34 protein-coding genes, 2 tRNA genes and 2 pseudogenes (1 of these 38 only partly in view) are annotated in these 43,763 nt (G+C 70.0%); 19 read left to right on the top strand and 19 right to left on the bottom strand.

Features of this window, described 5'->3' with window-relative positions:
• A partial coding sequence (locus FLV34_RS22360; protein WP_369074159.1) for a conjugal transfer protein TrbL family protein occupies positions 1-1,416 on the bottom strand: 1,416 nt, incomplete at its 3' end.
• A gap of 278 nt (positions 1,417-1,694) precedes the next feature.
• A complete protein-coding gene (locus tag FLV34_RS42615) occupies positions 1,695-2,894 on the bottom strand; it encodes a hypothetical protein (protein WP_261985862.1) in 1,200 nt (399 codons plus the stop codon).
• A 284-nt stretch (positions 2,895-3,178) separates the two neighbouring features.
• Between FLV34_RS42615 and FLV34_RS22350 the strand changes: the two genes are divergently transcribed.
• From FLV34_RS22350 to FLV34_RS43425, 3 genes and pseudogenes are all read left to right on the top strand, one after another.
• Positions 3,179-3,694, top strand: a complete 516-nt coding sequence (locus FLV34_RS22350; protein ID WP_147943968.1) for an XF1762 family protein — start codon at positions 3,179-3,181, stop codon at positions 3,692-3,694.
• Entirely contained in the window at positions 3,691-4,722 is a 1,032-nt protein-coding gene (locus tag FLV34_RS22345; RefSeq protein WP_222709583.1) for a site-specific DNA-methyltransferase, read from the top strand. The genes FLV34_RS22350 and FLV34_RS22345 overlap by 4 nt, the downstream gene beginning before the upstream one ends.
• 246 nt (positions 4,723-4,968) lie before the next feature.
• Positions 4,969-5,916 (top strand): annotated as a pseudogene (locus FLV34_RS43425) (recombinase family protein); the annotation flags it as partial.
• A 684-nt stretch (positions 5,917-6,600) separates the two neighbouring features.
• On the opposite strand, the gene FLV34_RS22335 reads toward FLV34_RS43425, so the two are convergent.
• Positions 6,601-6,686: transfer RNA gene (locus tag FLV34_RS22335), tRNA-Leu, on the bottom strand.
• A 212-nt stretch (positions 6,687-6,898) separates the two neighbouring features.
• Between FLV34_RS22335 and FLV34_RS22330 the strand changes: the two genes are divergently transcribed.
• The 3 genes from FLV34_RS22330 to FLV34_RS22320 all read left to right on the top strand — a co-directional run bounded on the left by FLV34_RS22330 (position 6,899) and on the right by FLV34_RS22320 (position 11,227).
• On the top strand, positions 6,899-8,194 hold the full coding sequence (locus tag FLV34_RS22330; RefSeq protein WP_147943967.1) for a M20/M25/M40 family metallo-hydrolase: 1,296 nt from the start codon (positions 6,899-6,901) through the stop codon (positions 8,192-8,194).
• Between the two features lie 109 nt (positions 8,195-8,303).
• Positions 8,304-8,930: a hypothetical protein gene (locus FLV34_RS22325; RefSeq protein ID WP_142651892.1), complete on the top strand. Its 627-nt coding sequence runs from the start codon at positions 8,304-8,306 to the stop codon at positions 8,928-8,930.
• Between the two features lie 206 nt (positions 8,931-9,136).
• A complete protein-coding gene (locus FLV34_RS22320; RefSeq protein WP_147943966.1) occupies positions 9,137-11,227 on the top strand; it encodes a chaplin in 2,091 nt (696 codons plus the stop codon).
• A 333-nt stretch (positions 11,228-11,560) separates the two neighbouring features.
• Here FLV34_RS22320 and FLV34_RS22315 read toward each other — a convergent pair whose 3' ends face one another.
• On the bottom strand, positions 11,561-11,746 hold the full coding sequence (locus FLV34_RS22315; protein WP_030507892.1) for a DUF5703 family protein: 186 nt from the start codon (positions 11,744-11,746) through the stop codon (positions 11,561-11,563).
• 268 nt (positions 11,747-12,014) lie between these two features.
• On the opposite strand from FLV34_RS22315, the gene topA reads away from it, so the two are divergent.
• The 5 genes from topA to FLV34_RS22290 all read left to right on the top strand — a co-directional run bounded on the left by topA (position 12,015) and on the right by FLV34_RS22290 (position 21,042).
• Complete coding sequence (gene topA / locus FLV34_RS22310) at positions 12,015-14,690, top strand: type I DNA topoisomerase (RefSeq protein ID WP_260617532.1); 2,676 nt, start codon at positions 12,015-12,017, stop codon at positions 14,688-14,690.
• Between the two features lie 503 nt (positions 14,691-15,193).
• On the top strand, positions 15,194-16,528 hold the full coding sequence (locus tag FLV34_RS22305; protein ID WP_147943973.1) for a metallophosphoesterase: 1,335 nt from the start codon (positions 15,194-15,196) through the stop codon (positions 16,526-16,528).
• 289 nt (positions 16,529-16,817) lie between these two features.
• Complete coding sequence (gene tmk, locus FLV34_RS22300; RefSeq protein WP_142651889.1) at positions 16,818-18,881, top strand: dTMP kinase; 2,064 nt, start codon at positions 16,818-16,820, stop codon at positions 18,879-18,881.
• A gap of 6 nt (positions 18,882-18,887) precedes the next feature.
• Positions 18,888-20,060 carry a DNA polymerase III subunit delta' gene (locus tag FLV34_RS22295; protein WP_142651888.1) on the top strand — a complete coding sequence of 391 codons (1,173 nt, stop codon included), beginning with the start codon at positions 18,888-18,890 and terminating at the stop codon, positions 20,058-20,060.
• Positions 20,061-20,190: 130 nt separating this feature from the next.
• Complete coding sequence (locus FLV34_RS22290) at positions 20,191-21,042, top strand: regulatory iron-sulfur-containing complex subunit RicT (RefSeq protein WP_142651903.1); 852 nt, start codon at positions 20,191-20,193, stop codon at positions 21,040-21,042.
• A gap of 17 nt (positions 21,043-21,059) precedes the next feature.
• Here FLV34_RS22290 and FLV34_RS22285 read toward each other — a convergent pair whose 3' ends face one another.
• On the bottom strand, positions 21,060-21,938 hold the full coding sequence (locus tag FLV34_RS22285; RefSeq protein WP_147943965.1) for an alpha/beta hydrolase: 879 nt from the start codon (positions 21,936-21,938) through the stop codon (positions 21,060-21,062).
• A complete protein-coding gene (locus FLV34_RS22280; RefSeq protein WP_147943964.1) occupies positions 21,935-22,786 on the bottom strand; it encodes an MBL fold metallo-hydrolase in 852 nt (283 codons plus the stop codon). The genes FLV34_RS22285 and FLV34_RS22280 overlap by 4 nt, the downstream gene beginning before the upstream one ends.
• A gap of 84 nt (positions 22,787-22,870) precedes the next feature.
• Between FLV34_RS22280 and FLV34_RS22275 the strand changes: the two genes are divergently transcribed.
• A complete protein-coding gene (locus FLV34_RS22275) occupies positions 22,871-23,203 on the top strand; it encodes a helix-turn-helix domain-containing protein (RefSeq protein WP_142651885.1) in 333 nt (110 codons plus the stop codon).
• Positions 23,204-23,272: 69 nt separating this feature from the next.
• Complete coding sequence (locus FLV34_RS22270; protein WP_147943963.1) at positions 23,273-25,444, top strand: helicase-associated domain-containing protein; 2,172 nt, start codon at positions 23,273-23,275, stop codon at positions 25,442-25,444.
• 54 nt (positions 25,445-25,498) lie between these two features.
• Here FLV34_RS22270 and FLV34_RS22265 read toward each other — a convergent pair whose 3' ends face one another.
• The 3 genes from FLV34_RS22265 to FLV34_RS22255 form a co-directional block, all read right to left on the bottom strand.
• Positions 25,499-27,352: a lectin gene (locus FLV34_RS22265; protein WP_147943962.1), complete on the bottom strand. Its 1,854-nt coding sequence runs from the start codon at positions 27,350-27,352 to the stop codon at positions 25,499-25,501.
• Between the two features lie 244 nt (positions 27,353-27,596).
• Positions 27,597-29,132, bottom strand: coding sequence for an OmpA family protein (locus FLV34_RS22260; RefSeq protein WP_147943961.1), 1,536 nt, complete (start codon positions 29,130-29,132; stop codon positions 27,597-27,599).
• 189 nt (positions 29,133-29,321) lie between these two features.
• Positions 29,322-30,851, bottom strand: coding sequence for an alpha/beta hydrolase (locus tag FLV34_RS22255; protein ID WP_185949103.1), 1,530 nt, complete (start codon positions 30,849-30,851; stop codon positions 29,322-29,324).
• A gap of 447 nt (positions 30,852-31,298) precedes the next feature.
• Here FLV34_RS22255 and FLV34_RS22250 point away from each other — a divergent pair.
• Positions 31,299-31,375, top strand: a tRNA-Thr gene (locus FLV34_RS22250).
• Positions 31,376-31,448: 73 nt separating this feature from the next.
• Here the strand turns inward: FLV34_RS22250 and FLV34_RS22245 are convergent.
• The 3 genes from FLV34_RS22245 to FLV34_RS22235 all read right to left on the bottom strand — a co-directional run bounded on the left by FLV34_RS22245 (position 31,449) and on the right by FLV34_RS22235 (position 33,674).
• Positions 31,449-32,108: a hypothetical protein gene (locus tag FLV34_RS22245; RefSeq protein WP_147943960.1), complete on the bottom strand. Its 660-nt coding sequence runs from the start codon at positions 32,106-32,108 to the stop codon at positions 31,449-31,451.
• 70 nt (positions 32,109-32,178) lie between these two features.
• Positions 32,179-32,457 carry a hypothetical protein gene (locus FLV34_RS22240; RefSeq protein WP_142651879.1) on the bottom strand — a complete coding sequence of 93 codons (279 nt, stop codon included), beginning with the start codon at positions 32,455-32,457 and terminating at the stop codon, positions 32,179-32,181.
• Between the two features lie 95 nt (positions 32,458-32,552).
• Positions 32,553-33,674, bottom strand: coding sequence for a sensor histidine kinase (locus FLV34_RS22235; RefSeq protein ID WP_147943959.1), 1,122 nt, complete (start codon positions 33,672-33,674; stop codon positions 32,553-32,555).
• 324 nt (positions 33,675-33,998) lie between these two features.
• Here FLV34_RS22235 and FLV34_RS22230 point away from each other — a divergent pair, with 324 nt between their 5' ends.
• Positions 33,999-34,277 (top strand): hypothetical protein, encoded by a 279-nt coding sequence (locus tag FLV34_RS22230; RefSeq protein ID WP_142651877.1) that lies wholly within the window; start codon positions 33,999-34,001, stop codon positions 34,275-34,277.
• A gap of 592 nt (positions 34,278-34,869) precedes the next feature.
• Here FLV34_RS22230 and FLV34_RS22225 read toward each other — a convergent pair.
• The 3 genes from FLV34_RS22225 to FLV34_RS40625 form a co-directional block, all read right to left on the bottom strand.
• Positions 34,870-35,961, bottom strand: a complete 1,092-nt coding sequence (locus tag FLV34_RS22225; RefSeq protein WP_147943958.1) for a hypothetical protein — start codon at positions 35,959-35,961, stop codon at positions 34,870-34,872.
• A gap of 370 nt (positions 35,962-36,331) precedes the next feature.
• Positions 36,332-38,503, bottom strand: coding sequence for a phosphocholine-specific phospholipase C (locus tag FLV34_RS22220; RefSeq protein ID WP_142651449.1), 2,172 nt, complete (start codon positions 38,501-38,503; stop codon positions 36,332-36,334).
• 196 nt (positions 38,504-38,699) lie between these two features.
• Positions 38,700-38,861 carry a hypothetical protein gene (locus FLV34_RS40625; RefSeq protein WP_168066502.1) on the bottom strand — a complete coding sequence of 54 codons (162 nt, stop codon included), beginning with the start codon at positions 38,859-38,861 and terminating at the stop codon, positions 38,700-38,702.
• Here FLV34_RS40625 and FLV34_RS43420 point away from each other — a divergent pair.
• On the top strand, positions 38,784-39,020 hold the full coding sequence (locus FLV34_RS43420; RefSeq protein ID WP_369074160.1) for a hypothetical protein: 237 nt from the start codon (positions 38,784-38,786) through the stop codon (positions 39,018-39,020). The two genes, FLV34_RS40625 and FLV34_RS43420, sit on opposite strands and share 78 nt — an antisense overlap.
• Here FLV34_RS43420 and FLV34_RS43415 read toward each other — a convergent pair.
• A pseudogene (locus FLV34_RS43415) lies at positions 39,012-39,353 on the bottom strand (PAS domain-containing protein); the annotation flags it as partial. The gene FLV34_RS43420 and the pseudogene FLV34_RS43415 overlap by 9 nt on opposite strands.
• A gap of 142 nt (positions 39,354-39,495) precedes the next feature.
• On the opposite strand from FLV34_RS43415, the gene FLV34_RS22210 reads away from it, so the two are divergent.
• Positions 39,496-40,416, top strand: coding sequence for a LysR family transcriptional regulator (locus FLV34_RS22210; RefSeq protein ID WP_187280694.1), 921 nt, complete (start codon positions 39,496-39,498; stop codon positions 40,414-40,416).
• Between the two features lie 24 nt (positions 40,417-40,440).
• Here FLV34_RS22210 and FLV34_RS22205 read toward each other — a convergent pair whose 3' ends face one another.
• The gene (locus FLV34_RS22205; RefSeq protein ID WP_147943956.1) at positions 40,441-41,067 is read right to left on the bottom strand and encodes a TetR/AcrR family transcriptional regulator; all 627 of its coding nucleotides are present in this window, start codon (positions 41,065-41,067) and stop codon (positions 40,441-40,443) included.
• Between the two features lie 171 nt (positions 41,068-41,238).
• On the opposite strand from FLV34_RS22205, the gene FLV34_RS22200 reads away from it, so the two are divergent.
• Positions 41,239-42,243, top strand: a complete 1,005-nt coding sequence (locus FLV34_RS22200) for an aldo/keto reductase (protein WP_142651446.1) — start codon at positions 41,239-41,241, stop codon at positions 42,241-42,243.
• A 52-nt stretch (positions 42,244-42,295) separates the two neighbouring features.
• Here FLV34_RS22200 and FLV34_RS22195 read toward each other — a convergent pair whose 3' ends face one another.
• The gene (locus FLV34_RS22195) at positions 42,296-42,745 is read right to left on the bottom strand and encodes an iron chaperone (RefSeq protein WP_142651445.1); all 450 of its coding nucleotides are present in this window, start codon (positions 42,743-42,745) and stop codon (positions 42,296-42,298) included.
• Between the two features lie 54 nt (positions 42,746-42,799).
• Positions 42,800-43,255 (bottom strand): carboxymuconolactone decarboxylase family protein, encoded by a 456-nt coding sequence (locus FLV34_RS22190; RefSeq protein WP_142651444.1) that lies wholly within the window; start codon positions 43,253-43,255, stop codon positions 42,800-42,802.
• Between the two features lie 164 nt (positions 43,256-43,419).
• On the opposite strand from FLV34_RS22190, the gene FLV34_RS22185 reads away from it, so the two are divergent.
• Positions 43,420-43,763 carry the 5' end (the start) of a tetratricopeptide repeat protein gene (locus tag FLV34_RS22185; protein ID WP_369074158.1) on the top strand. Its footprint extends 1,903 nt past the window's final position, so 344 of the gene's 2,247 nt are visible here — the first part of the coding sequence; it begins with the start codon at positions 43,420-43,422; its stop codon lies off the right edge, out of view.

Below are 43,763 nucleotides of genomic sequence, written 5' to 3'. Positions count from 1 at the left end.
GACGCCCTGCGAGGGGTAGACGGGAGGCCGGAACATCACCGGCGGGACCGGTGGGCGGGCAGGCCGTGATGGGCTGTTCTGGGTGCGGAGCCGGTACATCTGGGCCAGCCCGGCCGGGCCGTTGGCGTAGTAGGTCTCGCGCGGATACCCGTATACCGGCGTCGTCGGGGGAACCGGACCGGACGGCCGCGGCGGCCTCCGGTACTTGCCCTGGACAGCAGGAGCGGACGGAGCGTGCTTGACAGGGGCGGCCTCCCAATCCGCCGGATTCATCGGGCGGCGGGCGGCCACGGGCGCGTGCTTGGCAGGACCGGGCCCACCTCGGGCCGCGGAGGCGGCGGTCCCGGTCAGGGCAGTCGCGCCGGCAGCGGCAGCCGTACCAGCAGGACCGGCGGCGAGCGCCGGAAGCGCTCGGCTGGCCATCGTTCTCCCGGCCATCGCATGGGCGGCAGCCACGTGCCCGGCGACCCGAGGCGTGCTGCTCCGGCGTCCACCCGGGCGGAGGTGCAGGGCGGCCAGGACGGGCGAGGTGAGCTTGTAGGCCAAGGCGTACTTGACCATCCGGCCGATCATCGAGTGGCCGCCGACCCCGGCGAAGATCCGGCGGGAGATCCAGCCAGGGATGCGGATCAAGATGATCAGCAGGCACAGGGCGAGCACCAGGTTGACGAGCTGGCCGGTCGGGACGATGCCGAGCAGCAGTCGGCCGTCCTGGTTGAAGAAGATCCGCACCGCCAGGACGAGCGTGAGCGACTGGGTGACCTGGATGAGCAGGAGCCCGGTGAAGGCCCGCCACCAGAACCGGGCCAGCCCCTCGGTGTACGGCAGGGCCAGGCAGGCCAGCGCGAGCGGCGAGGCGACCGTCAGCAACAGCACCAGCGCCACCCGCATGACGAACGTGATCAGCAACAGCAGCAGCAGGACGACCGCGACCAGGGCGAGCAGGACGTAGAAGATCTGCTGCGAGGCGCTCGGCGCGATGATCAGCGTCTGGAGGGTGGCGGCGGCGCGGCGACCGTCGAAGTCCTGCCCGAGCAGGGCCTTGGACAGGGCATTGGCGATCTCGATGACCTTCCCGCACAGCAGGAAGCTGGCGTTGGCGGCCAGGGCGGCGATGAACAGCCGGGGCAGGACCTCCTTGACCGCATACCGCGTCTGCACCGTCTGGTAGCCCATCGCGCTGATCGCACCGACGGTCGCCAGCAGGACGAACCCGGTGTTGGCGATCGCGGCGGTCGCCTTCCACAGGTCGAAGACCCGGCCGCTGCCGGACACGTCCGGGGTGGCCAGCAGCGTCACCGCCAGCAGGTCCAGCAACGGCTTGATCGCCAGGTACACCAGGCTGGCGAACCAGGAGTTGATCTGACCGGTGATCCAGTCCCCGATGCCGAAGCCGATCCCCGTTCCCTCCGGCACCGGCAGCTCACCGGGAGCGGGCGGGGACGCCCCAGGAACAGGAGATGGCAGAGGCATCGGCGTCGCGTGAGCCGAGGCCGCCGTGACGATCACGACAGCGCAGACACCGACAACCACACCGGCAACGGCAACGACGCGGATTGCCGCTCGTGGTGCGGCCCCAGCCGGGCACATTGCCGCACTGCCAGCCGGCATGGAGTTTCGGGCGCGTGCGGCTGCCGTACGCAGCCGGTGGCGGAACGTCGCCGTGAGCTTCTCGCGAATCGGGGTCATGGGGCTCACCCGCCTACGACGCGCTTGAGGATGCTCACGAACAGCGGGGCCAGGACGGCCAGCGCGTAGCCGAAGGCGGCAGCCTTCAACGCCGCCTTGGCCTTCTGGACCTCGCCGGGATCACCGCCCGCCACCAGGTAGCGGAGCCCGCCGAGGGTCAGCATCAGCGTGGCCAGCGTCGCCAGCAGGCCGATCAGCCAGTTCCGCAGGTTGGTGAAGACCGTGTTCAGGTCCGACGGAGCGGCGATGACCGACGAGGCCAGGGCGCTGGTCGCCGCGGCGGCAACGAACGGCACCGCGCCGGCCAGCATCGGCAGGACACGGAAACCGATCCGTGCCGCCCACTGCCGCAGCCGCCGGTACGGCAGCACATTCCAGCGGCGAGCGGCCGGGGCAGTGCCGCGAATGGCAGAAGACCGGGGACGGGAGGAAATCCGCGCGGAGCCAGGGGTGGTGTCCCTGCCTCCCTTCGGGTCGGTTGCGGTTGCTGCATCCGGAGTTCCCTGGCTCCGCGCGGAAGCCGTAGGCGCTTCCTCATCGGCTGAGGAAGCAGGGGGAGGGGGAGTCGTGGGGGACGGTTGCCGCAGCGGCATGCCGCCCAGCCGGGTCAGGAGGATCAGTTCGGCGTCCTGCTCGCTGAGCACGCCAAGGGCCACCGAGTCGGCCAGCACCAGCTCAGGACAGGGCAGGGGACGTTGGCGGGGAGGAGACTCCTCCGGCGGTTGCCGCCGCTCGGCCGCCGAGACGATGTGCCGGATGGCACGCTCGCCCGCGCACCGCGCTGCCTGGCACAGCCGAGACCGTACGTCCGCGGTGTCCAGGTCCAGGCGGCGCAGGGCACGCAGGTAGCCGCCCAGGATCTCGGAGTCGACGTCGGCCGGGTCCCCGTAGGGAAGGTCCCGGGTGAGCGCCGCGGCGATCATGCGCAGGATGGGCATCGCCATGCCGACGGCGGCGACCGTCCACGCTCCCTTACGCACCCGTGCTCGCGTCACCAGCTCCCGCCAGACGGCGTCACGCGTCTCGTCGCTGACATGCCGGCTGGTGAGCAGCATCCGCAGCTCCGCGAGGTTCACCTCGCCTCTGGGGAGGGCGGGGGCGAGCGTGGTGCAGTTCAGGGACAGCGCGCCCGGCCCTGTGGTCAGCAGCCGGAACGAGGTCTCCGCGGTGTCCAGCGGGGAACCGGTGACGGGATCGGTGCTCATGTCTTGCTCCAGTCCGAGAGGAATTCGTTGGTCTCGGAAACTGGTCTACGCACCGCCTCAGAATTTGCTCATAGCTGATTCAGAGTTTCGCCGCAGAGTTTCCGCATAACCCGCCGCTCGGGACCTCTGAGTTGTTCAGATTTGGCGCCTCCCGGCTCAGGGTCTGCTCTGAGGGATCGCTCTCTGAGGGTTCTCTGAGATGTTGGCTATCCCTGGTCATGTGCCTCGGACCGTCCTGCGGACCGATGGCGCACACATCCGGAGAAACGTGTCCCGACTAGACGATGGAAAGCAGGAATGACAAGAAGACAATCGCAAACGAGTGCGAGGGCCTGAACAGTCCGGAGCGTCTGGAGAATCAGCGGCTGGTGATTTCACCGGTGCCGATTCAGACCGCGCGGGCATTCATCGCCTGGACCCGGCATGACCCCGCTGCGTCGGCCGGTGCCGCGTTCGCTCTCGGTGCCCAGAGCGGTGACGGCACGCTCGTTGGTGTCGCGCTCATCGGCTGGCCCACCGCCTGGGTGTTCGACGACGGCGACACCGCCGAGGTCCTCGCCCTGGCCACCGACGGCACATCCGACGCCAGCCAAATGCTGCTCGGTGCCGCCTGGCCCCTGGTCCGCGAGATGGGTTACCGGCGCCTGATCGCCTACACCCGCATCGACGAACCTGGCACCCACTTGTGGGACGCCGGCTTCCGCATCGTCCCCAGGCCCCTCGGGTGGCAAGCCATCAGCCGAGCCGACGACGTCACCCGCGTCCTGTGGGCGATCCGGGCCGTCGGAGGCCGCCGATGAGCGGGCTGCGTGAGCCGTACTGGCGCGACGAGCATGCGGCGATCTACCACGGGGACGCGCGCGAGGTGCTGGCCGAGATGGCGGACGGTTCGGTGGACTGCATCGTCACCAGCCCGCCCTACTGGGGTCTCAGGAACTACTGCGAGGGCCAGTACGGGCAGGAGCCCACGCCGGAGGCGTACGTGGAGAACCTCCGGGCCACCTTCGCCGAGGCCCGCCGGGTGCTCGCCGACGACGGCACCTGCTGGCTGAACCTGGGGGACTGCTACGCGGCCAACTCCGACGGCTGGGCGCGGGGCAAGGACTACAACATCCGGCAGCCCGAGGTGCGGCCTAAGGCGCGGCTGGTCGTGCCGCCGAAGAACCTGCTCGGCATGCCGTGGCGGGTCGCCTTCGCCCTCCAGGAGGACGGCTGGATCCTCCGCAACGCCATCGTGTGGAGCAAGCCCAATGCGATGCCGCAGTCCGTCCGCGACCGGATGTCCAACCGGTACGAGCTGATCTTCCTGCTCGTCAAGCAGCAGCGGTACTGGTTCGACCTCGATCCGGTCCGTCAGCCCTACACCGGCGACCGCCCGATCACCAGACGGGCACGCTCCGGGGGGAGCAAGGCGAACAGCATCACGACGGCCTGGCCGCCGCCCGGCAAGTACGGCAGCGACGGCGAGGACTCGGCCGGTACCCGCCACGGCGTTGCGATGCGGCCCACGGGTGCGCGGCATGCCGCCGCACACCCCAACGGCAGGAACCCTGGCGACGTCTGGTCGATCCCGACCCGGCCGCTGCGGGCGGCGCACTTCGCGGCATTCCCGATCGACATCCCGCTCAGGGCCATTGCCGCCGGCTGCCGCCCCGGCGGCACCGTGCTGGACCCGTTCACCGGCAGCGGCACCACCGGCATTGCCGCGCGGCAACTCGGGCGGAAGTTCGCCGGCATCGAGCTCAACGCCGACTACTGCCAGCTCGCCCGGACCCGGCTCCTCGCTGCCGCCGGCGCGGCAATCCCGGCAGGAGGCGAGGGTGACTGAACAGCCACAAAGGGCCTGCTCAGGGCCTCCGGAATCGGCTCTCCAGGCGTACCCTGCAGGCCCGGCCGACCGCGAGAAGAAGCCCAGATCGCGGACGACCGGGGCCAAGAGCAGGCGCGTCGTCACCGTGGTGTTGCCCGCCGAAACGCCACAGCTGACCGCAGGGGCGGCGCGAGTGCTCCTGCGCATCCTTCTGAAAAGCCACGCGGAGCTGACCAAGCGTCAGCGGGAAGAGAGGAATGCTGAATGATCCCGTTCGCCTTCTGGGGGCGAGTGTCCACGGAGGACAACCAGGATCCCGCCTCGTCGCGGAACTGGCAGCTGTCCCGGTCACGCGCACTGATCGAGCCACGCGGCGGCGTGATCGTCGCGGAGTTCTTCGACATCGACAAGTCGCGATCGATCCCGCCGCAGCGTAGGCCGCAGGCCGCGATCCTGCTCGACGAGCTGCGCAACCCCAACCGGGGGTTCGACGCCGTCGTGGTCGGTGAGCCCCAGCGAGCCTTCTACGGCAACCAGTTCGGCAACACCTTCGAGCTCTTCAACCACTACGGAGTGCCCCTGTGGGTGCCGGAGGTCGGCGGACCGATCGACCCGACCAACGAGGCTCACGAGCTGATCATGTTGATGTTCGGCGGGATCAGCAAGGGCGAGCGCAACCGGATCAAGATGCGCGTCCGCACCACCATGGAGGCACAGGCCAAGATCGAGGGGCGCTTCCTCGGGGGCCGCCCGCCGTACGGCTACCGCCTCGTGGACGTCGGGCCGCATCCCAATCCGAGCAAGGCCGCCGACGGCAAGCGCCTACGCCGGTTGGAGCCCGACCCGGCGACCGCTCCCATCGTGGGCCGAATTTTCTGGGAGTTCCTCCACGGTAAAGGGCTCTACCTGATCGCCGAAGGGCTCACCAAGGAGGGCATCCCGTGCCCCTCCGCCTACGACCGGGCCAGAAACCGCCATCGCAGCGGGATCGCCTGGTCGAAGTCGGCGGTACGGGCCATTCTCCTCAACCCCCGCTACACCGGCCGCCAGGTCTGGAACAAGCAGCGCAAGCAGGAAGAGCTGCTGGACGTGCACGACGTCACGCAGGGACACATCACCAAGCTCAAGTGGAATCCCGCCAGCCAGTGGGTCTGGTCCGAGAAGATTGTGCACGAGCCGATCGTGGACATCGAGACGTTCGAGCGGGCCCAGGCTCTGCTGTCCGCGGAGGAGCGGCCCGCGACGGAGCGGAAGCCGCGCAGGACACCGCGTCCGTACGTGCTCCGCGGCCTGCTGTACTGCTGCGTCTGCACGCGGCGGATGGAAGGCAGCTGGAACAACGGCAGGCCGCACTACCGGTGCAAGTTCCCGACCGAATACGCGGTGGCCAACAAGATCGACCACCCGCGCACGGTCTATGTCCGGGAGGACCAGATCCTCGACGAGTTGGACCCCTGGCTCTGCCGGATCTTCACACCAGCCAACCTTCAGCGGACGGTCGAGACCCTGCTCGATGTCCAGAACAGCGAGGCAGACCGCGTCGCCATCGATACAGCCAAGCGGACCATCGATGACTGCGACCGTCGGATGGCCCGCTACCGGACGACTCTGGACGCGGGTGGAGACCCCCAGGAGATCGGCAAGTGGATGGCCGAGACCCGAGCCGAGCGGCTGAAGGCAGAGGGCCAGCTACGGGCCATTACCAGGAAGAGGGAGATCAGTGAAAAGGAGATCGCAGAGATGATCCCTCGGTTGGCCGAGATGGCCAAGGTCATCAAGAAGGCGGACCCTGCCGACCGGAACGACCTCTATACGCAGATGGGCCTGCACCTCGTCTACGACCCCCTGGAGAGAGTGGTCGCAGTTGAGGCCAGGCCCAGCATGTACCAGAGTACGTGTCCGAGGGGGGACTTGAACCCCCATGCCCATCACTGGGCACTAGCACCTCAAGCTAGCGCGTCTGCCTATTCCGCCACCCGGACGTGGTGCCTCACGCAGGATCGTCATCCCGCGTCGGCTGATACAGGTTAGCACTCTCTGCGCCCTGCTTCATACCGGGAATCCGCTCCGGCGCGGTTCCCGGGAGCCCGGGGGTGAACGTCACCCCTGTACGGCGGCAGGATGGAGGCGCGAGCCGTACGACGGGAAAGGCGGGCCGGTCCCCGCATGGGCCTGCCCGGCAGGAGGAGGCGTAATGACCCCACGCTACGGGGAGGACGAGGTCGCGGAGCTGTGCCGCGACCTGATCCGCATCGACTCGGTCAACGCGGGGGACAACGCGGGGCCCGGGGAACGCGAGGCCGCGGAATACGTGGCCGGCAAGCTGGCGGAGGTCGGCCTGGAGCCGCGGATCCTCGAATCCGACCGCGGGCGGGCGAACGTGGTCGCCCGCGTCGAGGGCGCCGACCCGAGCAGGGACGCCCTCGTTCTCCACGGCCATCTGGACGTCGTGCCGTTCGACGCGGCCGACTGGACCCACCACCCGCTGAGCGGCGAGATCGCCGACGGCTGTGTCTGGGGCCGCGGCGCGGTCGACATGAAGGACATGGACGCGATGATCCTCGCCGTCGTACGGCGGCGCCTGAGCGAGGGGCGCAGGCCGCCCAGGGATGTCGTCCTCGTCTTCACCGCCGACGAGGAGGCCGGGGGCCACTACGGCGCCCAGTGGCTGGCGCAGCGGCATCCGGAGGTCTTCGAGGGCTGCACCGAGGCCATCGGCGAGGTGGGCGGCTTCAGCGTGACCACCGAGAAGGGCCGGCTCTACCTGATCGAGGCGGCGGAGAAGGGCATCGCCTGGATGCGCCTGACCGCCAGGGGCAGGGCCGGGCACGGCTCGATGCTCAACGACGACAACGCCGTGACCGAGCTCGCCGAGGCGGTCGGCCGGATCGGCCGTCACAAGTGGCCGGTGCGCCTCACCCCCACGGTGCAGGCGTTCTTCGAGGAGGTCTTCGGCAAGGAGGTCAAGGCGGAGGACGCGGAGGCGGCGGTGGCCACGCTCGGGCCGCTCGCCCGGATGATCGGCGCCACCCTCCGCAACACGACCAACCCGACCATGCTGCAGTCCGGATACAAGGCGAACGTGATCCCCCAGATCGCGACCGCGCACGTGGACGGCAGGTTCCTGCCGGGCTATGAGGACGAGTTCCTCCAGACCGTCGACGAGCTGCTCGGGCCCAACGTGACCAGGGAGTTCGTCTATCACGACGTGGCGGTCGAGACCCCCTTCAAGGGCACGCTGGTCAAGGCGATGGCCGACGCGCTGCAGGAGGAGGACCCCGGCTCGCGGGCCGTGCCGTACACGCTGAGCGGCGGCACCGACCTCAAGGCGTTCAGTCGCCTCGGCATCAGCGGGTACGGCTTCGCGCCGCTGCGGCTTCCCGAAGACTTGGACTTCTCCGGGATGTTCCATGGCGTCGACGAGCGGGTTCCGGTTGATTCTCTCCGGTTTGGCGTCCGGGTCCTTGACCGTTTCCTCGAATACTGCTGAGAAAGCTCTTGCGATCACGTGCCGTGCCGCTACAGTAACTCTCCGTTGGGGGTTGATCCGCACCGGATAGGCCCGGCGGACTGTTGACTCAGCGGTTTGGGGAGGTCGCGTGACGCGCACGTCGCAGGAACAGCGCAGGGCGGGCTCGCCCTCCGCCGTTCCCGGCGTGCGCGTCACGTCTCCCGGCTCTGCGAAGCGGGGCCGGATGGCGCGGTTCGCGGCCGGCTCCCGTCTGGGTCGCCTGTTGGTCGTCGGCGGGCTGATCGCCGCCGGATGGCTGCTCGGCCTGTTCTTCGGTGTCTTCGGCACGGCGATGTCCGTGGCCGGGACCACACCCTCACATGACGTCGCCGGGTCGGTTCTTCCCGATCGTCTCTCAGGTCCGGATCTCGGTCTGCCGCCCTCGCCGGGCGGGGCCGGGTCCCACGGGAAGATCACCGACGGTTTCCCCACGGTGGCGCACGACGTCTCGGTGAACGCCGAGGCGATGGCGGGGCGCACGGTCGACGGGCTCACCAGCCAGTCGAAGCCGCTGCTCCCCCCACCCTCCACCGCGGACCACGCGCCCGCAGACCAGGGCCTGGTCCCGCAGTCGAGCGGTGGAAGCATCCTGTTCGGGGATGTCGCGCGGGAAGTGTTCGAACCGCGCTTCACCAAGCTGCCCGCCCCTCTGGCGGCGGTTGTTCCCCCGGTTGTCCGCACAGCGGCGGACGACCCGTCTTTCTCTCCTGACTGATCCCGCTTCAGCGCCGGTCCCCGTCGTACGGCGACCGGTGCCACCGCCTGCCCTCGCTCGTGGTGCCCGGGCGGCAGGCTCCCGCGGGTGACGCGGAATTTCCCATCCTCGTGACCGTCCTACGGCTCCGCTGTGCTCATGCGGCCCGGACTCGCGTCACGAGCTGTCAGGTAACCCCCTAAGAAAAACCACTAGGAGCATTCATCATGCGAACGTGGGCGAAGGGCTCGACCTCCGCGGCGTTTCTGGCCGTCGGCGTCATGGCCCTTGGCAGCGGTACGGCTCTCGCCGACACCGACGGCAGTCACTCGGTGCTCGGCGGCAACCAGATCGACATACCGGTGACCCTGCCGATCGACATCAGCGGCAACGCGGTGGCCGTCATCGGCCAGTCACGGGCCTCCTCCCAGGGCGGCGCGGTCGTGCAGGGCGCGGGCGTGGGCGCCGGAGAGAACAAGACCTCCGGAGCGGGCAGCATCCTCGGCGGCAACCAGGTCGAAGCGCCGATCAACATCCCGGTCAACGCCTGCGGCAACGCGGTGTCGGTCATCGGCAAGTCGGACGCGAGCTGCCGTGGCGGCGCGGCCGTCAAGAGCCCGGGACGGCGCGGTAACGCGGGCGGCAACCGCACCAGCGGTGTGCACAGCATCGGGGGCGGCAACCAGGTCGTCGCGCCGATCACCGCTCCGATCAACCTGTGCGGCAACTCGATCGCCGTCTTCGGCAACGCCACCGCCGGATGCCGCGGCGGCGCCTTCGTCGGCGGCGGCCGTGACGTCGTCCGCGCCGGCGGCAACCGCACCAGCGGACACGGCTCGATCCTGGGCGGCAACCAGGTCGTCGCGCCGATCACGGCTCCGATCAACGTCTGCGGCAACTCCGTCGCGGCCATCGGCAAGGCGTTCTCGGGCTGCACCGGCGGCTCGTCCGTGGGCGGCTCCGGCGGCAAGGGCGGCCACGGGGGCAAGGGTGGTCACGGCCACGGAGGCAAGGGCGGCCACGGCCACGGCGGGTACGGCGGTCACAACGGGGGCGGTCACAACGGGGGCGGTCACAACGGGGGCGGTCACAAGGGAGGCGGTCACTGGAACCGTCCCGGATCGACCGGCCACGACACCGACGGCCGCTACGCCGTGGGCGGCGGCACCCAGGTGATCTCGCCGATCATCACGCCGATCGACGTCTGCGGCAACGGCTCGGGCAGCTGCAAGGGCGGCCACGGCCACGGGGGCAAGGGCGGTCACTGGGGCAAGGGCGGCCACGGCGGCTGGTCCGGCGGAGGCGCGGGCGGCAACCGCACCAGCGGTGTGCACAGCATCGGGGGCGGCAACCAGGTCGTCGCGCCGATCACGGTGCCGATCAACGTCTGCGGCAACGCCATCGCGATCGCGGGCGACGCCTTCGCGGGCTGCCGCGGCGGCGCGACGATCGTCGGCGGCTGGAGCAAGCACGGCGTCCGGGGCGCGGGCGGCAACGTCACGTCCGGCCACGGCTCGATCCTGGGCGGCAACCAGGTCGTCGCGCCGATCACCGCTCCGATCAACGTCTGCGGCAACGCGGTGGCCGTCATCGGCAAGTCCCACGCGGGCTGCCAGGGCGGCGCCTCGGTCCTCGGCGGCGGCGCCGGGGCGGGCGGCAACATCACCTCGGGCCGGCACGGGATCCTCGCGGGCAACCAGATCGTCGCCCCGATCACCGCTCCGATCAACATCTGCGGCAACTCGGTGGCCGTGCTCGGCGACGCCGCCGCGGGGTGCCTTGGCGGCGCCCAGGTGGGCGGCGGCTGGAAGCGTCACGGCTCCGGGGGCTTCCCGCAGCACAAGGCCGCCCGCGCCGGGGTCATGCCCGCCATGCCGGGCGCGTCGGTGCTGTCGGGCAAGCAGACGGTGCAGCCGATGAGCGCCGCCGCCACCCCGACCGCTCCCGTCGTCGGCGACCTGCCGAACATGCTGGGCCTGCCGGAGACGCCGAGCCTGCCCGTCGTCTCCGACGCCAAGGGCAAGAAGGCCGGCAGCACCCCCGCGGCCGTCTCCAAGGTCGGCGGCACGCTCGACGGCGCGACCCGCTCGCTGCCCGCCGCCAAGACGCTGGAGGACGCGACGCGCGGCCTCCCGACCGGCGACCTCGGCAAGAGCACCGACGGCCTGCTGCCGCTCAACCTGATGAGCGCCGAGCAGCCCGTCGGCCTGACCGGGATGAACCCGGCGTCGCTCCTCGCTCTGGCCCTCGGCGCCATGTTCGCCGCCTCGGCGAGCCTGTTCGCCGTCACCCGCCGCTTCCGGTTCGGCCGCAAGTAGTCGTACGGCCGCGCGTGACGGCTCGGAACGCCTCCGGCGGCGACGGCCGTACGGAAGTGATCGGGCGGCGCGCGGCTGACGGAGGCGAGGGATATCACTCGCCCGCGCCGGGGAGCGTCTGCCAGACGCTTCCGGCGCGGGCGACCAGGACGCCCCCCACCACCAGTGGAGGAGGCATGATCGCTTTGCCCGTTCCGGGGGCGCGGCCCGGGGCGGGCAAAGCCCTTTTGTCCGGTACTGTTTCAAGACAGATGGGAGCACTTACGGCCATGACTGCAACGAGATTGCGGATGAGCAAAGCCGTTTTGACCGTGGCGTCCGCGGCACCTGGGGTCACATGGTCCGTGCGGCCCGTATGATCTTCCGACGCAGCCGGACGCGCCTGCTGCCGTCGGGATAAAGGCGTAACCGCTCCAGCTCCCAATCTCCGTGCTCGGCATGCTCCGTGAGCATCTGCCTCGCCGCCTCGCGAGGGGTGTCCCGAGGGAGATACAGGTCCAGATAGGAGTAGTCGAGCACTGCCATTGGTCTCCGGGGCGTGCTAGGGAACTCGTTGGGCTCTATTCTGCGTCTCCGTGGATAACAGCGCCAGGCGGGTTACATTCCCGGACATAACCGGGTAGCCCGAGGGGGAGGAACGTGCGGCGGCAGGTACCTTCAAAGCGGCGCCTCGTCGGCGCCCCCAGGGGGTAGGAGCCTCCGGCCCGGACGACGAGGGTGTCATGAGCCGGGAGTACGAAGCCCGGCAGCACGGGGAATGACAGCGGACAGCGAGGTAGGAAGCAGCGTGCCAGCCAACAACGGCAACGCCGGCGGAACCCGCCTGGTGATCGTGGAATCGCCCGCGAAGGCGAAGACGATCGCCGGGTACCTCGGGCGCGGCTACATCGTCGAGTCGAGCATCGGCCACATCCGCGATCTTCCGGAGAAGGCCGATGACATCCCGGAGAAGTACAAGGAGGAGGCCTGGGCCCGCCTCGGGGTGAACGTCGACCACGAGTTCGAGCCGCTCTACGTCGTTAACCCGGACAAGAAGTCGCAGGTGTCCAAGCTCAAGCAGCTCCTCAAGGAAGCCGACGAGCTCTACCTCGCGACCGACGAGGACCGGGAGGGCGAGGCCATCGCGTGGCACCTCCGCGAGGTGCTGAAGCCCAAGATCCCCGTGCACCGCATGGTGTTCCACGAGATCACCCCGCACGCGATCAGGGACGCGGTCTCCAACCCCCGTGACCTGAACCTCCGTCTGGTCGACGCCCAGGAGACCCGGCGCATCCTCGACCGCCTGTACGGCTACGAGGTCAGCCCGGTCCTGTGGAAGAAGGTCAAGCCGCGGCTTTCCGCCGGTCGTGTTCAGTCGGTCGCGACCCGGCTGGTGGTGGAGCGCGAGCGCGAGCGGATGGCGTTCACGGCCGCCAACTACTGGGATCTCCAGGCGCTGTTCGACACCGGCCGGGCGGGCGACGACCCCCGGACGTTCTCCGCGACGCTGACCGGCGTGGACGGCAGGCGCGTGGCCCAGGGCCGCGACTTCGCCTCCACCGGCAAGCTGAAGAGCTCCGACGTCCTCCACCTCGACGAGGCCGCCGCGACGGCCCTCGCCGGCCGGCTGGAGGGCGTGGATTACGCCGTGCGGTCGGTCGAGCGCAAGCCGTACACGCGCAAGCCGTACGCGCCGTTCCGGACGACCACGCTGCAGCAGGAGGCGAGCCGCAAGCTGGGCTTCTCCGCCAAATACACGATGCAGGTGGCCCAGCGGCTCTACGAGAACGGCTACATCACCTACATGCGAACCGACAGCATCACGCTGTCGGAGACCGCCGTCGCCGCCGCCCGCAGCCAGGCGATCAAGCTGTACGGCTCGGCGTACGTGCCGGACAAGCCGCGCGTATACACCAGCAAGGTGAAGAACGCCCAGGAGGCGCACGAGGCCATCCGGCCGTCCGGCGAGGAGTTCCGCACGCCGGGCGAGACCGGCCTGTCCGGGGACATGTTCCGGCTGTACGAGCTGATCTGGCAGCGTACGGTCGCGTCCCAGATGAAGGACGCCGTCGGCGAGTCGGTGTCGGTCAAGGTCGGCGGCACGTCCAGCGCCGGAGAGAACGTCGAGTTCAGCGCCACCGGCCGGACGATCACCTTCCACGGCTTCCTCAAGGCGTACGTCGAGGGCGCGGACGACCCCTCGACCGACCGGGACGACTCGGAGAAGCGCCTGCCCGCGCTGGCCGAGGGCGACCGGCTCACGGCGGCCGAGCTGAGCGCGCTCGGGCACTCGACCAAGCCGCCCGCGCGCTACACCGAGGCGTCGCTGGTCAAGGAGCTGGAAGACCGGGAGATCGGGCGTCCGTCGACGTACGCGTCGATCATCGGAACGATCCTCGACCGGGGCTACGTGTTCAAGAAGGGCACCGCCCTGGTGCCGTCGTTCCTGGCGTTCGCCGTGGTCAACCTGCTCGAACAGCACTTCGGCAACCTGGTCGACTACGACTTCACGGCCGAGATGGAGAAGGTCCTCGACGACATCGCCAACAACCGCGCCGAGCGGGTGCCCGAGCTGCGCCGCTTCTACTTCGGCGGCGAGGACGGCGACGAGGGCCTGAAGGAGATGGTCACCGACCTCAACGAGATCGACGCCAAGGAGATCAGCTCGTTCCCGATCAAGGGGACGGACATCGTGATCAGGGTCGGCCGCTACGGGCCCTACCTCGACCGCGACGGCGCCCGGGTGAACATCCCGGAGGACATGGCGCCGGACGAGCTGACCGCCGAGAAGGCCGAGGAGCTGTTCTCGCGTCCGAGCGGCGACCGCGAGCTGGGCGTCGACCCCGCGACCGGCCGGAAGATCGTGGCCAAGGACGGCCGTTATGGCCCGTACGTCACGGAGATTCTGCCCGAGGAGCCGGCGCCGGAGGACGGCAAGAAGCGGACGAAGAAGGCGGACGCTCCCAAGCCGCGGACCAGCTCGCTGTTCAAGTCGATGGACCTGGACACGATCACGCTGGAGCAGGCGCTGAAGCTGCTCCAGCTTCCGCGGGTCGTCGGCGAGATCGACGGCGAGGAGGTGACCGCGCAGAACGGCAAGTTCGGGCCCTACATCAAGAAGGGCACCGACTCGCGGTCGCTGCCGTCCGAGGAGGACCTGCTGACGATCACGATCGAGCAGGCCAAGGAGCTGTTCGCACAGCCGAAGGCCCGCGGGCGTGGCCGTGCCGCCGCCGCGCCGCCCCTTCGTGAGCTGGGCGAGGACCCGAACTCCAAGAAGCCGGTCGTGGTGAAGGAGGGCCGCTTCGGTCCGTACGTCACCGACGGCGAGACCAACGCGTCCCTGCGCAAGGGCGACACGGTCGAGGACATCACGCTGGAGCGGGCGGCGGAGCTGCTGGCCGAACGGCGGGAGCGGGCACCTGCCCCCAAGCGCACGACCCGGGCCAGGACCACCACGAAGAAGCCCGCAGCGAAGTCCTGACCGGTTTTCCACTGATCCCGGTTCTCCACTGACCGAGGGTCTTCGCCGGTCGCCTGTCACCGCGAACCGCGCTCCTATCAGGGGCGCGGTTCGCGCGTTCTCTGCTGCGGTGGCACGTGCGGTGGCTGATGCCGTCGCACGTGCCGTGGTGAGCGGGGTGGGTTGCCCGGGCGCGGTGGCGGGCGCCCCGCTCAGGTGCGCTCGCGCGTGATGGCACTGCCCTGAGCGCGGTGTGAGGTTCCCCGCCCGGGCGAGGTCCCGGGCGAGGTCCCGGGCGGGGTGTCCTGCCTGGACGAGGCCGCGCGCGCCCTTCCCGCAGGCGGTGGCCTGCCCAGGGACCGTCACAGGCGCGGTGGCCTGCCCCGGCGGGGCTTCGCGAGTTGTCCACAGATGGAGCCCGGCTGTGGACAACGGACGCGGCTGTCGCTGCGAGCTCATAGCATCGTCGTCAGCCGGCCCTTGATCGCCGCCGGTCGAGGGGAGTTCTCGTGGGGTTCGTGGGCATGATTCTGGTGGCCGTCGTGGTCGTGCACGCCTACCTGTGGCGGAGGCTGGTCAGGGCGTCGACGACGCCGGGATCACTTTCGCGCCGGGTGCTGACGTGGGGGCTCGTGGTCCTCGCCGCCCTGATGGTGGTGACCTTCGGCGGGAGCCGGCTCGGCCTCGGCATGGACGTGGAGCGGGTCGTGGCCTGGCCCGGTTATCTGTGGCTGGCCGTCATGTTCTACCTGTTCGTGTTGGGCCTGGTGATGGAGGTGCCCCGGGCGGTCGCGACGTTCGTCGTGTCCAGGCGCCGCCGTACGGCCGAAGCCGCCGTTCCGGCCGAGCGGGCCGATGGAGAGGCGGCACCCGTGGACGAGGCGGTCCTGGCGGCGCCGGTGGACGAGGTGGTCCTCGCCGGTGCGGCGGCAGGGGGAGGCGCCACCGCTCAGGGCACGGCCACGACCGGCAGGCCGGTGGCGGAGGGGGTCGAGGCGGACCCGCCGGCGCTCGACCGGCGGCTGTTCATCTCCCGTACGGCCTCCGCGGTCGTGGCCGTGGGAGCGCTCGCGACCGTCGGCTATGGCGTGAGCGAGGCCCTCGGCGATCCGGTGATCGAGCGGGTGCCGATCCGCCTGCCCCGGCTCGATCCCCGGATGAGCGGGCTGCGCATCGCGGTCGTCAGCGACATCCATCTCGGCCCGCTGACCGGCCGGGGGCACACCGAGCGAATCGTCCGGATGATCAACGGCCTGGAGGCCGACGCGGTGACGATCGTGGGCGACCTGGTGGACGGCACGGTCGCCGAGCTCGGTCATGTGGCCACGCCGCTCAAGTCCCTCGAATCCCGCTATGGCGCATATTTCGTGACCGGCAATCACGAGTACTACACCGCCGAGGGCCCCCAGGAATGGATCGAGGAGTTGCGCTCGCTGGGCGTCCGGCCGCTGCGCAACGAGCGGGTCGAGATCCGGCACGGGGGAGCCGTGCTTGACCTCGCGGGCGTCAACGACCTCAACGGCGTGCCGTCCGGCGACGGCCCGGATCTCGACAAGGCGCTCGGAGGCCGCGACGCGAACCGGCCCGTGGTGCTCATGGCCCATCAGCCCGTCCAGGTGACGCAGGCCGCCGCGCACGGCGTCGATCTCCAGCTGTCCGGGCACACCCACGGTGGCCAGATGGCGCCGTTCAACCTGCTCGTTCCGCTGCAGCAGCCCGTGGTGTCGGGGCTGGCGAGCGTGCCGCGCACGGGCGGCGGCCAGACCCAGGTGTACGTGACACGAGGGGCGGGCTTCTGGGGGCCGCCGGTCCGCGTGGGCGCGCCCCCCGAGATCACCCTCATCGAGCTACACGCCTGACCGCGCCGGACCCCGGAGGCGGCAGCGGACAGATCGTTGGGGCCGCCTCGCCGAGCTGCCGACCGGCCGCGCCGGATCCGCGGAAGCGGGACCGATCACGGGGTTGGCGTCCTCTCGTTGAGCTGCCCGGCTGACCGCGCCGGGGCATCGGAAGTGGAACCGGATAGAGCATTGGGCCCATCTCGACAGCGAGGACGAGGCGGACGTAATACCCTCAGGCGACGGGCAGGCCCCAGCGGCCCGCTCGTCCGCATCCCAAGCCCAGCGAGCACCTGGATACGCTGACATCATGAGCACCCCTGGCCGGGCCGCCGCGCGACGCAAGCAGCCGCACGTGCTGGCGAACGCGTCGTTCCGCAGGCTGTGGACGGCGATGGCGACGTGCAGCCTCGGTGACTGGCTCAACATCATCGCGCTGACCGCTCTGGCCGGAAACCTGACCGCGGGGTCCGGTTTCCAGGCGCAGAGCCTCGCCATCGGCGGCGTCTTCGTCGCCAAGATGTTGCCCGCGATCCTGCTCGGCCCGCTCGCGGGAGCGGTCGCCGACCGGTTCGACCGCAGGCTGACGATGGTCGTCGCCGACCTCGCCAGGTTCGCGGTGGTGCTGTCGATCCCACTGGTCGGCAACTACCAGTGGGTGATCATCGCGACGTTCCTGGTCGAGTGCGTGAACCTCTTCTGGGTGCCCGCCAAGGACGCGACGGTGCCCAACCTCGTGCCCAAGGAGCGGCTGGAGGAGGCCAACCAGCTCAACCTCCTGGTGACGTACGGCACCGCTCCCGTGGCGGCGGCGCTGTTCGCGATCGTGTCGGGCGTGGTCACGACGATCTCGGCCGCCGCGCCCTCGTTCGACGTCGCGGCCACCAGCGTGGCGCTGTACGCCAACGCGCTGGCCTATCTCGCCTCCGCCGTGATGGTCTTCACGCTGCGGGCGATTCCGAACAACCACACCAGGCACGTGTCCACACCCTCGGTGCTGCGGCAGATCACCGAAGGGTGGCGGTTCGTCGGCGGCAACCGCGTCGTACGCGGCCTGATCATCGGCATGCTCGGGGCGTTCGCCGCCGGGGGCGCCGTCATCGGCGTCGCCAAGGCGTACGTGCAGACCCTGGGCGGCGGTGACGCGGGCTACGGCGCGGTGTTCTGCGCCGTCTTCCTCGGCATGGCGTTCGGCATGTTCTTCGGCCTGCGGCTGCTGAAGGGCCTGTCGAGGCGGCGGCTGTTCGGGTTGTCGATCGTGCTCGCGGGGCTGACGCTGGCCGCCGTCGCGCTGATCCAGAACCTGGTGATCGTGGTCGTGCTGACCGTCGTGCTGGGCGCCTGCGCCGGCATCGCCTGGATCATCGGCTACACCGTGATCGGCCTGGAGGTGGAGGACGGGCTGCGCGGCCGCACGTTCTCCTTCCTGCAGTCGCTCGCCCGGGTGGTGCTGCTGCTGGTCGTGGCGGTGGCATCGACGCTGGCCGCGCTGTTCGGCACGCACGACCTCGGGCTCGCCGGGATCAGCTACCACTTCGACGGCACCAACCTCGTGCTGCTGCTGGGCGCGCTGCTGGCGGTCGCCGTCGGGGTGGTCGCGCTGCGGCACATGGACGACCGGCCGGGAATCCCCATCACGGTCGACCTGCTGACCGCCCTGCGCGGGCAGCGGTTCGAGCCGGAGGAGACGGACCCCGAGCGTGGTCTGTTCATCGCGTTCGAAGGCGGCGAGGGCTCTGGCAAGACCACCCAGTCGCGGCTGCTCGCGATCTGGCTGCGTGATCAGGGCTTCGACGTCGTGCAGACCCGCGAGCCGGGCTCGACCAAGGTCGGCATGCGGTTGCGGGCGATCCTGCTCGACGCCGCCCATCAGGGCCTGTCTCCACGGGCCGAGGCGATGCTGTACGCCGCCGACCGGGCCGAACACGTGGAGAAGGTCATCAGGCCCGCCCTGCGGCGCGGCTCGACGGTGATCTCCGACAGGTACGTGGACTCGTCGCTCGCCTACCAGGGCGCCGGGCGGTCGCTCGACCCGGAGGACGTCGCGAGGATCAACAGGTGGGCGACGGGCGGCCTCGTCCCCGACCTGACCGTGCTGATCGACGTGCCGCCCGCCGTCGGGCTGCGGCGGATGGCCTCGCCCGCCGACCGCATCGAGGCCGAGCCGCTGGAGTTCCACGAGCGGGTGCGGCGCGAGTTCCGGGCGCTGGCGGCGGCCGACCCCGACCGCTATCTCGTGGTGGACGGCACGCTGGACCAGCGGGAGGTGACGCGCCTGATCCAGGACCGGGTGCGGGAGATCCTCCCTGACCCGGTGCCGCAGGAGGCCGAGGAGGCCACCGGCACGATGCCCGCCATCCGCGACTTCGGGTAGCCGCGCATGACCGTCTTCGGGGACCTGATCGGGCAGGACCGGGCGATCGACGTGATGCGTCGGGCCGCGTCGGCCGCCGCCGACGTCATCGCCGGAGGCCGCGGCGCGGGCATGACGCACGCCTGGCTGTTCACCGGGCCGGCCCTGCGGTCCGCGGCCGCCACGGCGTTCGCGGCCTCGCTGCTCTGCCCCGACCAGGGCTGCGGCCACTGTGACGACTGCCATCAGGTCGAGGTCGGCTCGCACCCGGACGTCACGTTCGTCCGGCCCGAGGGCCTGTCGTACAGCGTGCGGCAGACCCGCGAGCTCGTGCTCAAGGCGGCGGGGGCGCCCACGCTCGGCCGCTGGCGGATCGTGCTGTTCGATGACGCCGACCGGGTGACGGAGGCGGCGGCCAACGCGCTGCTCAAGGCCATCGAGGAACCACCGCCGCGGACCGTGTGGCTGCTGTGCGCGCCCTCACCGGACGACATGATCATCACGATCCGCTCGCGCTGCCGAGTCGTGACGCTGGGCACGCCCTCCACCGAGGCGGTCGCGAACGTCCTGGTGACCCGCGACGGGGTGCCCCACGACGTGGCGCTCGACGCCGCGCGGGCGGCCCAGGGCGACATCGGCCGGGCGCGGCGGCTCGCGCTGGACGAGGAGGTCCGACGCCGGCGCGACGACGTGCTGTCGATCCCCCGGTCGCTGACCGGGGTGGCGGAGTGCATCACCGCCGCCGAGCGGCTGGTGAAGACCTCCACCGAGGACGCCGACGCGGCCACGACCGCGCTGAACGAGGTCGAGACGGCCGAGCTGCGCAAGGTCTACGGCGAGGGCTCGTCCGGTAAGGGGCTCAACAAGGGCCTCGTGCGGGGCGGCGCGGGCGCGCTCAAGGAGCTCGAGACCATGCAGAAATCGCGGGCGACCCGCATCAAGCGCGACTCCCTCGACCTCGCGCTGCTCGAACTCGTGGCGTTCTACCGTGACGTGCTGGCTGTGCAGTTCGGGGCCTCCGTCGAGCTGGCCAACGAGGACCGCAGGCACGAGGTGGAGGCCGTCGCACGGGCGTCCACCCCCGAGCAGACGCTCCGCCGTACGGACGCGATCATGAAGTGCCGGGAGCGGCTGGCGGCCAACGTGAACCCGCAGATCGCGGTCGAGGCCATGACCCTCGCGCTCCGCTCGCCCGCGTAGGTGCGCGGGCGACCCGGGGCTCCCGGTCCGGCTGTGGTTGTCCACAGGCGATGATTGCCGGTGCCGTACGGCACGTATGGTGGGTTCGGACGCGTTAGCCGTACGGATCGAGGAGGGCCGGCGCTTGGGCATGATGATGGCCGTGAGCTTCACCCGTTACGGACGGCTCTACTACCTCGATCCGGGCGGCCACTCGCCCAAGGTCGGCGACAAGGTCCTCGTGCCGACCGACTCCGGGCCCGAGGTCGCCGAGTGCGTGTGGGCGCCGCAATACGTGAGCGAGGACGTCGAGGGTCTGCCCGTCTGCCAGGGCATCGCGGCCGAGGAGCACCTGACCCGTGACGAGACCAACCGCCGCCGCAGGGCGGAGGCACGCAGCGTGTCCAAGCGCCTCATCAAACGGCACGAGCTGCCGATGAAGGTTGTCGGCGTCGACTACCTGGACGCCGACAACGTCTACACCGTGTATTTCTCCGCGCCTCACCGGGTCGACTTCCGGGCGCTCGTGCGCGACCTGGCCCGCAACCTGCGTGCCCGGGTGGAGCTGCGCCAGATCGGCCCCCGTGACGAGGCCAGGCTGCAGGGCGGCATCGGCCCCTGCGGGCGCGACCTGTGCTGCGCGACGTTCCTCAAGGACTTCGAGCCGGTCTCGGTGCGGATGGCCAAAGACCAGGACCTCCCGGTCAACCCGCTCAGGATCGCGGGCGCCTGCGGCCGGCTGATGTGCTGCCTGAAGTACGAGCACCCGCTCTATCAGGAGTTCCGGGCGTCGGCGCCGCGCACCGGCCTCGCGGTGGACACCCCGCAGGGCCCCGGCACCGTGGTGGGCCACAACGTGCCGTCCGACTCCGTCATCGTCCGCCTCAACGAGGGCGGCCGCCGCTGCGCCTGCTCCAAGGCCAGCGTCTGCGCCCCGCGCAAGCAGCATGACGCGATGTACGGCGACGCCGAGGTGGTGGCCGAGAGCGACCCGAGCGCCTGACGCGGCGGGCCTCGCTGTCACAGGTGCCGATGCAGGAAGTCCGCCGTCGCCTCGGCGGCGCGCGTGACATGCGGCTCCACGTCGTACAGGTCGATGTGCTCGCGGCAGTCGAGCCAGAGCGTCTCCTTCTTTCCCGGGCTGCGCTGGATGAGGGTCTCCGCCAGCTCGGGCGCGCAGTACGCGTCGACCCGTCCGTGGACGACGAGCAGCGGCGTGGCGGCGAGCAGTGGCGCCGCGCCGAGTGCGTCGAACGTCATCAGCGAATGGAGCGACCCCCAGGTCACCCGGTTGTCCCAATGCGGTGAGGCGGAGCGGGAGGTGCCGTAGTAGGCGTACGGCTCGTCACCGGGCATCGCGGCCTCACCGCCGCCGGGCGCCACCGCGGGCAGATACTCGTCGTAGCGGTCGAGGAAACGCGCGAGCGCGGTCCGGTAGGCGTCGGCGCCCATCTGCTCGGCGAACCAGGCCGGGCTGTTGTAGGCGCCGGCGATTCCGGCGACCGCCTTCACCCGTGGGTCGGTGGCGGCCGCCCGCACCGCGTACCCGCCGCCGAGGCACACCCCGACGAGGCCGATCCGGTCCGGGGCGACCTCGGCCCGGCGGGCGAGCAGGCTCACCGCGGCGCGCAGGTCGGCGAGCTTGCCCGCGCTGTCCTCGTGCCCTCGGCGCCCTCCGCTCTCGCCGAACCCCCGAGGGTCGAAGGCCAGGGTGACCAGGCCCGCCCGGGCGAGCCGCTCCGCGTACATGCCCGTGACCTGTTCCTTCACTCCGGTGAAGGGCCCGGTGAGGGCGACGGCGGGCGAGGGTTCGCGCCGTTCGGGCACCCTGAGCTCTCCGACGAGCTCGACACCGGCCGCCGAGAAGGCGACCCGCTCGGTCCGCACCGTGGTCGTCATCGTCCGGCCTCCCCAGACGTGGTGGCCAGGGTGGACAGTTCGGCGGCCACCGCGTCGGCGCCCAGGCCGATGAGCCACTCCAGGGGCGCGTCCGGCAGGAAGCCCGTCATCACCGTGGTCAGCTCCTGCTTCTGCCGATCCGTCAGCGGGGTGCCGTCCCCGGCGAGCCGCCGTACGACCTCCCGGTAGAGCAGCAGGTATCGCCGTTGCCGGAGGAACATGCCGGTGTCGCTCGGGGAGCCGTGGCCCGGGTAGAGGACCAGGCCGTCCAACTCGTCGATGACGCGGTCGAGGACGTGCAGCCAGGCCGTGGAGTGTCCGTCCGCGGTGTAGGGGTGCGTCCCGCCGAACGCCAGGTCGCCCGTGAAGGCCACCCGTTCGCCGCCCGCCTCCACCAGGACATAGGAGTCGGCATGGCTCTCCGCCGGCCCAAGGTCACGCACCTGGACCCGCAGGCCGGCGACCTCGATGATGTCCCCGTCCTTCAGCAGGTGGTCGGGCACCCGATATCGGTCGGGCCACTCGTCGCCGTACACCGGCTGCCACTGCTCCCGCTTGGGCACGGCGATCCGCTCGATCGTCTCCGCCACCGCGACCGAGGCGTGCACCGGCACGTCCTCGTCCACCACGTACGGCAGGCCGTTGAAGTGGTCGGGGTGTGCGTGGGTGACGAACGCTCCGAGCAGCGGCTTGCGGAGCGCGGCCAGGCGCGCCGCGAGTGCCCGGGCGTCGGAGACGAGCAGGTTGCCGTCCACGAGGACCACCCCCTCGGCCGTCTCCAGCAGATAGCTGTTGGCGAACAGGCCCGGCTCCGCCGCCGTGTAGGTGTGGATGACGAGATCGCTCATGCTTGAGAAGCTAGGCGTGCCGGATTCTTCGGGCCAGAAGGCACTTTGTGGTGCCCATCAGTCAGGCGTACGGAGGAGGGCCGCATGGATCCCGTGATTCCCGACACGCTGGAGGAGAGCTGCGCCACGCGGCAGGCCCTTGAGCGGTTCGCGGCGAAGTGGCGGGTGCTGGTGATCTACGCCCTGCTGGCCGGTCCCCAGAGGCACAGCCGGCTGCGCCGGCGGCTGCCCGGCATCACGCAGAAGGTGCTGACCGAGACGCTGCGCGGCCTGGAGAAGGACGGCATGGTCGAACGGCGGGTCATCAAGGACACGGCGCCCCAGCATGTGGAGTACGCGCTGACCGACCTGGGGCGTACGCTGCGCGAACCGCTGGGCGCCATCTGCGCCTGGGCACTGGAGCACGCCCGCGGATAGCCGCCGCCATCCATATATGGACCGCTGAGACCGGCCCGGCCGCCGTACGCGGCGTAATACGCTGCGGTGATGAGCACTCAGCAGCGCCTGGCGTCATGGCTGAAGACGAAGTCGCCAGAGGACCGGAGGCTGATCCTCGCCCGGGTCGGGTTCACCACAGACGACGACGTGACTCCGCAGGACCTCGCCCGGCTGCTGCTGCAGCCGCGTGCGGCGCTCGCGCTCGCGCGGTTCTGCACCCGTCCCCAGCATCAGGCCCTGTCGGCCGTCGCGTGGCTGGCGGCGCAGCGCCACGGGCCGCTGCTCGACCTCTGGCATGACGGGGACCCGGTGACGAGGGCCGTGCCCCGCGCCGACGTGCTCGACCTGTTAGCCGGAGACGATCCCGCCCTGCGGGACCACGCGGCCGCCACTTTGGACGCGCTCGCCGACATGGCGTTGGTGCTTCCACCGCACGCCGACCATGTGATCGTGTCCACGGGCGTCCACGCGCACCTCGCCGAGACGGCGGGGCTGGGCCGCCCGGCGGCGGAGCTCATCGGGCTTCACTTCAACGCTCCGGAGGTCCACGCGATCGCCGAGGCCCTGGGATTCCCGAAGGCCAGGACGCGGGAGGACGCGGAGCGCAACGTGCTCGACCTGCTCACCGACCAGGAGCGGGTGCGGGCCCTGCTCGCGCAGGCCCCCGCGAGCGCCCGGCAGTGGCTGCTGGAGATCATCGGGAGCGGATCGCGGGTGCTCACCCACGCCTATCAGGCGCGCGGCGTCTTCGGTTATCACCAGGTGCTGAAGTACGCCTTCCGGCCGGGAGGCTCCGGCGACCCGGACACCGACTGGCTGGCCGCGCGCGGCCTCCTCCTGCCCGCCGGGCTGGACGACACGGCGGAGGTGCCGATCGAGGTCGCCGTGGCCGTTCTCGGCGAGTTGCGTGTGCCGTTCACGCCGGAGCCGCCGCGGCCTCCGTCCGGCCTTCCCGACGCCGTCGGCGCCGATGGTTCCGCCCAGGCGGCCGCCACGGCCGCGCTGTCCCAGATCGAGCGGGTGCTCGCCGCGTGCGCCGGCCAGCCTCCCGCCCTGCGCAAGGCCGGCGGCCTGGCGGTCCGCGACACCAGGCGGATCGCCAAGGCGGCCGGTGTGGCCGAGGACGTCGCCCGGCTCTGGCTCGATCTGGCGATGCAGGCCGGGCTGCTCGGCCTGCACGCCGAGCCGGTGCAGCGGCCGAAGGGCCATCGCGGCAAGCTGCCGGATCCGGTCGTGAGCCTGCTACCGAAGCCGGAGTACGACGACTGGCTGCAGCGGTCTCCCGCCGAGCGGCTGACACCGATCATCGCCACCTGGGCGACCATCCCCGCCGTCTACACGTTCTGGCCCGAGGAGGCCGGGACGCCGGTCGCCATCATCGAGCCCGACGATCCGTACGCGGTCGGGATCAGGAGCGCCGTCCTCGACGCGCTCGCCGCGCTTCCCCCGGGCAAGGGCGTCTCCGCCGACGGCCTGCCGTACGTGACGGAACGGGCGGCCTGGCATCGCCCGCTCCACTTCGCGGAGTCGGGGGCGGACGACGACCTGGTAAGCGCCGTGCTGCGCGAGGCCGAGCTGCTCGGCGTGGTCGCCGGGGGCGCCCTCACCGGCGTCGGCCGTGCCGTACGCGATCTGCTGCTCAGCGGTGCGGCGTGGACGTCGCCGGAGCCCGCGCTGACCGCCGCCCTGACGGCCATGCTCCCGCCCGCGCAGGCCACCGCCTTCTTCCAGGCCGACCTGACGGCCGTGGTGCGCGGGATGCCCGGCCCGGAGCTCGCCGAGCTGCTCGACGACGTCGCCGACCGCGAGTCGGAGGGGCACGCCGTGGTCTGGCGCTTCTCCGGCTCGACCGTACGCCGGGCCTTCGACCGCGGGCACGAGGCCGACGCCCTGCTCGCGCGGCTCGCCGAGGTGGCCGAGGCGCCCCTGCCGCAGCCGCTGAAATATCTGATCAAGGACACCGCCCGTACGCACGGGCGTGTCCGGGTGGTGCGCTCCGGGTGCTGCCTGCGTTCCGACGACGAAGCGCTCGTCGAGGAGCTCGCCCGCTCCGCGGCGCTGCGTACGCTGGGCCTGCGCAAGATCGCCCCGACGGTGCTGATCAGCGCGCGGGGCGAGGAGGAGACCCTGGCCCGGTTGCGCGCCGCGGGCTACACCCCGGCGCTGGAGTCCGAGACCGGGGCGGCGATCGTCGAGAGGGCCGCCCGCCGGCGCGCGTGACGTGCGGCAGGCCGGGGACGGCGCGTCGAAGCGCCGTCCCCGAGCTCTACGGAATCAGGTGCGGGTCCACTTCTGGTTGCTTCCGCCGTGGCAGGTCCAGATGTGCACCTTGCTGCCGTTGGCGGTGCCGTAGTTCGACACGTCGAGGCACTTGTTCGCGCCGACGGCGGTGATGCTGCCGTCGGAGTTGAAGCGCCACTTCTGGTTGTTCTGGCCGTTGCAGTCCCAGATGATCACGCTGGTGCCGTCCGCGGTGCCCGCGCCGTTGACGTCGAGGCACTTGTTGCCGTAGACGCGCAGCTCACCGGCGCTGGTGGAGGTCCACTGCTGGTTGGACTGCCCGTTGCAGTCCCAGATCTGCACCTGCGCCCCGTTGGCCTGCGACATCTCGGTGACGTCCAGGCACCGGCCCGAGCCCGTGCCCCGGATCGCGCTCGTCGTCTGCGGGGTGCCCGTCGGCGACGCGGACGGCGACGCGGACGGCGACGCGGGTGCGGAGGGGGACGGCGAAGGGCTGGCGGGTGGCCCGCCGTCGCCGCTGAACTGCCACCAGTTGACGTTGAACAGATAGCCGCTGCCGCCGGTGAACCTGAGGTAGAGGTCGTGGGTGCCGGTCGCGCCGGTGACGGGGCAGGAGACGGTCGTCCAGGCCTGCCAGCCGCCGGTGGCCGGGACCGCGCAGGTGCCCATGAGGGTGCCGGTGGCGCTGTCGCGGCGCACCTCGATGTTTCCTCCGCTGGCGCCGGAAGCCACCCTCGCGGTGAACGACGTCGCGCCGTTGCCGAAGGCGACGCCCTTGACCTTGATGTAGTCGCCGTTTTCGATGAAGCCGATGTTCATGCCGCCTTCGGTGGAGGGCTCGGTCTCCACGCCGGATTCCCAGGCGATGGTCTCGGCCTCCTGGCGGACGTACGGGTTCAACGTGCCCACCTGCGGCGCGCCGGTCGTGGTCATGTTGATCGTCGGGATCGTGCCGTCGGCGTTGTAGGTGAACTTCTCCACCGCGACCGAGCGGGTGAAGCCGCCACCGCCCGGCAGTGCGCCGTTGTGATAGAAGAAGTACGAATTGCCCTGATAGTCGATGATCCCGGGGTGATTGGTGAAGCTGCTGCCCTGGGTCGGCATGATCGTGCCGCGGTAGGTCCACGGGCCGGTCGGACCGGGGGCGGTGGAGTAGGCGATGAACTCCGAGCAGCACTTGGCCGCGAACACCATATAGTAGAGGCCGCCCCGCTTGTAGAACCAGGGGCCTTCCTCGAACAGCGTCGGCCGGTTGGCGTCCCCGGTGCGGGTGCCGAACCCGGAGGTGGTGAGGTTGACCTTCGTCGGGCTGCCCGAATAGGAGGTCATGTCGCTGTTGAGCTTGACGTACCACAGGTTGGGGTTGCCCCAGTAGAGGTAGGCCTGTCCGTCGTCGTCGATGTAGACCGTTGGGTCGATCTCGCCGTTCTCGACCAGGGGGCGGCCCAGGGCGTCGCTGAAGGGCCCGGTGGGGCTGTTGGATACGGCCACGCCGATGGCCATCCTGCCGGTGGACCGGTTGGTCGTGGGGACGTACCAGTAGAACTTGCCGTTGCGATAGACGGCCTGCCCGGCCCAGGCGTCCGATTTGGCCCAGCTGAAGGTGGACACGCTCAGCGGAGAGCCGTGATCGGTCCAGTTGACCATGTCGGTCGAGGACCAGACCCGCCAGTCCTTCATGGTGAAGTACGTCGAGCCGTCCTCGTCGTGCCCGGTGTAGAGGTAGACCCGGCCGTTGTAGACCAGCGGCGCCGGGTCGGCGGTGTAGATCGTCTGCACGATCGGGTTGTCCGCCCTGGCCGCGCCGGCCGGGAGCAGCACCAGCACGCACAGCAGGCTCACGATCCAGGCGACCGTGCGCCTGTATGGCGATAAAGCGGATCTCACATGCGCCTCCTGAAGTGGTGGTCGCTCGCCGAGCGGGTTACGTTAATGTGAGCGCTAACATTTCACGGCGGGAGACCGTGTCATGCGGCGGAGTAGACCCCATGCGCGAGGGATGGTCAAGGTGCCGGGCCTGCTCGGCCGAGCGGGCAGCGGCCTGATCACCTGGGCCGAGCAGGCATCGGAGTGTCGATCACGAAACTGCCGGTCGTGAAACTTTCACCTTTGTCCGGGTTAACGTACGGGGTTAACGTACGGGGATGTTGTCGAACCTGCCGAAGGGGCCGGCGTCGAAGGTCACGCTCGTGACGCCTGGAGGGGGCGCCGGCACGTAGAAGAAGCCGCGGTTGCCCGTGCCCGGTTCGACATTGAACGTCGCCCAGCCCGGGTCCACGTAGTCGTCGGGGCCGTGCGGGTCGTCAGGCCCCATCCGTACGGCGCGATAGACGGTGTGCGAGGCGGGATCGACGACGGAGAAGCCGGTGTACCAGCCGCCGATGTAGGCGATGTCCCCGCCATATCCGGTCCCCGCGCCGAGGGCGCGCGGCCCGAGGTTGACGATGTCGAACACCGCGACGAGGTAGGCGCCGTCGCGATAGAAGGGCTTCGCGTCGATGCGGAGACGCTGCCCGGTCGGCTTCTGGGTGGTGGTCCGGCCGGCCACGGTCTCGCCGTCGTCCGCGTGGAACGGCGCCGGTCGTCCCCCGCCCGTGGTGGGCTCGTCGGCACGGGTCTCCTCGGTTTCCGAGGCCGTGGAGCCGCCGGTCGGCTGCTTGATGCGGTAGGAGATCTCCACCCGCCGGTTCCTGGCCCGCGCATCCTCGTCGTCCGCCCCTCCCTCGCGGGCGACGGGCTCGGTCTCGCCCCTGCCCGTCGCGCGGTATCGGTACGCCCCGCCGAGGCGCGCCTGCAGTTCCTTGCGTACGGCTTCCGCGCGCCGCAGGGACAGGGCCATGTTGTACGCGTGGGTGCCCTTGCCGTCGGTGTGGCCCTCGATGAGGATGGGAGGCCGGTCAGGATCGGCCTTCTCCCGGGTCTCCTTCGCGACGTCGTCGAGCACGGCTTTGGCCCGTGCCGTGAGCCGGTCGGAGTCGAAGGCGAACAGCACGTCGGTGCGCAGGCCCACGGTCTCGTCGCCGCCGCTCGCGTCGGTCGTCTTCTCCGGGCTCTCGGTGATGCCGTACAGGTCCTGGACGCTGCTGGTGACCTCTCCGGTGGGTTCCCGCACCGGCCACGACACGGTGGTGCCGGGCTGCGGCGTGCTGCCGGGGGCGGTCGTAGGCGACATGGCGCTGCCGGAACCGGTGCCGTCCACCACGGGCACGCCGGTGAACTCCCCGGCCGTGCCCGCAGTGATCGCGGTGACCGTACGGACGCCGGCCGGGAGCGGCGGGTAGTAGACGACGGTCTCGTAGCGCACGCCGGGCTCGTAATATCCCGGTTTGCTGCCCAGCGTTCCGATTTGGTCGGTCAGCGGGTGATAGACCTTGCCACCGACCGGGTCGACGAGCGGGATGCGGTAGCTGCCGAAGTCACCGGCCGCCGTCCCGAACGCGTTGCCGGTGTGGCGTGGCTCGTCCTCCAGCGAGGTGACCGTGAAATGGAGGACGGACCGGTCGGCCAGCCGTTCCACCTCGCGCATCTCCACCCGCGCGTGGAGGGGGCCGGTGGGACCGGACCACCCCTCCTTGGCCAGAGACGCCCCGGTGGGCTCCTCGGCCGACGTGGGCTTCTCGGCCGACGTGGGCTTCTGAGCTGACGTGGCGGACGGCCGAGGTGGCATCGGTGAGGCGGCTTCCGGCCCACGGGGCATGCCCAGCACCCCGCATCCGGACACGGCCAAGGCCGCGGCCATGGTCACAGGCACAGTCAGATCGCGTGATCGCCACCGGTAAGCCATGTGCCGGAATTGTAGGGATATGGACGGATGGTTTGCCGGGAAAAGGCCCGTCCGCTACGTCGGTCTCCGGTCTCAGCCCGTCTTCGGGCAGATCGTGCCGCTCTTGGGCGTGCGCAGGGCGAGCAGGTAGTCGTCGACCGCGCTGTCCACGCACGCCGAGCCGCTGCGGTAGGCCGTGTGCCCGTCGCCGTCATACCCGAGCAGCACGCCCGAGGTCAGCTCCGAGGCGAGCCCCTGCGCCCACTCGTACGGCGTCGCGGGGTCGCGCAGGGTGCCGACGACGAGGATGGGCGGCGCGCCGGCGGCCTTGAGCGGCTTGTCGGTGCCGACCGACTTCACCGGCCAGTAGGCGCAGGGCAGCGAACCCCACATCACGAACGGCCCGAAGTGCGGCGCCGCCTTGGCGGCCTGGCCCGCGGCCTTCCGGTAGGCGGCCAGCGACTTGGGGAACGGGTGGTCGACGCAGTTGATGGCCATGTTGGCCTCGGTCTGGTTCGAGTAGCTGCCGTCGGCCCGCCGGTCGACCAGCAGGTCGGCCATCTGGAGCAGCTCCGTGCCGTCGCCCTGGTTCATCGCCTTGGCCAGGGCCTCCCGCAGCCGGGGCCAGGCCGCCCGCTCGTACAGCGGAGTGGCGATGCCGATGACCGCCCACGCCTCGTTGATCTGCCGGCCGTCGCCCAGGTCGTTCTTCAGCGGCTGCCGGTCGGCCCGCGACAGCAGGTCGCTGATCTCCTGCATCGCGCCGTCCACCGTACGGCTCTTGAAGGGGCACGACTTGTCGAGGAAGCAGTCTTCGACGAAGGCCTTCAGCGCCACCTCGAAGCCCTTCGCCTGCACCTCGTTGGACTTCAGCGACGGCACGGCCGGGTCCACCGCGCCGTCGAGCACGAGTGCCCGCACGTGCTTGGGGAACAGGTCGGCGTACATCGCGCCCAGATAGGTGCCGTACGACTTGCCGAGATAGGTGAGACCACGGTCGCCGAGGACGCCGCGCAGGACGTCCATGTCCCTGGCCGCGTCGGCCGTGCCGACGTGGGGGAGCAGCCGGGCCGACTTGGCTCCGCAGTTGTCGGCGAACAGCTTCGACTCCCTGTCGAGCGCCGTGACCTCCGCCGGCGTGTCCGGGCTGGAGTCCATCCCGATGTACGCGTCGAGCTGGGAGGCCGTCATGCACGTGACCGGGGTCGACTGGCCCACGCCGCGCGGGTCGAACCCGACGACGTCGAACTGGGCGCGCACCTTGTCGCTGACCACGGATCGGGCCGCCCGCGCGTAGTCGATGCCGGAGCCTCCGGGCCCGCCGGGGTTGATGAGCAGGGAGCCGACGCGCTTGCCGGTCGCCGGCAGCCGGATCACGCTGAGGTCGATGCGCTCGCCCGTGGGCTTCGAGTAGTCGAGGGGCACCTGGATCTTGGCGCACTGGAAGCCGTCGCCGCACGCCTTCCATGCGGGCCGCTGCGCGTAGAACGGCTGCAGATCGGCCGAGGGCGCCTCGGCCGCCGGCTGGGCCGACGCGCCCGCGCCGGGCTGTTCGGAACCGGCCGGAGCGTGGCTGGAGCACGCCGCGAACGGCAGCAGCGCGGCCAGCGCCGCGATCGCCATTCGCCGGCTCTGACCACCGCCGTACCGCGTACGAGGCGGTAGGACCTTCGCTTTCTGCCCAGCCGATCGCATACCCGTCGTTTCCCCTGCTGTCGCCTGCGTGACGAGCACCAGCATGCCGCCTGCCGCGGGCGGGCGGCGACCACCCGGCAAGAGCCGTGCGGGATGAGGTCAAATGTCTGGTGGCCCGAGGGCGCCGTCGGACGAGACAGGGCGCTTTTCGTGTGACAGATGCGCCTGGTATGCCCTGTCTCCGCTGGTCATCGGGTAAAGGGAGGCCCAGTGGGTGGCTCGGGAAGTTTTACCGATCTCTCGTCGCGCTGATCACGCCCCCGGACCGCGCCCGTGGGCCCTCCGGGGGCCTTCGAAGATCGCGACGCTCCGGGCCGCGACGGGTGCACGAGAACCGTGCCAACCCTGTAGACTGTGCGAAGCCGTTCGCGGCGTGCCGCCTTAGCTCAGTCGGCCAGAGCACTTCACTCGTAATGAAGGGGTCAAGGGTTCGATTCCCTTAGGCGGCTCCACTACAGAGGCCCTCCCGGATCACCGGGAGGGCCTCTTGCTAACACCCTCGCTAACAGTTGCCCACTTGATCGGCTAAGTGCGGCTTCCGGGGCTAAGCAACTGGAACGTCTCGTCCACCCAAGTCCTCTCCAGAGCGTTACTTGTGATACGTCGCAAGGCGATGAAGGAGGACTCTGGCTCACGACTTGATAGGCTGCTATTAGACATGAGGTCTGATGTGAAGCCGGCGAGAGCCTTGAAGGCAAGGTAGGGCGGAGCGTCCGCACTGGTCCACCGATGCGCCACTATCTCTCGGGTGCCGGACTTATAGATACGGGACTGCAGGGGGACCTTCCGCTGGATGGACTTCCGTAGGCTTTGGAAAGCCTGTCGAAAACAGCCAAGAAGGGTGCATTCCCGCTGCGACAGGGAGTGCTCGGAGGCCAGTCGCACAAGGAGCGACTCCACTTTGCCCTCTGCTTCGGCAGCACGGCTCAGCATCTCCGCTTGGAAACGATCATCCTCTCTGAAACTGGCAGGAGCGCCGTCCCAGGACTTCCAAATTGAACAGAACTGCCCGTATGCCTCATAGAAAGCGCCGAGAGCCAGGAGATCCAGCTCTCGGCGCTTCTTCCGCTCGTCCCATCGAGCGGTGAGCCGGTTGCCCACCAACCATCCAAGGGTGAGGGTTAATAGGGCAACTGCAAGGTTGGGAACTGCCTTGACGGTTTCCATCCACAGCGTTCCGCCCATCTCGCCTCCTGATCTCTATTAGAGAGATCGCTGGCGAGGCGCGAAGTGTGTCAGTTCCGTTCGCTTGTGTTCAGCGGGCGAGGACCAGCGCGGCGAAGGAGCGGGCCTGGATGTCCGGGTGGGTGAAACGCCGGGCCGACGTGTCTCCGATGTCCGCGAGCACCTCGTCCAGGTGCCCGTCGCGGGTCCAGCGGGCGAGCGCGGTGTAAGCGTGGTCGTCACGGACCGCGGGATCCGGTGACACGAGCATGGCCGAGAGTTCGTCCGCGAGGCGGCGGACCGCCACATCCCCGGGAAAGGGGAAACCCGCGGCCGCGACCGATGGCCAGTCGACTGAAGCGGAGGGCATTGCGGGAGGCTATCGCAGCCGCCAGATGCTTCCGCAGCATGTGTACGCGCTGGATCCGGGGCCCCGCACCGTGTTCTCCGCCGGCATGACCCTGATCATGAGGCAGACCCGATGGGGACGCGGACCGCTACCCGGAAGCCGCCGCCCGGCAGCGGGCCGGACTCCATCGTGCCGCCCTCGGCAGCGACGCGCTCGGACAGGCCGTTCAGGCCGTTGCCCGGAACGTGCTTCCCCTTGGCCCGGCCGTTGTCGCGGACCTCCAGCACCGCGTCGTCGCCGTCGCGTCCTACCTCGATGACGCAGCGGGAAGCGCGTGCGTGGCGGACGAGGTTGGTGACCGACTCGCGCACCGCCCAGCCGAACACGCCGTCGGCCGCATCCGGCAGGGGCGCTCCCGACATCCGTACAGTCGTGTCCACTCCGGCCGCAGCCAGGACCGTCCGCGCGCCGTCCAGCTCCTCGCTCAGGTCACGCCGCCGGTAGCCGGAGATCGCCTCGCGCACGTCCGTCAGCGAGGACCGGGCCACCGACTCGATGTCGCCGATCTCGGCGATGGCGCGGGCGAGGTCCCGGTCGGCCAGCCGCCGCGCCAGCTCGCTCTTCAACACGATGAGCGACATGCTGTGGCCGAGCAGGTCGTGCAGGTCACGGGCGATGCGCAACCGCTCGTCGGCGGCGGCGAGCCGGGCGACCTCGCCGCGAGCCTCGCGCAGTTGCAGCACCAGCGTCCGCGAGTGCCGGAGCGCGACCATCAACATTCCGAACGCCAGCAGCACCAGCGCGAACCCGCCGATCATCGGGGCCGGGGCGCCGACCAGCACCCCGTCCACGGCTATCACGGCCGTCGACACCAGCACTCCGTACGCGGCCCACCGCAGCGGCAGCGACATCGCCAGCACGAATGCCAGGTAGATCGGCAGACCCAGCCAGTCGAGACCGAACAGCGGTGGCAGCCCCGCCGCCAGCAGCGCGAACGTCGCCAGCACCGTCACCGACCGCACCGTGTATGGGTCGTCCCAGTGCCGCCGTACGAACGCCGCCGCGTAGTACATCAGCGCGAACACCACCATGGCCGCCAGGCCCAGCCAGCGCCGCGTCCCTTCGTAATGGGCCACCGCCACCCCGACCGGGGTCAGGAACAGCAGTCCGAACGACATCCAGAAGGCCCGTTGCAGCAGCGCGGCGCCTTCGACGTCGCCCCGGAAAAGTCGGCTCATTGGGCCGTACGCTAGCGCGGCCGTTGGCGGCGAGCCCAGCGCTTCGCCCTGGCCGGCCCTCCGGGTAGCTCCGGGAGGGCCTCTTGCCAACACTCCCACTACGTATCATGCCCGCTGAATTCTGACAATAGATCGAAATCCTCTACAAATCACCAGGTACGGCATTTTCGGCGAGATGGCTTGCAAGGCACCTCTGCCTTAAGACACGCACACAGAAATCTTTCAGTTCTACGGGCGCCGGCGTACCCGTTCCCATTACAGTGTGACCCGCAGTCGAACTGTCAGCAGAATCTGATGACGAGTTATTCCGTGGAGAGGTTGGCCATGGCCGGGAAGCCGCAGGTGCACCTGCGGAGCGTGGTGCTCTTGCGCGCCTTGATGGTCGGACTCGGTCGCAGGGTGACCGAGTTCGCTCGTTGCCCGGCCGTTACCAGCGGACAGTGCATTGACGGTCTGTTCAAGCGAGGCACGCGCCGTCGTACCACGGCGGACGCCATCGCGACAGCAGCGGGGGCGCAGACTGTCGACCTGTTCAACCCATGCATTCATCTTCCATGGATCTGCGAACTCATCGTGCTTTCTGTTGAGAATTCGTATTCCTGACCTCCTCGGATGGGTTCTTATCGAGAGTTCGATTCGCACCATCTCGACCGAAGAACTACACGTTCCGCCGCGCCATTCTCAGCCGGTCGGCTCCCGGGATGCGTCCTCGACCCCATCAGGAAGAGAGCATGGCGCCTTCCGCGAACCTCACGAAAGGAATCATCTCCTGATGAAGAAAGCTCTCGTTGCCGGTGGCGTCCTCGCCGCCGCTGCACTGATCACCACTGCGGCGGTGGCCACCCAGGTCGCAAGCGCGGTGAGCACAACGCACACGGTCACAAGCGCGGCGCGCACCCTCACGCACGCTGCCTCGAGCGCGGCGACCACCACCACGCACACGGCCAGCAGCAGGTCCCACCTCAGCGCGAGGAACGGTTACTCCCCGAGGCACACCGTGCAAGGTCGCTTCCGCGGGGACCGCGATCACAAATACATCCTGAACGGCCGCACGTACGTCCTGCCCGGCTGCCAGTACATCGTGAACGGCGGGGTGTACGTCATGCCCACCTGCAGCCAAACCCGTCCCGTCTACATCCTGAGCGGCCGCACGTACGCCCTGCCCGGCGACTGGTACGAGCAGCCCATCGCCGGCCTACCCGGCCGCTGGTACGGCCTCCCCGGTTACAGGCTCGACGAGCGCGTTGTTCATGAGTACGTCCTGGATGGCCGCACGTACGTCCTGCCCGGCTGCCAGTACATCATGAACGGTGGGGTGTACATCATGCCCACGTGCAACTACCGCACTCCGGTGTACATCCTCAACGGTCGCGCGTACCCCCTGCCCGGCCGCTGGAACTGTGACCGGACCCTTGACCTGCCCGGCTGCTGGTACGGCCTCCCCGGTCGCGGGTTCGGGATCGGTCAGCGCTGGGACGGGTTCGGCCACAGATGGGACGGGCGCGGCCGCGGCTGGGGCGGGTTCGGCCAGAACTGGGGTGGGTTCGGCCATGGCCACGGCTGGGACTGGGGCCGCGGCTCTGACCACAACTGGGGCGGGGACCGGCCCCGCCAGGGCGGCTCCGGCGGCTCTGGCCACTGGGGCGGCGGCTCCGGACAGGGCGGTTCCGGCCACTGGGGCGGCGGGTCCGGTCAGGGCGGCCAGGGCGGACCCGGTCAGGGCGGCCAGGGTGGACCCGCTCAGGGTGGACCCGGTCAGGGCGGCCAGGGCGGACCCGGTCAGGGCGGCCAGGGTGGACCCGGCCAGGGCGGCCAGGGTGGACCCGGCCAGGGCGGCCAGGGTGGACCCGGCCAGGGCGGCCAGGGTGGTTCCGGCGGCTCTGGCCACTGGGGCGGCGGCTCCGGTCAGGGAGGCCAGGGCGGACCCCGTCAGGGCGGCCAGGGCGGACCTCGTCAGGGCGGCGCGGGTGGTTCCGGCCATTGGGGCGGCGGCTCCGGTCAGGGCGGCCAAGGCGGCCAGGGTGGTTCGGGCCAGGGTGGTCAAGGCGGCGCAGGCGGTTCCGGCCAGGGTGGACCCGCTCAGGGTGGACCTGGTCAGGGCGGCCAGGGTGGACCCGCTCAGGGTGGACCTGGTCAGGGCGGCCAGGGTGGACCCGCTCAGGGTGGACCCGGTCAGGGCGGCCAGGGCGGACCCCGTCAGGGCGGCCAGGGTGGACCCGCTCAGGGTGGACCCAGTCAGGGCAACCCGGGCGGACCCGGCAAGAGCAACCCGGGCGGACCCGGCCAAAGTGGACCCGGCAAGGGCGGCTCAAGCCTCTGAGATGGCTCCGGCCACAACGGAGGCGGTCAGCACTAACCGATGGTGTCGCTGCCAATGGGCCAGGTGTCCGCGGACTCCAGTGCGCCGGCAACGACAGCACTGCAACATCCCGTCTTTTCCAAGCTGGCCGGGGTGACGGGCGACCTGCGCTAGGGGCTGCATACCGGCCGCGGGCTTGCGCCGCTCCTCGAGGCGTGCGGTGTTGCCTTGTGACGTCATCGGGGCGGTGTGCGGCCGTGCCGCCCCTAAAGGGCAGGCCCTCCCCGCGGGCCGGGGCGCGATTCGCTCGCGGCCCACGGTGTGGCGGGGAGGGCCTGCCGTCGATGTGGTTGCCGGATCAGCCGGTGATGCTGGCCTCACCGGTCTCGATGTGGCCGACGAACCGCTGCGACCAGCCTCCGTCGACGTCGACGGTGACCGTCACGTCGTACCAGCCGTCGCTCTCCTTCACCGGGTTGACCGTCCACGCCTCCTTGCCGTGCGCGTTGACCTTCACGGTGTCCGGCTTGCCGGAGATGTAGTTGTTGTGGGTGATCGTGAACGTCACGCGGGTGCTGCCGTTGTTGCGCAGCCAGAGCTTCAGCTTCGGGTTCTTCGTCGACTTGCCGTCGTAGTAGTCCGCCTCGACGACGAGGTCCTTACCGGCGGTGGCGACGTCGCCGGCGAACCGGCGCAGGAACCGGTTCGGGCCGATGACGGTGATGTCGTACGCGGTGTCGCCGGCGGAGGAGCCCACGGCGCCGGTCCCGGACATGGTCGACTGCGCGGCGACCGTGTACTGGCCCGGGAACGCGGCCGGATACTGCGCCAGCGACGGGATCCCGGCGCGGTTGTTGTACACGGAGAAGTGGCTCGCCTTGGTGACGAACGGGGCCTCGTTGCTCAACGTCAGGTTCGCCACGGTGCCGGACGGCCCGCCGGTGAACCCGGCCAGGTTGGCGTTCGGCTGGTACGGCAGCGGCCGCGCCCGCTTGGTGCCCTCCTCCTGGGTCGGCATCATGTTGTCGCCCGGCAGCGGGGTGTATCGCGTCTCGGGGATGAGCGGCCCGGTCTCCGGCAGTTCGGGCATGCCGTAAATGGGCTTCTTGAAGTCGAAGGCGTACGTCAGGTCGCCGCAGACCTTGCGCCGCCAGTCGCTGATGTTGGGCGAGATGGCGGGCTTGCCGAGCGCGGTGGACCACTTCTCGATGAACTGGATGACCGAGGTGTGGTCGGAGACCTCCGAGGTCACCCAGCCGCCGCGGGTCCAGGGCGAGACGAGGATGAGCGGCACGCGGAAGCCGAGCCCGACGGGGAGCGGCTCGGTGACGCCGTACGAGGCCATGGTGCCGGAGACGAACTCGTCCGCCTCGCCCGGCGCCGGCACGGGCGGCGGGACGTGGTCGAACTGACCGTCGTTCTCGTCGTAGTTGATGATCACCACGGTCGAGTTGAACACGTCGGGGTCGGCGTTGAGGGCCTCGAGCACACCGCGGAGGAAGTACGCGCCGTTGCTCGGCGCCGTGACCGGGTGCTCGGAGAAGAACTGGTTGTTCACGATCCAGCTCACCTGGGGCAGGGTGCCCCCCAGCACGTCGGCGCGGATCGCGGCGATGAGGTTGTCGGCGTTGCCCGACAGCCCGGTGACCGGCTCGGGGACGTTCTTCACGCCGTTGTCGTAGAAGACGTTGCCCGGTTCGGCCGTCCCGCCCTGAGTGGGGTCGAGCTTGCCGAAGGTGTTGAAATACTCCAGGCCGTTGTCGCCGTAGTCGTCGGCGCACTGGTAGACCCGCCAGCTGACGCCCGCCTTCTGGAGCGTCTCGGCGTAGGACTCCCAGGGCAGGAACTTGCCGCGCTCGTCACCGCCGTCGTACGCGGTGAAGCTGCCGTGCTTCTTGTCGGCGTTGATCGTTCCGCCCCACAGGAAGGTGCGGTTGGGCCCGGTGGCGCTGAGTGCGGAGCAGTGGTAGGCGTCGCCGACCGTGTAGGCGTCGGCGAGGGCGTAGTGGAACGGCAGGTCACGGCGGTCCAGGTAGCCCAGTGTGGTCGGGCCGCCCTTGGCGTAGTACCAGCCGTTCATGAGGCCGCCGTACCAGGCGCCGTGCTGGTCGGTCCAGCCGTGGCTGGTGCCGCCGTAGTTGGCGGCGCCGAGCTCGGCGCTCGGCGGGGTCGCTCCACTCCAGGTCTTGGCCCCGCTCAGCCGCCACGGGTACTGCGTCTCGGCGCCGTCGGTCAACGTCTTCGGCTGCTCCCAGACGGTCTTGCCGCCGGGGAGCACGATGGTCGAGCGGTCGCCGAAACCACGCACGCCCTTCATCGCGCCGAAATAGTGGTCGAAGCTGCGGTTCTCCTGCATGATCACGATGACGTGCTTGACGTCACGGATGTCGCCGTACGGCTTGGGCGGGTGACCGGGCTTCTGTGTGGGGGCCGCGGCGGCGCTGGCGCTGGGCAGTGCGGCGCCGACGGCGGCCGCTCCCGTTACGGCAGCGGCAGTGCCGAGAAAGTTTCTGCGGGACAGTTCAGGCATGGCTTCAGACCTCCGCGTGCGGAATGTGGCCGCACGACGCTAACCGCGAGATCTTGCCCGGAGGCGACGAGAAGACAAAGCCGACATTGCCGATTGGTGCCGTCCGTACTGGCATGAAAGCGGCTAAAGCAGACCAGTGACCGCCCTTCAGGCCACGGACCACCCTCGCGAGGCCGCGCGTAGCAGCTCGTAAAACTCAGCGAGGGGCCGTGATGATAGGCAGGGCGACGTGCACGAGCATGCGGTCATTCTGAATGAACCGGCGCAGGGTCTTCGTCCGATGCCGCAGGGTGTCGCCTCGTTCGAGAGGCTGGAAGCCGAGCACCAGTTGGTCGTGCTCCGCGAGCTTGCCGACCACTGCATGCAGACCGGCGAAAGATCGAGGTCAGGGCAGCATTTCTCGCTCGAAGGATTCGCGTCCCGACTCGTCGAACCGCGCGCAGAGCTCCTGTATCTCGTCCTTGAGAAGGACGATCTGCGAGAAGCCGACCAGCTCGTCGTCCACCCGGATCGGTGAGACCGTGACCAGGATCGTGGTTTTCCCGTACGGCCTGGCGACGTAGCGCACCGGCTCGACGCGGCCCTCTTCGAAGAGCCGGAGCATGGCGTCGAAACGGGGATTGGTCACCGCTCGGCGATGTCGCTTCCGGACGTCGTCTCCGATGTATCCGGGCTTCCGGTCGAGGTGCTCCGAAGCCCACTTGTTGTAGTACATCACCGTTCCGTGGCGATCCAGAATGGTGACTCCGACGCCGGCCTGTTCGAGGATCCGGTCCGCCCACTGATCCAAATCCCAGTCCGCGGCGATGCGGTTCTCGGCGACTTCGGCCGGCTCGGCCTGAGGTGACATTGACGCCTCCGGATAGCGAATTTGCAGATCAGGACAAAGTCTTGACGCCTGCACCCGAGTCCACAATGAGTTCTTTTTGGGGCGAGCCTTCGGCTGACCCGAAGTCTCCAGAGTGGGGGCCGAGATGGGTAGCGTCTCGACCATGACGTACGACCTGACCGATCTTCAGCTGTTCCTGCAGGTGGTCGATGAGGGCAGCATCACCCGGGGTGCGGAGCGGTCACACCTGTCGCTGGCTTCGGCCAGCACGAGGATCAAGGCGATGGAGAAGGCTCTGGGGGCGCCGCTGCTGATCCGGCATCGCCGTGGTGTCGTGCCGTCACCGGCAGGGTGGTTGCTGGTGGCCCATGCCCGTCAGGTCATCGAGCAGATTGCTCGGATGCGTTCTGAATTGTCGCGCTATTCCGACGGCCTGCGGTCCACATTGGTGATCTCGGCGAATACTTCGGCGACCGAAACGCTCGTGTCGTCGGTGATAGTCGACTTCATGGCCGACAATCCCGACATCGACCTGGAGCTGGAGGAGCGGCCGAGTCACGAGATCGTCGCCGCCGTCACCGACGGCCGGGCGGAGCTGGGGATCATCGCCGACACGGTGGACTCGGGCCGGCTGGAACGGGCGGTGCTGCGTCCCGATCCGCTGGTCGTCATCACACCGCCGGGCCACGCGCTGGCCGCGCGTGCTCATGTCGCGTTCAGCGAGTGCCTCGGCCACCCGTTCGTCGGCTTCACCGAGGGGAACCCGTTGCAGGAGCATCTGAGCGGGCAGGCCCAGCCGCTCGGGCTCCGGCCCCGCTACCGGGCGCATCTGCCGTCCACGGAGGCGATCTGCGGCGCGGTGGCGGCCGGGGTCGGCATCGCCGTGGTTCCCGCGCGTGCGATCGACCGTTGGCGGCGTACGTACGACCTGCGGGCCGTGGACCTGACGAACTCCTGGGCCAAGCGCAACCTGCTGTTGTGCTGCCGGCGCTGGTCCGGGCTCTCCGATGCCGCGGCGGCGCTCGCCGCACGCCTCACGGCACCCGAGTCACCCGCCGCACCGGACGACGGCGGCGCGGCCTGAGCGTGGGAGAGGTCGCCGCCCGGTTCACCGGCCGTAGAGCAGCGAGGTCCACGCATTGGTGAGCACGTCGACGAGGACCTGCTCGTCGTCGAAGGGCGGCACCCCCGAGGCGGCGAGGTAGTAGAGCCGTTCGCCCATCCAGGTCAGCGAGGCGGCCACGGCGCGTACGTCCGCGTCGCCGAGGTGCCGCAGCGCCTCCGGGTCGGATCGGATGCGGGCCACGGCGGCCTCGGTGAACAGGTCCATCTGTTCGAGCCACAGGGCTCGCAGGTCGTCGTCGGAGCCCCAGCTCTCCACGATCGCCATGAGCACGCCCGCGTTCGCGCGCCACAACCGTGCGCCGTCGGTCACACCGGCCCGGAGCGCGGCGGCCGGGTCCTGCCGTCCGCCGGTCCAGGGCTCGGCCGCCTGCTGTCCCTGCGTCACGGCCTCGCGTACGAGCTCGGCGAGCACCGCCTGCTTGCTCGGGAAATAGAAGTAGAAGCTGGCCCGGGACACCTTGGCCGCGGTCAGGATGTCGCTCACGCTCAGGGTGTCGAAGCGGCGCTCCCGCAGCAGCTCACGCGTCGCCGACAGGATGCGCTCCCGAAGCTCTGCGGAGGCCGCGGCGCCCGAGCGGCGCGCGGCGGGAGCGGTGCGCTTGGAAGACATGCGACCAAGCGTACGACGGCGTGTATGGACGCTACGTCCATACATTCGATCTGGACGACATGTCCAGACAGTGTGTATGGTCATTGCCATGACGCACATCGCGATCCATCTGGTCGTCTCCGATCCCGACAAGGCCGCCGCCGCGGAGCTGTTCAGCGGATCGGCGACGGCATGAGATACCGGACGCTGGGCGCGAGCGGCCTGCGGGTCTCCGAGCTGATCCTGGGCGCCATGACCTTCGGCGAGCAGGGCGGCGTCGGCGCGCCGCTGCCGGAGTGCCGGCGCATGCTCGACCTGTACGCCGAGGCCGGCGGCAACATGATCGACACTGCGATCAACTACCGCGACGGCGCCAGCGAGCGGATACTCGGCGAGCTGCTGGAGGGCCGGCGCGAGTCGTTCGTGCTGGGCACGAAATACACCGTGTCACGCGACCGCGCCGACCCCAACGCGGCGGGGAACCACCGCAAGAACCTGCGGGCGTCGCTGGAGACCAGCCTGCGCAGGCTGCGTACGGACTACGTGGACGTCTACTGGGTGCACATGTGGGACCGCGACACGCCGATCGAGGAGACCATGCGCGCGCTGGACGACGTGGTCCGCTCCGGCAAGGTTCTTTACGTGGGGATCTCCGACGCCCCCGCCTGGATCGTGTCGCGGGCCAACACGCTGGCGCAGTGGCATGGGTGGAGCCCGTTCGTCGGTCTCCAGGTGCCGTACAGCCTGCTCCAGCGCGACATCGAACGCGAGCTGCTGCCGATGGCCGAGTCGCTGGGGCTGGGCGTCACCGCCTGGAGCCCGCTGGGCGGCGGCGTGCTGTCCGGCAAGTACACCCGCCCCGGTGCCCCCGCGACCGGCGGCCGGCTGAACGCGGAGTCGCTGTCGGCCCGTGACCACGCGATGGCCCGGGTGGTGCAGGACGTCGCCGACGACCTCGGGGCCACGCCCTCCCAGGTGGCCATCGCGTGGACCGCGAGCCGGTCGCGCGCGATCCATCCCATCGTCGGGGCGCGCGATGCCGACCAGCTCCGCGACAACCTCGCCGCCGCCGGCCTCACCCTGCCGCCGGAAAGCATCGCCCGGCTGGAGGAGGCCACCGGCTTCGAGCTCGGATTCCCCGGGGACTTCATCTCCCAGACGTCCCCGTGGGTCTTCGGCTCGGCGCTTGTCGACTGACGTCATGAGGCTGACGTCATGAGGCTGACGTCGTGAAGGTCGCCGGACCTTCTCAGCTCAGCGCCTGCTTCAGGAGCGCGGCGATCCTCTCCTCGACCTCGGGGGTCAGCTCGGCCAGGGCGTACGACGCCGGCCACATGGCTCCGTCGTCGAGGTTCGCCGCGTCGCTGAAGCCGAGCGTCGCGTAGCGGGCCTTGAACTTCGCCGCGGCCTGGAAGAAGCAGACCATCTTGCCGTTGTGGGCGTACGCCGGCATGCCGTACCACAGCTTCGGGGTCAGGGTCGGCGCGGCGGCCTTGATCACGGCGTGCAGGCGCTCGGCGATGACCCGGTCGGACTCGGGCATTTCGGCGATCTTGGCGAGCACCTCGCTCTCCGTGTCGGCCTTGGCGCCCCGCCGTGCGCTCGTCTTGAGCTCCTTGGCGCGCTCCTTCATCGCGTCGCGCTCTTCCTCGGTGAACCCGTCGTACTTCTGGCCCTTGGCGGTGGTGGTCTTCGACATGACGATTTCCTCTCTTCTGTGATGTACGGCTTCAGGCGGTGATGGGGGACGGCGTCACCACTGGCCCGCCTGCTGTCGGGTCGGCACGTTGAGCCGGTTGAAGGCGTTGGCGATCGCGATGTTGAGCAGCAGCGCGGCCAGCTCCTTCTGGTCGAAGTGCGTGGCGGCCACGTCCCACACCTGGTCGGGCACGGGGTCGGGCCGGTCGGCGAGCCGGGTGACGGCCTCGGTCAGGGCCAGTGCGGCACGCTCCTCGTCGCTGAACCACGGCGTCTCCCGCCACGCGGCGACGGCGTGCACCTGATCATCGGTCGCGCCGTGCCGCCGGGCCTGGTGGACGCCCCCGGCGACGCAGGGAGCACAGCCGTTGATCTGGCTGGCCCGCAGGTGGCTCAGCGCCAGCAGTCTGCCGTCCACTCCGGCGCCCGCGACGGCCCTGTTGAGCGCCATCAGGGCCTCCATAGCCTCGGGGATCAAAGCCGCCGGGTTCGGCATGCGCTCGGTCGACATCGCCACTCCTTCGCCGCAGGTGTTTCCGACACGAGCTATCAGACCATCGGCGTGCCCGGCGGCGCCTGCCCAGTGGGACACCGTGGGACACCGATAACGCTGCTGACCTGCGCGAACGCGCCGCCGATCCGTCCGTACGGGCCGGGACGGGTACGGTGTTGCACGTGTCCAGCCCCCAGGAACGACTGGTGGCTCAGCTCGGCCGGATCAAGGAGCTGAGCGGGCTCAGCCTGCGCGCTCTCGCCCGCCAGACGGGGCTGAGCAGCTCGTCGTTGTCGCGATATCTGACCGGACAGCTCGTGCCGCCGTGGGAGGCCGTCGTGGCGCTGTGCCGGGCCGTGGGACGCGATCCCCGGCCACTGCGCGCGCTGTGGGCCGAGGCGGCCGAAGCCGGAGCGGCGCCCGCCCGGCGGCGCAACGATCTGCCGGCCGACCTGTTCGACTTCACCGGCAGGGAAGCCGAGTGTGCCCTGGTCGAGGAGCTGATCCGCACCACCGGCGCGGCGGC

Source organism: Microbispora sp. CSR-4, assembly GCF_008033685.1.
GTDB lineage: Bacteria > Actinomycetota > Actinomycetes > Streptosporangiales > Streptosporangiaceae > Microbispora.
Note: the sequence above shows the minus strand (reverse complement) of the source record. Positions and strands in the feature narration are given on the sequence as shown.

Excerpts from the sequence above, each read along its gene's own strand:
- FLV34_RS42615 (WP_261985862.1), bottom strand. The coding sequence starts at position 2,894 with ATGAGCACCGATCCCGTCACCGGTTCCCCGCTGGACACCGCGGAGACC.
- FLV34_RS22350 (WP_147943968.1), top strand. The coding sequence starts at position 3,179 with ATGGAAAGCAGGAATGACAAGAAGACAATCGCAAACGAGTGCGAGGGC.
- FLV34_RS22345 (WP_222709583.1), top strand. The coding sequence starts at position 3,691 with ATGAGCGGGCTGCGTGAGCCGTACTGGCGCGACGAGCATGCGGCGATC.
- FLV34_RS22330 (WP_147943967.1), top strand. The coding sequence starts at position 6,899 with ATGACCCCACGCTACGGGGAGGACGAGGTCGCGGAGCTGTGCCGCGAC.
- FLV34_RS22320 (WP_147943966.1), top strand. The coding sequence starts at position 9,137 with ATGCGAACGTGGGCGAAGGGCTCGACCTCCGCGGCGTTTCTGGCCGTC.
- FLV34_RS22305 (WP_147943973.1), top strand. The coding sequence starts at position 15,194 with ATGATTCTGGTGGCCGTCGTGGTCGTGCACGCCTACCTGTGGCGGAGG.
- tmk (WP_142651889.1), top strand. The coding sequence starts at position 16,818 with ATGAGCACCCCTGGCCGGGCCGCCGCGCGACGCAAGCAGCCGCACGTG.
- FLV34_RS22295 (WP_142651888.1), top strand. The coding sequence starts at position 18,888 with ATGACCGTCTTCGGGGACCTGATCGGGCAGGACCGGGCGATCGACGTG.
- FLV34_RS22290 (WP_142651903.1), top strand. The coding sequence starts at position 20,191 with ATGATGATGGCCGTGAGCTTCACCCGTTACGGACGGCTCTACTACCTC.
- FLV34_RS22285 (WP_147943965.1), bottom strand. The coding sequence starts at position 21,938 with ATGACGACCACGGTGCGGACCGAGCGGGTCGCCTTCTCGGCGGCCGGT.
- FLV34_RS22280 (WP_147943964.1), bottom strand. The coding sequence starts at position 22,786 with ATGAGCGATCTCGTCATCCACACCTACACGGCGGCGGAGCCGGGCCTG.
- FLV34_RS22275 (WP_142651885.1), top strand. The coding sequence starts at position 22,871 with ATGGATCCCGTGATTCCCGACACGCTGGAGGAGAGCTGCGCCACGCGG.
- FLV34_RS22270 (WP_147943963.1), top strand. The coding sequence starts at position 23,273 with ATGAGCACTCAGCAGCGCCTGGCGTCATGGCTGAAGACGAAGTCGCCA.
- FLV34_RS22260 (WP_147943961.1), bottom strand. The coding sequence starts at position 29,132 with ATGCCACCTCGGCCGTCCGCCACGTCAGCTCAGAAGCCCACGTCGGCC.
- FLV34_RS22255 (WP_185949103.1), bottom strand. The coding sequence starts at position 30,851 with ATGGCGATCGCGGCGCTGGCCGCGCTGCTGCCGTTCGCGGCGTGCTCC.
- FLV34_RS22245 (WP_147943960.1), bottom strand. The coding sequence starts at position 32,108 with ATGGGCGGAACGCTGTGGATGGAAACCGTCAAGGCAGTTCCCAACCTT.
- FLV34_RS22240 (WP_142651879.1), bottom strand. The coding sequence starts at position 32,457 with ATGCCCTCCGCTTCAGTCGACTGGCCATCGGTCGCGGCCGCGGGTTTC.
- FLV34_RS22235 (WP_147943959.1), bottom strand. The coding sequence starts at position 33,674 with ATGAGCCGACTTTTCCGGGGCGACGTCGAAGGCGCCGCGCTGCTGCAA.
- FLV34_RS22230 (WP_142651877.1), top strand. The coding sequence starts at position 33,999 with ATGGCCGGGAAGCCGCAGGTGCACCTGCGGAGCGTGGTGCTCTTGCGC.
- FLV34_RS22220 (WP_142651449.1), bottom strand. The coding sequence starts at position 38,503 with ATGCCTGAACTGTCCCGCAGAAACTTTCTCGGCACTGCCGCTGCCGTA.
- FLV34_RS43420 (WP_369074160.1), top strand. The coding sequence starts at position 38,784 with ATGCCGCAGGGTGTCGCCTCGTTCGAGAGGCTGGAAGCCGAGCACCAG.
- FLV34_RS22210 (WP_187280694.1), top strand. The coding sequence starts at position 39,496 with ATGACGTACGACCTGACCGATCTTCAGCTGTTCCTGCAGGTGGTCGAT.
- FLV34_RS22205 (WP_147943956.1), bottom strand. The coding sequence starts at position 41,067 with ATGTCTTCCAAGCGCACCGCTCCCGCCGCGCGCCGCTCGGGCGCCGCG.
- FLV34_RS22200 (WP_142651446.1), top strand. The coding sequence starts at position 41,239 with ATGAGATACCGGACGCTGGGCGCGAGCGGCCTGCGGGTCTCCGAGCTG.
- FLV34_RS22195 (WP_142651445.1), bottom strand. The coding sequence starts at position 42,745 with ATGTCGAAGACCACCACCGCCAAGGGCCAGAAGTACGACGGGTTCACC.
- FLV34_RS22190 (WP_142651444.1), bottom strand. The coding sequence starts at position 43,255 with ATGTCGACCGAGCGCATGCCGAACCCGGCGGCTTTGATCCCCGAGGCT.